Origin of the sequence: Streptomyces sp. Tu 3180 (assembly GCF_009852415.1) — a bacterium.
Taxonomy (GTDB): domain Bacteria; phylum Actinomycetota; class Actinomycetes; order Streptomycetales; family Streptomycetaceae; genus Streptomyces.
The window spans coordinates 6,188,901-6,246,571 of the sequence record NZ_WOXS01000002.1 but is presented as its reverse complement, the minus strand read 5'-3'; the positions used below and the strand labels follow the sequence as shown (position 1 = coordinate 6,246,571).

47 protein-coding genes and 3 pseudogenes (1 of these 50 only partly in view) are annotated in these 57,671 nt (G+C 73.4%); 30 read left to right on the top strand and 20 right to left on the bottom strand.

What is annotated here, in order from left to right; translation table 11 throughout:
• The first annotated feature begins 325 nt into the window (after positions 1-325).
• From GL259_RS28935 to GL259_RS28835, 21 genes and pseudogenes are all read left to right on the top strand, one after another.
• Complete coding sequence (locus tag GL259_RS28935) at positions 326-1,804, top strand: sugar transferase (protein ID WP_159536229.1); 1,479 nt, start codon at positions 326-328, stop codon at positions 1,802-1,804.
• Between the two features lie 82 nt (positions 1,805-1,886).
• Positions 1,887-3,203: a nucleotide sugar dehydrogenase gene (locus tag GL259_RS28930; protein ID WP_159536228.1), complete on the top strand. Its 1,317-nt coding sequence runs from the start codon at positions 1,887-1,889 to the stop codon at positions 3,201-3,203.
• Positions 3,193-4,473, top strand: a complete 1,281-nt coding sequence (locus tag GL259_RS28925; RefSeq protein ID WP_159536227.1) for a glycosyltransferase family 4 protein — start codon at positions 3,193-3,195, stop codon at positions 4,471-4,473. Before GL259_RS28930 ends, GL259_RS28925 begins: the two co-directional genes overlap by 11 nt.
• On the top strand, positions 4,470-5,840 hold the full coding sequence (locus GL259_RS28920; protein WP_159536226.1) for a Wzz/FepE/Etk N-terminal domain-containing protein: 1,371 nt from the start codon (positions 4,470-4,472) through the stop codon (positions 5,838-5,840). Before GL259_RS28925 ends, GL259_RS28920 begins: the two co-directional genes overlap by 4 nt.
• Positions 5,837-7,390: a Wzz/FepE/Etk N-terminal domain-containing protein gene (locus GL259_RS28915; RefSeq protein WP_159536225.1), complete on the top strand. Its 1,554-nt coding sequence runs from the start codon at positions 5,837-5,839 to the stop codon at positions 7,388-7,390. Before GL259_RS28920 ends, GL259_RS28915 begins: the two co-directional genes overlap by 4 nt.
• Before the next feature lie 3 nt (positions 7,391-7,393).
• Positions 7,394-9,325 carry an asparagine synthase (glutamine-hydrolyzing) gene (asnB, locus tag GL259_RS28910; RefSeq protein WP_159536224.1) on the top strand — a complete coding sequence of 644 codons (1,932 nt, stop codon included), beginning with the start codon at positions 7,394-7,396 and terminating at the stop codon, positions 9,323-9,325.
• A gap of 16 nt (positions 9,326-9,341) precedes the next feature.
• Positions 9,342-11,525, top strand: a complete 2,184-nt coding sequence (locus GL259_RS28905) for a bi-domain-containing oxidoreductase (RefSeq protein ID WP_159536223.1) — start codon at positions 9,342-9,344, stop codon at positions 11,523-11,525.
• A pseudogene (locus GL259_RS28900) lies at positions 11,522-13,500 on the top strand (alginate lyase family protein). The gene GL259_RS28905 and the pseudogene GL259_RS28900 overlap by 4 nt, the downstream one beginning before the upstream one ends.
• 18 nt (positions 13,501-13,518) lie before the next feature.
• Positions 13,519-15,033: a right-handed parallel beta-helix repeat-containing protein gene (locus tag GL259_RS28895; protein WP_208026636.1), complete on the top strand. Its 1,515-nt coding sequence runs from the start codon at positions 13,519-13,521 to the stop codon at positions 15,031-15,033.
• A gap of 1 nt (position 15,034) precedes the next feature.
• A complete protein-coding gene (locus GL259_RS28890) occupies positions 15,035-16,267 on the top strand; it encodes an O-antigen ligase domain-containing protein (RefSeq protein ID WP_159536221.1) in 1,233 nt (410 codons plus the stop codon).
• Positions 16,268-16,269: 2 nt separating this feature from the next.
• Positions 16,270-17,544: a glycosyltransferase gene (locus GL259_RS28885; RefSeq protein WP_159536220.1), complete on the top strand. Its 1,275-nt coding sequence runs from the start codon at positions 16,270-16,272 to the stop codon at positions 17,542-17,544.
• Positions 17,541-18,791, top strand: coding sequence for a class I SAM-dependent methyltransferase (locus GL259_RS28880; RefSeq protein ID WP_159536219.1), 1,251 nt, complete (start codon positions 17,541-17,543; stop codon positions 18,789-18,791). The genes GL259_RS28885 and GL259_RS28880 overlap by 4 nt, the downstream gene beginning before the upstream one ends.
• A complete protein-coding gene (locus tag GL259_RS28875; RefSeq protein ID WP_159536218.1) occupies positions 18,788-19,597 on the top strand; it encodes a glucose-1-phosphate cytidylyltransferase in 810 nt (269 codons plus the stop codon). Before GL259_RS28880 ends, GL259_RS28875 begins: the two co-directional genes overlap by 4 nt.
• Positions 19,594-20,241, top strand: coding sequence for a PIG-L family deacetylase (locus GL259_RS28870; RefSeq protein ID WP_159536217.1), 648 nt, complete (start codon positions 19,594-19,596; stop codon positions 20,239-20,241). Before GL259_RS28875 ends, GL259_RS28870 begins: the two co-directional genes overlap by 4 nt.
• A 3-nt stretch (positions 20,242-20,244) precedes the next feature.
• The gene (locus GL259_RS28865) at positions 20,245-21,270 is read left to right on the top strand and encodes an NAD-dependent epimerase/dehydratase (protein ID WP_159536216.1); all 1,026 of its coding nucleotides are present in this window, start codon (positions 20,245-20,247) and stop codon (positions 21,268-21,270) included.
• Positions 21,258-22,541 (top strand): DUF4910 domain-containing protein, encoded by a 1,284-nt coding sequence (locus GL259_RS28860; RefSeq protein WP_159536215.1) that lies wholly within the window; start codon positions 21,258-21,260, stop codon positions 22,539-22,541. The genes GL259_RS28865 and GL259_RS28860 overlap by 13 nt, the downstream gene beginning before the upstream one ends.
• The gene (locus GL259_RS28855) at positions 22,538-23,833 is read left to right on the top strand and encodes a hypothetical protein (protein ID WP_159536214.1); all 1,296 of its coding nucleotides are present in this window, start codon (positions 22,538-22,540) and stop codon (positions 23,831-23,833) included. Before GL259_RS28860 ends, GL259_RS28855 begins: the two co-directional genes overlap by 4 nt.
• Positions 23,830-24,786, top strand: a complete 957-nt coding sequence (locus tag GL259_RS28850) for a glycosyltransferase family 2 protein (RefSeq protein ID WP_159536213.1) — start codon at positions 23,830-23,832, stop codon at positions 24,784-24,786. Before GL259_RS28855 ends, GL259_RS28850 begins: the two co-directional genes overlap by 4 nt.
• Positions 24,783-26,021 carry a polysaccharide pyruvyl transferase family protein gene (locus GL259_RS28845; RefSeq protein WP_159536212.1) on the top strand — a complete coding sequence of 413 codons (1,239 nt, stop codon included), beginning with the start codon at positions 24,783-24,785 and terminating at the stop codon, positions 26,019-26,021. The genes GL259_RS28850 and GL259_RS28845 overlap by 4 nt, the downstream gene beginning before the upstream one ends.
• Positions 26,018-26,569: a dTDP-4-dehydrorhamnose 3,5-epimerase family protein gene (locus GL259_RS28840; protein WP_159536211.1), complete on the top strand. Its 552-nt coding sequence runs from the start codon at positions 26,018-26,020 to the stop codon at positions 26,567-26,569. Before GL259_RS28845 ends, GL259_RS28840 begins: the two co-directional genes overlap by 4 nt.
• A gap of 7 nt (positions 26,570-26,576) precedes the next feature.
• Positions 26,577-27,902 (top strand): glutamate-1-semialdehyde 2,1-aminomutase, encoded by a 1,326-nt coding sequence (locus GL259_RS28835; protein WP_159536210.1) that lies wholly within the window; start codon positions 26,577-26,579, stop codon positions 27,900-27,902.
• Positions 27,903-27,904: 2 nt separating this feature from the next.
• On the opposite strand, the gene GL259_RS28830 is transcribed toward GL259_RS28835, so the two are convergent.
• Complete coding sequence (locus GL259_RS28830; RefSeq protein ID WP_159536209.1) at positions 27,905-28,624, bottom strand: phosphatase PAP2 family protein; 720 nt, start codon at positions 28,622-28,624, stop codon at positions 27,905-27,907.
• 166 nt (positions 28,625-28,790) lie between these two features.
• Here GL259_RS28830 and GL259_RS28825 point away from each other — a divergent pair, with 166 nt between their 5' ends.
• Both GL259_RS28825 and GL259_RS28820 read left to right on the top strand, forming a co-directional pair.
• Positions 28,791-29,471, top strand: coding sequence for a DUF5753 domain-containing protein (locus GL259_RS28825; RefSeq protein WP_208026652.1), 681 nt, complete (start codon positions 28,791-28,793; stop codon positions 29,469-29,471).
• Positions 29,468-29,833 carry a DUF397 domain-containing protein gene (locus tag GL259_RS28820; RefSeq protein WP_159539057.1) on the top strand — a complete coding sequence of 122 codons (366 nt, stop codon included), beginning with the start codon at positions 29,468-29,470 and terminating at the stop codon, positions 29,831-29,833. The genes GL259_RS28825 and GL259_RS28820 overlap by 4 nt, the downstream gene beginning before the upstream one ends.
• Here GL259_RS28820 and GL259_RS28815 read toward each other — a convergent pair.
• On the bottom strand, positions 29,752-31,176 hold the full coding sequence (locus GL259_RS28815) for a non-reducing end alpha-L-arabinofuranosidase family hydrolase (RefSeq protein WP_159536208.1): 1,425 nt from the start codon (positions 31,174-31,176) through the stop codon (positions 29,752-29,754). The genes GL259_RS28820 and GL259_RS28815 overlap by 82 nt on opposite strands.
• Positions 31,177-32,105: 929 nt before the next feature.
• Here GL259_RS28815 and GL259_RS28810 point away from each other — a divergent pair.
• Positions 32,106-33,536, top strand: a complete 1,431-nt coding sequence (locus GL259_RS28810) for an endo-1,4-beta-xylanase (protein WP_159539055.1) — start codon at positions 32,106-32,108, stop codon at positions 33,534-33,536.
• 379 nt (positions 33,537-33,915) lie between these two features.
• On the opposite strand, the gene GL259_RS28805 is transcribed toward GL259_RS28810, so the two are convergent.
• Positions 33,916-34,584, bottom strand: coding sequence for an aminotransferase class III-fold pyridoxal phosphate-dependent enzyme (locus tag GL259_RS28805; RefSeq protein ID WP_159536207.1), 669 nt, complete (start codon positions 34,582-34,584; stop codon positions 33,916-33,918).
• Positions 34,559-34,762, bottom strand: coding sequence for a hypothetical protein (locus tag GL259_RS28800; RefSeq protein ID WP_159536206.1), 204 nt, complete (start codon positions 34,760-34,762; stop codon positions 34,559-34,561). Before GL259_RS28800 ends, GL259_RS28805 begins: the two co-directional genes overlap by 26 nt.
• A 556-nt stretch (positions 34,763-35,318) precedes the next feature.
• On the opposite strand from GL259_RS28800, the gene GL259_RS28795 reads away from it, so the two are divergent.
• The 3 genes from GL259_RS28795 to GL259_RS28785 are packed head-to-tail and all read left to right on the top strand — an operon-like array spanning position 35,319 to position 39,003.
• A complete protein-coding gene (locus GL259_RS28795; protein WP_159536205.1) occupies positions 35,319-37,091 on the top strand; it encodes an IucA/IucC family protein in 1,773 nt (590 codons plus the stop codon).
• Positions 36,983-37,651, top strand: coding sequence for a GNAT family N-acetyltransferase (locus GL259_RS28790; protein ID WP_159539053.1), 669 nt, complete (start codon positions 36,983-36,985; stop codon positions 37,649-37,651). Before GL259_RS28795 ends, GL259_RS28790 begins: the two co-directional genes overlap by 109 nt.
• Positions 37,648-39,003 carry a SidA/IucD/PvdA family monooxygenase gene (locus GL259_RS28785; RefSeq protein WP_159536204.1) on the top strand — a complete coding sequence of 452 codons (1,356 nt, stop codon included), beginning with the start codon at positions 37,648-37,650 and terminating at the stop codon, positions 39,001-39,003. Before GL259_RS28790 ends, GL259_RS28785 begins: the two co-directional genes overlap by 4 nt.
• An 85-nt stretch (positions 39,004-39,088) precedes the next feature.
• Here the strand turns inward: GL259_RS28785 and GL259_RS28780 are convergent.
• The 3 genes and pseudogenes from GL259_RS28780 to GL259_RS28770 form a co-directional block, all read right to left on the bottom strand.
• Positions 39,089-39,535, bottom strand: a pseudogene (locus GL259_RS28780) (VCBS repeat-containing protein); the annotation flags it as partial.
• A gap of 33 nt (positions 39,536-39,568) precedes the next feature.
• On the bottom strand, positions 39,569-40,897 hold the full coding sequence (locus GL259_RS28775; RefSeq protein WP_159536203.1) for a TRAM domain-containing protein: 1,329 nt from the start codon (positions 40,895-40,897) through the stop codon (positions 39,569-39,571).
• 68 nt (positions 40,898-40,965) lie between these two features.
• The gene (locus tag GL259_RS28770; protein WP_159536202.1) at positions 40,966-43,011 is read right to left on the bottom strand and encodes an APC family permease; all 2,046 of its coding nucleotides are present in this window, start codon (positions 43,009-43,011) and stop codon (positions 40,966-40,968) included.
• A 607-nt stretch (positions 43,012-43,618) separates the two neighbouring features.
• Here GL259_RS28770 and GL259_RS28765 point away from each other — a divergent pair.
• Both GL259_RS28765 and GL259_RS28760 read left to right on the top strand, forming a co-directional pair.
• Positions 43,619-44,290 (top strand): TrkA family potassium uptake protein, encoded by a 672-nt coding sequence (locus GL259_RS28765; RefSeq protein ID WP_159536201.1) that lies wholly within the window; start codon positions 43,619-43,621, stop codon positions 44,288-44,290.
• On the top strand, positions 44,290-44,967 hold the full coding sequence (locus GL259_RS28760) for a TrkA family potassium uptake protein (RefSeq protein WP_159536200.1): 678 nt from the start codon (positions 44,290-44,292) through the stop codon (positions 44,965-44,967). The genes GL259_RS28765 and GL259_RS28760 overlap by 1 nt, the downstream gene beginning before the upstream one ends.
• A gap of 97 nt (positions 44,968-45,064) precedes the next feature.
• Here the strand turns inward: GL259_RS28760 and GL259_RS28755 are convergent, their stop codons facing one another.
• The 9 genes and pseudogenes from GL259_RS28755 to GL259_RS28715 all read right to left on the bottom strand — a co-directional run bounded on the left by GL259_RS28755 (position 45,065) and on the right by GL259_RS28715 (position 53,765).
• Positions 45,065-45,847, bottom strand: coding sequence for a DUF3159 domain-containing protein (locus GL259_RS28755; RefSeq protein ID WP_159536199.1), 783 nt, complete (start codon positions 45,845-45,847; stop codon positions 45,065-45,067).
• A gap of 3 nt (positions 45,848-45,850) precedes the next feature.
• Positions 45,851-46,249 carry an OB-fold nucleic acid binding domain-containing protein gene (locus GL259_RS28750; protein ID WP_159536198.1) on the bottom strand — a complete coding sequence of 133 codons (399 nt, stop codon included), beginning with the start codon at positions 46,247-46,249 and terminating at the stop codon, positions 45,851-45,853.
• Positions 46,250-46,359: 110 nt separating this feature from the next.
• A pseudogene (locus GL259_RS28745) lies at positions 46,360-47,039 on the bottom strand (response regulator).
• The gene (locus tag GL259_RS28740) at positions 47,036-49,582 is read right to left on the bottom strand and encodes a sensor histidine kinase KdpD (protein ID WP_159536197.1); all 2,547 of its coding nucleotides are present in this window, start codon (positions 49,580-49,582) and stop codon (positions 47,036-47,038) included. Before GL259_RS28740 ends, GL259_RS28745 begins: the two are co-directional and overlap by 4 nt.
• Before the next feature lie 133 nt (positions 49,583-49,715).
• Positions 49,716-50,408, bottom strand: a complete 693-nt coding sequence (locus GL259_RS28735) for an ABC transporter ATP-binding protein (protein WP_159536196.1) — start codon at positions 50,406-50,408, stop codon at positions 49,716-49,718.
• Positions 50,409-50,471: 63 nt separating this feature from the next.
• Positions 50,472-51,683, bottom strand: a complete 1,212-nt coding sequence (locus GL259_RS28730; protein ID WP_159536195.1) for an alginate lyase family protein — start codon at positions 51,681-51,683, stop codon at positions 50,472-50,474.
• 186 nt (positions 51,684-51,869) lie between these two features.
• Complete coding sequence (locus GL259_RS28725; protein ID WP_159536194.1) at positions 51,870-52,622, bottom strand: DUF3710 domain-containing protein; 753 nt, start codon at positions 52,620-52,622, stop codon at positions 51,870-51,872.
• A 1-nt stretch (position 52,623) separates the two neighbouring features.
• Positions 52,624-53,184 carry a dUTP diphosphatase gene (gene dut / locus GL259_RS28720; RefSeq protein ID WP_159536193.1) on the bottom strand — a complete coding sequence of 187 codons (561 nt, stop codon included), beginning with the start codon at positions 53,182-53,184 and terminating at the stop codon, positions 52,624-52,626.
• Entirely contained in the window at positions 53,181-53,765 is a 585-nt protein-coding gene (locus GL259_RS28715; RefSeq protein WP_159536192.1) for a PaaI family thioesterase, read from the bottom strand. Before GL259_RS28715 ends, dut begins: the two co-directional genes overlap by 4 nt.
• Before the next feature lie 58 nt (positions 53,766-53,823).
• Here GL259_RS28715 and GL259_RS28710 point away from each other — a divergent pair, with 58 nt between their 5' ends.
• Positions 53,824-54,285, top strand: coding sequence for a DUF3093 domain-containing protein (locus GL259_RS28710; RefSeq protein ID WP_159536191.1), 462 nt, complete (start codon positions 53,824-53,826; stop codon positions 54,283-54,285).
• A gap of 57 nt (positions 54,286-54,342) precedes the next feature.
• On the opposite strand, the gene GL259_RS28705 is transcribed toward GL259_RS28710, so the two are convergent.
• The 4 genes from GL259_RS28705 to GL259_RS28690 all read right to left on the bottom strand — a co-directional run.
• Positions 54,343-55,320 (bottom strand): hypothetical protein, encoded by a 978-nt coding sequence (locus GL259_RS28705; protein WP_159536190.1) that lies wholly within the window; start codon positions 55,318-55,320, stop codon positions 54,343-54,345.
• A gap of 13 nt (positions 55,321-55,333) precedes the next feature.
• Positions 55,334-55,630 carry a DUF4193 domain-containing protein gene (locus tag GL259_RS28700; RefSeq protein ID WP_003993510.1) on the bottom strand — a complete coding sequence of 99 codons (297 nt, stop codon included), beginning with the start codon at positions 55,628-55,630 and terminating at the stop codon, positions 55,334-55,336.
• A gap of 393 nt (positions 55,631-56,023) precedes the next feature.
• Complete coding sequence (locus GL259_RS28695) at positions 56,024-57,271, bottom strand: HAMP domain-containing sensor histidine kinase (RefSeq protein ID WP_159536189.1); 1,248 nt, start codon at positions 57,269-57,271, stop codon at positions 56,024-56,026.
• Between the two features lie 6 nt (positions 57,272-57,277).
• Positions 57,278-57,671, bottom strand: the 3' portion of a protein-coding gene (locus GL259_RS28690; protein ID WP_003993508.1) for a response regulator transcription factor. 260 nt of this gene lie beyond the right edge of the window; the window shows 394 of its 654 coding nt (coding positions 261-654); the start codon falls outside the window, past its right edge — the gene reads right to left on this strand; the stop codon is at positions 57,278-57,280.

The following is a 57,671-nucleotide window of genomic DNA, read 5'->3' as shown; positions in this document are numbered from 1 at the left end:
AGTCCGGCACCGGGAAAAACCAATGGCCACGTCCCCGGCGCCAGACGTGGGGGTGATCAATTCTTGGAGCCCGGGAGGGGCCTTGGGTGCGGGGAGCGCCCGGGGCTGCGACGGGTTCCCGCGCACCTCGAGAGTCCGGCAGGACGTGCGAGTCCGCTGCCGCCGGGATGCGTTGTTCGACCAGCTCTGAAACAGCCGGGATGTCATGCGCGGGGGGCGGGGGCCTCCCGTGGGGAGGAACAGCGCGGCACGGGGGGCGGGGCCTCCCGGGTGGAGAAACGGTGTCAGGGGAACACGTCGAACCACTGGGGACCTGGGGGGTTCTGTGCGTCAAGGGGGATTACTCAGCCCGTTCCCGTCGGCGCGCGGGCGTCTGGCGAACGGGACGATCAGCCGGCCCGCGATCGACTGGGAGCAGCGGTACCGCCGTACCGTGATCACCACCGACACCGTGACCACGGCCTTCGTGGTGGCGGCGATCGGCAACTTCTTCGGGGCCCGGGACGCGGCCAACTGGCACGAGAAATGGGGAATTCTCGCATTCGGCACCTGGCTGCTGGTGCTGGGGACGCTCGCGGTGAGCCGGTCGTGGACTCCGGCCGTACTCGGCCAGGGCGCCGAGGAATTCCGCCGGCTCGGACGCTCGTTGTTCGCGGCGACCGTCGTACTGGCGCTCGGCGGAATCGCCCTCACCTCGCGCAACATCAAACTCTGGATCTTCGTCGCGATCCCCGCGATCGCGCTCGTCACCATGACCGCGCGGTACGTGCTGCGCCTCGGACTGCACAAACAGCGCAAGGAAGGGCGGTGCCTGAGACCGGTGCTCGCCGCCGGGAGCCCGGCCACCGTGCGCGACCTGATCACCCGGACCCGCAAGTTCCCGCACCTCGGCTGGCGGGTGGACGCGGTGTGCACGACGGACGGTCCCACGCCCGGCGGTGACCGGCTGGACGGGGTGCCGGTCGTCGGCCGGCTGTCGGACGTCGCCGATCACGTCCGCCGCGACGGCTACCGCGTCGTCGCGGTCACACCGGACCCGCACTGGTCACCGGACCGGCTGCAGCGGCTGGCCTGGAACCTCGAGGGCAGCGACGCCGAGATGATCGTGGCCCCCGTGCTGATGGAGGTGGCCGGCCCGAGACTGCACATCGACGCGGTGCTCGGGATCCCGCTGCTGCGGGTCAGCATGCCGGCCTTCACCGGGGGCCGCCGGGTGGTCAAAGGGGTCGTCGACCGCCTGGGCGCGGTGATCCTGCTGATGCTGTTCGCACCGCTGATGGTGTTCGTCGGGCTGCTCGTGGCGGTGGACAGCCGGGGCGGGGCGTTCTACCGCCAGCGCAGGGTCGGCAAGGACGGCCGCGAGTTCACCATGCTCAAGTTCCGCACCATGGTCGCCGGGGCCGACCGGGCACGGGCCGAGCTGGCCGACCGCAACGAGGGCGCGGGCCTGCTGTTCAAGCTCCGCCGGGATCCGCGGGTCACCCGGGTGGGAGCGGTGCTGCGCCGGTACTCGATCGACGAGCTCCCGCAGCTGTTCAACGTGCTCACCGGGTCGATGTCGCTCGTCGGTCCGCGGCCCCCGCTGCCGGAGGAGACCGCCGCGTACGGCCCGGACATCCGGCGGCGGCTGCTGGTCAAGCCCGGGCTCACCGGCCTGTGGCAGATCAGCGGGCGCAGCGACCTGTCGTGGGAGGAGACGGTCCGGCTGGACCTGCGGTACGTCGAGGACTGGTCGCTCGCCCTGGACACGGTGATCTTGTGGAAGACGCTGCGCGCGGTGCTCCACGGGCAGGGGGCCTACTGATGTGCGGGGGGCCGCGATCCGGCGGTCCCGCCGGCGCACGGACCGCAGGCCGACGGGGCCTGCCTGGGGGGAGGAACGGGTCATGAGAGTCAGCGTTCTCGGGCTCGGCTACGTGGGCTGCGTGTCGGCCGCGTGCCTGGCCAGCATGGGCCACGAGGTCATCGGGGTGGACGTGAACCAGGTGAAGGTCGACCTGGTCAACGACGGCAGGGCCCCGGTGGTCGAGGAGCGGATCGGCGAGCTCGTCGCCGAGGTCGTGCGGACCGGGGCGTTACGCGCCACCGGCGACGTCCGCGAGGCGATCGCGGGCAGCGAGATGTCGCTGGTCTGCGTGGGCACGCCGTCGGAGCCCAACGGCAGCCTGTGCACCACGTACCTGGAGCGGGTCACCGAGCAGATCGGCGCCGCGCTGGCCGAACGGGGCGGGCGGCACACCGTCGTGTTCCGCAGCACCATGCTCCCGGGCACCTGCCTGAACCTGCTGGTGCCGATCCTGGAGAAGCACGTCGGCGGCACGGCCGGGGTGGACGTCGGGGTCGCGGTCAACCCGGAGTTCCTGCGCGAGGGCACGAGCGTGCGGGACTTCTTCGACCCGCCCAAGACCGTCATCGGCGAGCTCGACCCGGCGAGCGGCGACGCGGTGGCGGCGCTGTACGACGGCCTGCCCGGCGAGGTGTTCCGGGTGCCGGTCCCGACCGCCGAGGCGATCAAGTACGCGGACAACGCGTTCCACGGCCTGAAGATCGGCTTCGCGAACGAGCTGGGCGCGGTGTGCCGGGCGCTCGGGGTGGACTCGCACCAGGTGATGGACGTGTTCCTGGCCGACCGCAAGCTGAACATCAGCCCCGCCTACCTGCGGCCCGGCTTCGCCTTCGGCGGCTCCTGCCTGCCCAAGGACCTGCGCAGCCTGGTCCACGCGGCGCAGCGGGCCGACGTCTCGGTGCCCATCCTCGCCCACGTGCTGCCCTCCAACTCCGACCACCTGCAGCGCGCGGTGGAACTGGTCGAGCGCACCGGCAGGCGCCGGGTGGGCCTGTTCGGGCTGTCCTTCAAACCCGGCACCGACGACCTGCGCGAGAGCCCGCTCGTCGAGCTCGCGGAGAGGCTCTTCGGGAAGGGGTACGACCTGCGGATCCACGACGCCAACGTGAGCCTCTCCCGGCTGATCGGCGCGAACCGCGAGTACATCGAGACCCGGCTGCCGCACCTCGCGCAGCTGCTCGCGGACTCCGTCGACGAGGTGCTCGAGCACGCCGAGGTGTGCCTGGTGGGCACCAGGGACCCGGCCGTGCTGTCGGCGCTGCCCCACGGCGACGACCCGGTGATCATCGATCTCGTCCGCCTTCCCGACGCCGAGGCGCGCCGGGCCGAACCGGGGTACGTGGGCCTTGCTTGGTGACGCATCGTTCAAGGACACGGGCGGCGGCGACCGGCCGGCCCGGCGCGCGCTGGTCCTGGTGGAGAACCTGTCGGTGCCGTTCGACCGGCGGGTGTGGCAGGAGTGCACGACGCTGCGCGACGCGGGCTGGGAGGTGCACGTCATCTGTCCCCGCGGGAGCAAGCGGGACACGGAGCCGGAGGCGGAGATCGACGGGGTGCGGATCCGCCGCTACCCGTTGCGCGCGGCCACCGGAGGGCCGGCCGGCTACCTGCGGGAGTACGGATCGGCGCTGTGGCACACGGTCCGGCTGGCCCGGAAGGTCGGCCCGGTCGACGTGGTCCACGCCTGCAACCCGCCCGACCTGCTGTTCCTGCCGGCCCTGTGGCTGAAGCGGCGCGGCGCGCGGTTCGTCTTCGACCAGCACGACCTGGTGCCCGAGCTGTACCTCTCCCGGTTCGGCCGCGGCGAGGACCTGCTCTACCGCGCCGTGTGCGCGCTGGAACGGCTGACCTACCGGGCCGCGGACGTCGTGCTCGCCACGAACGAGAGCTACCGGGACGTCGCGGTGCGCCGTGGCGGCCGGCGGCCGGAGGACGTCTTCGTGGTGCGCAGCGCGCCCGACATCGACCGGTTCCACCCTGTGCCGCCCGAGCCGGAACTGAAGCGCGGCAAGCCCCATCTGCTGTGCTACCTCGGCGTGATGGGGCCGCAGGACGGCGTCGACTACGCCTTGCGGGCCCTCGCGAAGCTGCGCGACGAGCACGGGCGGACCGACTGGCACGCGGTGTTCGTCGGCGCCGGCGACACCTTCGACGCGATGGTGGAGCTGTCCCGGCGGCTCGGGCTCTCGGAGCAGGTGCAGTTCACCGGGCGCATCCCGGACGCGGACCTGGTGCGCTACCTGTCCACCGCGGACGTGTGCCTCTCCCCCGACCCGCGCAACCCGCTCAACGACGTGTCGACCATGAACAAGGTCCTGGAGTACATGGTGATGGGCCGGCCGGTCGTCTCGTTCGACCTGAAGGAGGCGCGGGTCTCCGCCGGCGACGCCGCCCTCTACGCCTCCGCCGACGACGAGGCCGAGTTCGCCGGGCTCATCGCGCGGCTGCTGGACGATCCGGAGAAGCGGGCCCTGATGGGCAAGATCGGCCAGGAGCGGATCGGCGGGCCGCTCTCCTGGCGGAACTCGCAGGCGTCGCTGCTCGCCGCCTACGCCGCCGCCTGCCGTGACCGCGCTCCGGTGTCGGCGGGCGCCCGGGGCCGGACAGGGAGAAGGCCGCGCCGTTGAGCGATGACACGATACGCCTGGTCACGATCGGGCGGATGATCCGTCGGCGCCGGCGGCTCCTCGCCGTCCTCACCGTGGTGGGCGCGCTCGTCGGCTACGGCGCCTCCGTGCTGTTCCCGCCGCGGTACACGACGTCGGCGTCGGTCCTGCTGCCGGGGGCGTGGGAGGAGCGCGAGCTGCTGACCCAGGCGCAGATCGCGACCAGTTCGGTGGTGGTCGACCGCGCGGCCGCCGAGCTCGGCTGGAGCGGGGTCGACGGCCGCGAGCTGCGGGACCGGGTGAGCGCCGAGGCCGCCGACGGGAACATCATCGAGGTCTCGGGCACGGCCGACACCCCGGAGCGCGCACAGCGGCTCTCCGACCAGGTGGTCCAGCAGTTCGTCACCTTCGCCGCGCGGATCGCGGGCCACGACACCGACTCCGAGGCGGCGGCGCGGCCCGAGGAACTGCGGCAGATGGTGGCGCGGACCAGCCGCCGCATCACCGAGCTGGCCGACGCGGCCGGTCCGGGGCGGACCGTGGAGAGCGTGCAGACCCGCACCGAGCTCGCGAAGCTGCGCACCGCGCTGCAGGAGGCCGTCGCCGAGCTGGACCGGGCCGATCCGGCCGCGGGCAGGGCCGACATGGTCGTCATGGGGCCGGCGGCCCGGCCGGACGGCGAGGCACCGCCGACGAGGACGCAGCTCGTCGGCGGCGGGGCGCTGCTGTTCTTCCTGCTCGCGGTCGTCGGTCATCTCGTCGCCGCGCGGACGAGCCGCCGGCCGCGCACCGAACCGGAGATCGCCGCGGCGCTGGGCTCGAAGCCGCTGGGCACCGTCGACGTGCTCGAGGAACGGCCCGCGCACCGGCCGGGGGACCGCGGCCCGTGGACCCGGGTCCGCCGGCTGCTGGACCTCGACGTCCGGTGGGACCTGCCCGCCCCGCAGGCGTCCGGTGACGAGGCCGGCAGGCGGATCCGCCACCGGCGGGTGTGCGCCCGCCTCCGGGACCGGCTGCCCGCTCCCCGGCGGCTGCTGGTCGTCGTCCCGGACGGCGACCAGACCGCCCGCCGGGCCGCCGGGCAGCTCCTCGCCGAGGCCGGGGGCGATCCGCTGCTGCGGGTGGTGGGGGTCCCGGTGCACCGGCCGGTGGTCCCGGACCGCGGCGACGAGTCCGGCGTCCTGGTCGTGCTCAGCGCGGGCCGCTGGACCGCGGAGGAGCTCTCCGGCCTCGCCGAGGCGTGCGCGGACGCCGGGCACGAGGTCGTCGGCACCGTCCTCGCCGGCCCGGTCCGGGCCCGTGCGACGCGCTCCGCCGGCCGTCCCCGGGACGCCGCCGCGCCGGCGCTCGCGGTGGCCGACGACACGACGGGAGGTGGTGCACGGTGACGACGCCTGTGACGGCGGAGCCGTCGGCCGCCGCTCCGCTGCTGGACCTGCAGGCGCTGGTGGTGGCGGTGCGCAGACGGCGCCGCCTCTGGTGCTCCGCGGCGCTGCTGGGGCTGCTCCTCGGCGCGGCCGTGGCGGTCCTGCTGCCGCCCCCGCCGACCGCGGTGACCAAGGTGCTGGTCGCGCACCAGCAGGACCAGCCGAACGACCCCGGAACGCTGATCCGCACCGACGCCGCGCTGCTGCACACCACCCGGATCGCCGGCGAGGCCCTGCGCTCCCTCGGGTCCCCGGAGAAACCGGAGGACTTCATGGAGGACTACGAGGGGACCGGCCTGACCAACAACCTGCTGCAGATCACGGTGACGGGCGGCAGCGAGGCGGAGGCGGTGGCCCGCGCCGGGGCACTGGCCGACGCGTTCGTCGCGGACCACGTGAGGCGCATACGGGAGGCCGCGGACGCCGAGGCCGAGTCCCTGCTCCGACAGCGTGACCGCATGCGGGACGAACTCGACCGGGTCGACGGGGCGATCGGGGACGGACCGCGGGAGAGCGGGCCGAAGGCGTCGGCGAACCTGGAGTCGCTCTTCGCCCGCCGGGCCGAACTCACCTCGCGGATCAGCGACTTCGGCCGGCGCGCCGAGGAGGCGCGCGTGGGCACGCCCCGGCTCGTCGCCGGCACGCAGATCGTGGACGCCCCGCGCGTGGTGCGGCACTCCCTGCTCAGGACCGCCGCCGCCGACGCCGCGATCGGGCTCGTCCTCGGGCTCGTCCTCGGGCTCGCGGTGGCCGCGGTCACCGCGGTGGTGGCGGACCGCCCCGTGCTGCGCCGGGACATCGCGGCGCACCTCGGCGCCTCGGTCCTCGCGGAGCTGCCGGGCCGGCCGGCCGGGCCGTGGCGGCGCCGCCGGATGCGGGCGGCGCGGGCAGGGCTCACCGCGTCCCTGGCCCGCGCGGTGCGCGGCTCCGCGGAACCGGTGTCGCTGCTGGAACTGGGCTGTGCGCGCGGCACGGGTGCGCTCGCCCTGGATCTCGCCCGCGCGCTGGCGGCCCAGGGGCCCGTGGTCGTCGTCGACGGCCTGCCCGGCCGGCAGCTCGCCGAGCGCCGCCCGAAGCCGGGGGACCCCACCGTGGTCAGCGGCGTGGACGCCGCGGACGTACCGCACCGCGAGCGCCGGCTCGGCGTCGGCTCGGTGGCGCCCGGCACGGCGTGGGGCGACCTCCCGCACCTCGGCGCCCGGACCGTGCTCGTCGTGCGCGCCGGGCACGGCAGCGCCGCATGGCTGCACACCGTGGCGCGGCAGCTCGCGGACCGGCGCGTCGCGGTGATCGGTGTGGTGCTGGTCGACCCCGATCCGCGTGACCGGACCGACGGCACGCTGTGGGACGGGCCGCACACCGCGCCGCGCGGCCGGAGCGGGGGGCCGGCCCGGTGGAACGGCGGGGGTGCCTCCCACGCCGTCCAGGCAGCGGGGGAGGGACGGCGGCGGACGGAACGGCTGCCGATGTCGGGGGCACGGGTCCCGGACAGCGACCAGGAGGCGCGGTAGGACATGTGTGGCATCGCAGGCACGTACCGGTGGCCGGACGGGAAGGCCGTGACCGACCGGCTCACCGAGGTCCTCGCCCACCGCGGTCCGGACGGGGCGGGCCGGTACAGCCACCCCGCCGGTGACGGCGAAGTGCACCTCGGGCACCGCCGGCTGGCCATCGTCGACCTGTCCGGGACCGGCGCCCAGCCGATGGTCTCGGACGGCCTCGTCCTGACGTACAACGGCGAGCTGTACAACGCGCCCGAGCTGCGCGCCGAGCTGGCGGCCGCCGGGGTGCGCTTCCGCGGCACCTCCGACACCGAGGTGCTGCTGGAGGCCTGGCGGCGCTGGGGCACGGACTGCCTGCCCCGGCTGCGCGGCATGTTCGCGTTCGGGGTCTTCGACGAGCGCACCGGTGAGCTGGTGCTCGTCCGCGACCAGCTCGGCATCAAGCCGCTGTTCCTGCTCCGGCGAGGCGAGGGCCTGGTGTTCGCCTCCGAGCTCAAGGCGCTCGCCGCCGTGACCGGCGGGTCGCTGGAGGTGGACCACGCGGCGCTGGTCGCCTCCCTGCTGTACTACTGGGTGCCGGACTCGCGGTGCGCGCTGCGCGGGGCGGAGAAGCTGCCGCCGGGGACCTGGCTGAGGTGCCGGCCCGACGGCCGGGTGGAGCGCGGCCGGTTCTGGAACCTGAGGGACGTCGCCGCCGAGGGGCGGGAGCGGGCCCGGGCCGGCGAGCAGCCGGACCTGCACGCGATCGTCGAGGAGTCGACCCGGCGCCACCTGCTCTCCGACGTGCCCGTGGCGACCTTCCTCTCCGGCGGGCTGGACTCCAGCTACCTGACCGCGCTGGCGGCCCGCGACCGGCCCGGGATCTCCGCGTACACGATCGGGTTCCGCGCCGAGGACGCCAGGTTCGAGGCGATGCCGGACGACCTGCGCCACGCCCGGCGGGTGGCCGAGCGGTTCGGCGTCGACCTGCACGAGATCGAGATCGCTCCCGACGTGCTCGACCTGCTACCGCGGATGACGCACCACCTGGACGAGCCGATCGGCGACCCCGCCGCGATCAACACGTTCCTGATCTGCTCGGCCGCCCGGGAGGCCGGGGTCAAGGTGATGCTCTCGGGGATGGGGGCCGACGAGCTGTTCGCCGGTTACCGCAAGCACCTGGCCAACCTGGTCGCGCTGCGCTACCAGCGCGTCCCGCGGCTCCTGCGGCGCGGGGTGTCCGGGGCCGTGGACCGGCTGCCGGTGGCCTCGGCCCGCCGGGGGTACCGGTCGGTGCGCTTCGCGAAGCGGTTCCTCTCCTTCGCCGATCTGCCGGAGGAGACCGCGTTCCGGCGCAGCTACACCCTGTACGACCGGGACGAGCTGCTCGCCCTGGTCGCCCCGGACCTGGCCCCGGCGGTCGAGGACGTGCTGACCGAGCACGCGGACGTCTACCGGGACAACGACCTCGACGACTTCGTCAACCGCATGTGCCTGGGCGACGCCCGGATGTTCCTGCCGGGCCTGAACCTCGCCTACACCGACCGCTCCAGCATGGCCGCGTCGACCGAGGTGCGGGTGCCGTACGTGGACGTCGAGGTGGTCAGGGCGGCGTTCGCCGTGCCCGGCGACCGCAAGATCGTCGGGCGGCAGGGCAAGGCCGTCCTCAAGGAGGCGGCCGCCTCGGTCCTGCCCCGGGAGATCGTGTACCGGCCCAAGGGCCTGTTCAGCGCCCCGCTGCGGGCCTGGATGAGCCGGGACCTGGCGCCGCTGGTGCGCGAGGTGGTCAACGACGGCGAGCTCGTCCGTTCCGGGATCCTGCGCCGCGACGCGCTCCAGCGGCTGGTCGCCGAGGACGCCGCCGGGCAGCGGGACTTCTCCAAGCATCTGTGGCACGTGCTGACCCTCGAGTACTGGTACCGCGGCGCGACCTCCGGGTCCGGCCGGAACTCCCCGACGGCGTAGAGACAAGAGGACTTCGGTGAAACAGGTCGTACAGAACTACAAGAGCGGCGAGCTGGCCCTGCTCGACGTGCCGGTGCCGGGGTGCAAGCCGGGCGGTGTGCTGGTCCGCAGCGCCTACTCGCTGATCTCCACCGGGACCGAGCTCATGAAGGTGTCCGAGGCCGGCATGTCGATGCTGGGCAAGGCCCGCTCCCGGCCGGACCAGGTGGCCAAGGTCGTGCAGAGCGTGGCCACCAACGGGGTGCCCGCCACCTACCGCAAGGTGATGGGCAAGCTGGACTCCTACACGCCGCTGGGCTACTCGCTGTGCGGGGTGGTCGAGGAGGTCGGCGCCGGGATCGACGACGTGAAGGTCGGCGACCTCGTGGCCTGCGCCGGCAACGAGCACGCGCTGCACGCCGAGCTGAACTGGGTGCCGAAGAACCTTTACGTCCCGGTGCCGGACGGCCTCGCGCCGCGGCACGCGGCCTTCGGCACCGTCGGGTCGATCGCGCTGCAGGGCGTCCGCCGGGGCGAGCCGCAGCTCGGCGAGGTGGCCCTGGTCATCGGCCTCGGGCTGATCGGGCAGCTGGTGGTGCAGCTGCTCGCCGCCTCGGGGGTCCGCGTCGTCGGGGCCGACCCCGACCCGGCGCGCTGCGAACTCGCCGGGCGGCTGGGCGCGGCGGCCTGCGGCGATCCCGGCTCCGCGGCCGTGGAGAGTGCCGTCGCCGAACTCACCGGCGGCCTGGGCGTGGACCAGGTGTACCTGGCCGCCGGCGGCGGCAGCAACCAGCCCGTCGAGCTGGCCGCCCGGCTGAGCCGGGACCGCGGCCGGGTCGTCGACATCGGCAAGTGCCGCCTGGACCTGCCGTGGAACGCGTACTACGAGAAGGAGCTCGACGTCCGGTTCTCCCGCTCGTACGGCCCCGGGCGCTACGACCCGGAGTACGAGCTCGAGGGGCGGGACTACCCGATCGGCTACGTGCGCTGGACCGAGCGCCGCAACCTGGCGTGCTTCCTCGATCTGGTGGCCCGCGGCCGCGTCGACGTGGAGCCCCTGGTCTCCCGCGTCGCCGACTTCGACGACGCCGTCGAGACGTACCGGAGCCTGGAGGACGGCGGCCTGAAGGCCGTGGCCGTGCTGTTCCGGTACGCCGCACGGACGGGGGAGACGAAGGCCCCGGCGGTGACCGTGCCCGCGGTGAAGCCGCGCGGCGGTGGGGCGTCCGCCCCGGCCCGGGGCGCCGGGAAACCGGTGCGCCTGGCGTTCGTCGGCGCGGGGAACTACGCGACGTCGATGCTGCTGCCGCACCTGGCGCAGCGCGACGGCGTCGAGCTGTCCACGGTCGTCACCACGACGGCGCTGTCCGCGGCCAACGCGCAGCACAAGTTCGGCTTCGCCCGGGCGACCACCGACCTCGACGCCGTGCTCGGCGACGAGTCCGTCGACGCGGTGTTCGTGGTCACCCGCCACAGCTCGCACGCCGAACTGACCCGCAGGGCCCTGCTCGCCGGCAAGACGGTGTTCGTGGAGAAGCCCCTGGCCCTCACCGAGGACGAACTGGCCGGTGTGCTCGCGGCGGTGGAGGAGTCCGGCAACGACCGGATCCAGGTGGGCTTCAACCGCCGGTTCGCGCCGCTGCTGCGGGAGGCCAAGGAGCGGTTCGGCGCCCGCACCGGGCCGGCGAGCGTGCGCTACCTGGTCAACGCGGGCCGGCTCGACCACGGCAGCTGGTACCTCCGGCAGGGCACCGAGGGCTCCCGGTTCACCGGCGAGGGCGGGCACTTCATCGACACGGTGAGCTGGCTGCTCGAGGCCGACCCGGTCTCGGTGTACGCGCTCGCCACGCCCGGCGACGAGGACCTCCAGGTCGTGCTGCGCTACCCGGACGGGTCCACCGCCACCATCAGCTACGTCACCACCGGCGCGGCCGGCTTCCCCAAGGAGACGCTGGACCTGGTCGCGGACGGCAAGGTGCTGCGGCTCGACGACTTCGTCCGTGCCTCGGTCCACAGCCGCAAGCGGTGGGTCAGCTCGCGGCTGCCCAGGGCCCGGGACAAGGGCCAGTCCGCCGAACTGGCCGCGTTCGTCAAGGCCGTGCGGACCGGCGGGCCGATGCCGGTGCCGCTCCGGTCGCTGGTCGCGACCACGGCGGCCACCCTCGCCGTGCGGACCGGCCTGGCCGGCGGCGCGCCGGTGACGTTGGCGGGCGCGCGATGACGGTGAGCGCGGGGAGCCCGGGCTGGTACCTGCGGCGGCTGTCCCGGATGGGGCCGCGGGAGGTCGGCGGCCGGGTGGGCGACGCGGTGCGCAGGCGGCGGTGGCGTTCGGTGCCGCCGCCGGACTGCCCGGACGTGACCGGCGCCCGGTTCACCGCGGCACTGCCCGCGGGGGCGCTCGACGCGGTGCCGCCGGACGCCGCGAAACGCCTCGTCGCCGAGGCGGACCGGCTGATGGCCGGGCACGCCGAGTACTTCGGGGTGGTCCGCGACGACCTGGCCGACCCGGACTGGTGGTACGACCCGAGGACCGGGCGCCGGGCTCCGGGGGGCTACGCCTTCGACGTGCCGTACCGGGACGAGGACGCGGTCGGGGACATCAAGCAGATCTGGGAGCCGTCCCGGCACCAGTACCTCACCGTGCTCGCCGCCGCCTACGCGCTCACCGGGAACGAGCGGTACGCCGAGCGGGTGGCCGGGCACCTGCGGTCGTGGTGGGCGGCCAACGCGCCGCTGCGCGGCGTGCACTGGACCAGCGGCATCGAGCTGGGGATCCGCCTGCTGTCCTGGGTGTGGATCCGCCGGCTGCTCGACGGCTGGCCGGGCGCGGCCGGGCTGTTCGAGGACGACCCGGTGGCGCGGCACCAGATCTGGCACCACCAGCGCTGGCTGGCCGCCTTCCCCAGCCGGGGCTCCTCGGCGAACAACCACGTCGTCGCCGAGGCCGCCGGGCAGTTCGCGGCGTCCTGCGCGTTCGGGTGGTTCCCCTCCTCGGCGCGCTGGCGGGCCGACGCGCTGCGGTCGCTGGAGCGGCATCTGCGGAGCAACACCTTCGGCTCCGGCCTCAACCGCGAACTGGCCACCGAGTACCACGGACTGGTGCTGGAGCTCGGCCTGGCCGCGGTGGCCGAGGCGGACGCCGCGGGCGTGCCGGTCCCCGCGCCGGTCCGGCTGGTGCTGTTGCGCATGACCGACGCGCTCGCGGCCGTCGTGGACAACCGGCTGCGGCCGCCGCGCCAGGGGGACGCGGACGACGGGCACGGCCTGGTCGTGGACGGCGCGGGCACCGACCGCTGGGCCTCGCTGCTGGCCACCGGGGACGCCGTGTTCGGCCGGCTCGCCTGGTGGCCGGCGGTGACCGGCACCGACGTGCGCACCCCGCTGCTGGCCGCGCTCATCCGGCCGTACCCGAAGAACGCGACCGCACCGGCCGTGTCCCGTCCGGCGAGCCGGCCGGCCCACTTCGCCGACGCGGGGCTCACCGTCCTGCGGGGTCCGGGGGAGATCTGGTGCCGCTGCGACGGCGGTCCGCACGGCTTCCTGTCCATCGCCGCGCACGCCCACGCGGACGCGCTGTCCGTGGAGGTCCGGCACGACGGGGTCGACGTGCTCGCCGACCCGGGGACGTTCTGCTACCACGGGCAGCCCGAGTGGCGGGGGTACTTCCGGTCGACCCTCGGCCACAACACCCTGCAACTGGACGGCGCCGACCAGTCCGTCTCCGGCGGCCCGTTCCTGTGGACCCGGCACGCCCGCAGCCGCGTCCTGGCCGTGGACGCGTCCGGCTCCTCCGGCGGGGGACGGCCCGCTGGTGCGCCGAGCACGACGGTTACCGGCCCTCCGTGCACCGCCGCCGGGTGGAGCTGACGGCCGCGAGCCGGGAGCTGAGGGTGGTCGACGAGGTGCGCGGCCCGCGCCGGCAGGTGCGGCTGGCGTTCCACCTCGGCCCGGCGATCACCGCGGACCTGGAGGGGAGCCGGGCGCGGCTCACCTGGACCCGGGACGGCGAGGAACGCTCCGCGGCGCTCGAACTGCCCGGGCAGCTGTCCTGGCGGGCGCACCGCGGCGAGACCGACCCGCCGCTGGGCTGGTACTCCGCCGGCTTCGGCCGCAAGGAACCCGCCACGACGCTGGTCGGCACCGGCTTCGCCGACGGCGCGCAGGGGTTCACCACCGTACTCAGGTTCCGCGGCTAGGGGGGACGCGTGGGGATCATGTGGCGGCGCGGGGCGTTGTCACCGGCGGTACCGCTGGCGCTGGCCCTGCTGGCGGCGACCGGCTGCGAGGGCACGCCGGACGCGCGGCCGGAGCCGACCGCCGCGCCGTCCGCGTCCGTGGCCCGGGTGTGCGCCGAGCCCGCGGCCGGGCCGGCGAAGGCGCCGGCGGGCGCGGTGACGGTCGATCCCGCGGTGACCGGTGACCTGGCCGCGAAGACCAGGAGCAACCCCCCGAACACCACGTTCTGGCTCCGGCCGGGCAGGCACAGGCTCGAGCCGGACCGCTACGCCCAGGTCGTCCCCAAGGAGGGGAACCGTTACCTCGGCGCGCCGGGCGCGGTGCTCGACGGCCGCAGGACCAACCAGTACGCGTTCGGCGGCACCGCCCGCGACGTCACCGTCCGCCACCTGACCGTGCAGGGCTTCGTCGCGCCGCACGACGAGGGCGTGGTCAACCACGACTCGGCCGACGGGTGGGTGATCGAGCACGCGACGATCCGGGACAACTCCGGCGCCGGGCTGATGGCCGGCGCCCGCCAGCAGGTCCGCGCCAGCTGCCTGCGCGACAACGGCCAGTACGGCATGAACGCCTACAAGGCGGGCGGCCGCATCAGCGGCCTGGTGCTCGAGGGCAACGAGATCACGGGCAACAACACCGACGACTGGGAGCGGCGGCGGCCGGGCTGCGGCTGCACCGGGGGCGTCAAGTTCTGGGCCGTCGACGGCGCCGACGTACGCGGCAACTGGGTGCACGACAACCGCGGGGCCGGGCTGTGGGCGGACACCAACAACAACGACTTCCGCATCGAGGACAACGTGCTGGAGGAGAACGACGGTGCCGCGCTGATCTACGAGACCAGCTACAACGCGGTCATCCGGAAGAACACGATCCGGCGGAACAACTGGGTCGAGGGCCGCAGGTACGCCGACCGCGGCGACAGCTTCCCGTACGCGACCGTCTACCTGTCCGAGTCCGGCGGCGAGCCCCGGATCCGGGCCCGCACGGACAGGATCGAGATCCACCGGAACGTGCTGGAGGACAACTGGTCCGGGATCACCCTGTGGGAGAACGCCGACCGGTTCTGCAACAGCCCGGCCAACACCTCGTCCGGTGACTGCACGTTGCTGGTGGAGGACGCCGACCGCTGCGCGCAGCCGGCGATCGCCACCGCACCCCTCTACGCCGACTGCCGGTGGAAGACCCAGCGGGTGGACATCCACGGCAACCGCTTCGTGCTGGACAAGTCCGTCGTCGACTGCACGGTGAAGTGCGACCGGATGGCGGTGCTGGCCAACTACGGCACCTATCCGGACTGGTCGCCGTACCAGGGCGAGCGGGTGGCCGAGGCGATCACCCTGAAGCAGCACAACCGCTGGCACGACAACGTCTACGTCGGACCGTGGACGTTCGTCGTCCACGACCCGAGCCGGACGCTCGACTCCGGGCAGTGGCAGGGCGCGCCGTACCGGCAGGACGCGGGCAGCACCTTCCGCGCGGGGGACGGTGGTTGAGGTGGGCGCGGACCACACGCCGAGGATCGTCGGGACGGCCTGGGGACTGCTGGTCCTCAACACCCTCGGCTCCGCCGGGGCGAGGACCGTCGTCCCGCTGCCCCGCTCCCTCATCCAGATGGTCACCATGGGCGCGCTGGTCGCCGCGTTCGCGCTGGCGCTCGCGGTCAATCTCCGGCCGCGCGTCCGGCCGAGCGCCTACCTGTTCCTGCTCACCCTGCTGCTGGTGCCGAGCGTGATCTCCAGCGCGGACCTGGACTCCGGGTTCGGCGCGCTGTTCCGCTGCGCCCGGCTGGCTCTCTTCGTCGGCACGCTGTGGCTGCTCAGCCGCTGGTGGGACGGCGGCACGACGTTCGTCCGGCACCACGTCCGGATGTACTTCGCGGTCCTCGGGTCGGTGGCCGCCGGCCTGGCCGTCTCACCGGGCGCCGCCATGCCCGAGCTCTACGGCGGGCGGCTGGTCGGCGCGCTGTGGCCGCTCACCCCGCCGCAGATCGGACAGTACGCCGCGGTGATCACCGGGCTCACCGTGCTGCTCCTCCTGGGGCGCCGGACCGACCGGGGCAGCGCGGCGCTGGTCGTCGTGCCGGCCCTCGTCCTGCTCGCGCTGACCCACACCCGGACGGCCACCCTCGGGCTGCTCGTCGGGCTGGTGCTGGCGATCGGCTCGCTCGTGCCGACCAGCGCCGCCGCCCGCCGGTTCTTCGCCTGGGCGGTGCTGTGCAGCGCCGTGGCCGCGGTGGGGTTCGGCTCCGCGCTGCGGGCGTGGTTCCTGCGCGGGCAGAGCCAGGAGCACTTCACCAGCCTCACCGGCCGGGCCAAGGTCTGGGACGCGCTGCTGGCGGCGCCCCGGACGACCTCGGAGCACCTGTTCGGCGCGGGTCTGGGCGACAAGTCGTTCGGCGGACTGCCGATCGACAACAGCTGGCTGGCCGTCTACCACGAGCAGGGGACGACCGGCGTCGTCCTGGTGGCGGCGGCCGTCGTCGTGCTGGGCGGCGTCGCGCTGCTGCGGCCGCCGTCGCTGTCGAGGGCCTGCGCGATCTTCCTGATCAGCTACTGCGCGATCGCGTCGTACACCGAGGCCGGGCTGGGCGACGCCTCGCCGTACCTGCTGCACCTGGCCGTGGCGGCCTCGCTGCTGGCGGCGCCCGCCGCGGCCGCTCCCCCGCCGGCGCCCGAAGTCCCGCGACGACGCGTCCCGCAGTGGGCCCGGAGAACGGAGGTGACCTGAGCATGCACGTCCTCGTGGTGCACAACCGCTACGCCTCGGCGCAGCCGAGCGGGGAGAACAGGGTCGTCGACCAGGAGGTGGCGCTGCTGCGCGGGGCCGGCCACCGGGTCGAGGTGTTCGAGCGGCGCAGCGACGACATCGCCGCCCGGTCCCTGCCGGCCAAGGCCGCGGTGCCGCTCCTCGTGCCGTGGAACCCGGCGGTCCGCTCGGAGCTCGCCGCCCGGCTCCGCGCCGAGCGGCCGGACGTGGTGCACGTCCACAACGTCTTCCCGCTCCTGTCGCCGGCGGTGCTGGCCGCCTGCGCCGACGCCGGCGTGCCCGCCGTCGCCACGCTGCACAACTACACCCAGGTCTGCCCGCCCGGCACGCTGCAGCGGGACGGCCGGCCGTGCGCCGAGTGCGTCGGGGCCGCGCCGCTGCCCGCCGTCCGGCACGGCTGCTACCGGGGCTCCCGGCTGGCGACGGTGCCGCTCGCGGTCAGCCTGTCGGTCAACCGGCGGCGGTGGTGGTCCGGCGTGGAGCGGTTCTTCTGCATCTCCGCGGCGCAGCGCGACGTCCTGGTGCGGGCCGGCATGCCGGCCGAGCGGCTGGCGGTGAAGCACAACTTCGTGCCCGACCCGGGCGCCTGCCGCACGGGGCCCGGCGAGCATCTGCTCTACCTCGGTCGGCTCGCGGAGGCCAAGGGCGTGCGGCTGCTCATGGCCGCGTGGGACGAGATCGCCGCGGACGGCGGGGTGGGCGTGCCGCTCGTGATCGCCGGCGCGGGACCGCTGGAGCGGGAGGTGACCGCCTGGGCGGCGGGCCGGGACGACGTGCGGTACGTCGGCCTGTACGACCCGGCCCAGTGCCGGCAGGCCCTCGCGCGGTCGGTCGCCGTGGTGGCCCCCTCGACGTGGCTGGAGGCGTTCGGCCTGGTGGTCGTGGAGGCGATGGCGGCGGGGGTCCCGGCCGTCGCCGCCGGTCACGGCGCCTTCGTCGAGCTCGTCGAGGACGGGGTGACCGGGCTGCTGCACCGGCCGGGCGAGCCCGCCTCGCTCGCGTCCTGCCTGCGCCGGATCACGGCCGGGCCGGACCGCAACCAGGAGATGGGCCGGGCGGCCCGGCGCCGTTACGAGCAGGGGTTCAGCCCGGCCGTCGGCCTGGAGCGCCTGGTGGAGGGGTACCGCACCGCGATCGCGGGTCGGTCCGGCGGCGGGGACGGCGCGCCGCCGGTAGGGAACAGGAACGCTGGCTCGCGGCGGGGCACCCGCGCGAGCAGGGATGGGGGCAGTAGATGACACGATGCCGACTCTGCGGCTCGGCGGCGCTGGCGAGCGTCGTCGACCTGGGGGCGACCCCGCCGTGCGAGAGCTTCCTCGCCGCGGACCAACTGGACCGGCCGGAGCCGGCCTACCCGCTGCACCTGCGGGTCTGCACCGACTGCTGGCTCGCGCAGATCCCTCCGCTGATCACCCCGGAGGAGACGTTCAAGGAGTACGCGTACTTCTCCTCGTACTCGACCTCCTGGGTGGAGCACGCGCGCACGTTCGTCGCCGACGCCGTGGCGCGGCTGGGTCTCGGCACCGACGCCTTCGTGGTCGAGGTGGCGAGCAACGACGGCTACCTGCTGCGGCACGTGGTGGACCGGGGGATCCGCTGCCTCGGCATCGAGCCGTCGGTGAACGTCGGCGCGGCGGCGCGGGACGCGGGCGTGCCCACGCTCACGGAGTTCCTGAGCCCGGACACCGGCTCGGCCGTCCGCGCCGAGCACGGCCCGGCGGACCTGGTCGTGGCCAACAACGTGTACGCGCACATCCCCGACGTGGTCGGGTTCACCCGGGGGCTGCGCGCCCTGGTCGCCGACGACGGCTGGGTCTCCGTCGAGGTGCAGCACCTGCTGACCCTGATCGAGGAGAACCAGTACGACACGATCTACCACGAGCACTTCCAGTACTACACGGTCGCGTCCGCGATCCGGGCCCTGGCGAGCGGCGGACTCGCGCTCGTGGACGTCGAACCGCTGCCCACGCACGGCGGTTCCGTCCGGCTGTGGGCCCGGCCGGCCGAGGCGGCCGGTGAGCCGGGCCCGCGCGTGGCCGACGTGCTGGCCAGGGAGAAGGCCGCCGGGCTGCAGGAGCTGTCCGGGTACACCGAGTTCTCCGCCCGGGTGGCCAAGGTGCGCCGGGACCTGCTGAGGTTCCTCATCGAGGCGGCCGAGCGCGGCGAGACGGTCGTCGGCTACGGCGCCCCGGGCAAGGGCAACACCCTGCTCAACCACTGCGGCATCCGGCCCGACCTGCTGCCGTACACGGTCGACCGCAACCCCTACAAGCACGGCAGGTTCACCCCGGGCACCCGCATCCCGGTCCTGCCGCCGGAGCGGATAGCCGCCGACAGACCGGACTACGTCCTCGTCCTCCCGTGGAACCTGCGGGACGAGCTGGTCGAGCAGTTGTCCTTCGTGCACGAGTGGGGCGGCCGTCTCGTCTTCCCCATCCCGGAACTGAGCGTTGTCGAGGTCGCGTCTCGAAAGGTCACAGCATGAAGGTCGTTCTGTTCTGCGGCGGTTACGGGATGCGGATGCGGAGCGGCGCCGCGGACGACGTGCCCAAGCCGATGGCGATGGTCGGCCCCCGCCCGCTGATCTGGCACGTGATGCGCTACTACGCGCACTTCGGGCACAAGGAGTTCATCCTGTGCCTCGGGTACGGGGCCCACCACATCAAGGACTTCTTCCTCAACTACGAGGAGACGACGTCCAACGACTTCGTGCTGCGGGGCGGGCGGACCGAGCTGCTGTCGACCGACATAGCGGACTGGACGATCACGTTCGCGCAGACCGGCATCGAGTCGCCGATCGGCGAGCGGCTGCGCCGGGTGCGGCACCACCTGGACGGCGACGAGATGTTCCTCGCCAACTACGCCGACGTGCTCACCGACGCCCCGCTGCCGGAGATGATCGACAACTTCGCCCGGCGCGACGCCGGCGCGTCGATGATGGTGGTGCCGCCGCAGTCCTCCTTCCACTGCGTGGAGTTGGGCGAGGACGGACTGGTGGGGGGCATCACCGCGGTGAGCGAGCTGCCGCTGTGGGAGAACGGCGGCTACTTCGTGCTCCGCCAGGAGGTCTTCGACCACATCCCGGAGAACGGGGACCTGGTCGCCGACGGGTGCGCCCGGCTGGCCAAGCAGGGCCGGCTGGTGGCGTACCGGCACCGCGGCTTCTGGAAGCCGACCGACACCGTGAAGGAGCGGGCCGCGCTCGACGCCGCCCACGCCCGGGGCGACCGCCCGTGGGCCGTGTGGGAACGAGGCGGCGCGGGGGCGGACGCCGGGGTGAGGACCGCGTGATCCGGCTCGGGACCGGGCGCCTGGACCGGATCGTCGCCCTGGGCGCGCACTGCGACGACATCGCCATCGGCGCCGGCGGCACGCTGCTCGCGATGTGCCTCGCGCGGCCGGGCATCCGCGTCGACGCGCTGGTGCTCTCCGGCGGCGGCGGCGAGCGGGAGCAGGAGGAGCAGGCCGCGCTCACCGCCTTCTGCCCGGGCGCCGACCTGCGGCTGGCCGTGCACAAGCTGCCGGACGGCCGGCTGCCCGCGCACTGGGAGGAGGCCAAGGCCGCGGTCGAGGAGCTGCGGATGCGGACCGAGCCGGACCTCGTGCTCGCCCCGCGCACCGATGACGCGCACCAGGACCACCGCGGCCTGGCGAAGCTGGTGACCACCGCGTTCCGCGACCACCTCGTGCTCGGCTACGAGATCGTCAAGTGGGACGGCGACCTCGGCCGTCCGGCGGCGTACCAGCCGCTGTCGCCCGAGGTCGCCGAACGGAAGGTGCGGCTGCTGCAGGAGCACTACCCCTCGCAGCGGCACCGGCCCTGGTACGACCGGGAGGCCTTCCTCGGGCTGGCCCGGATCCGCGGCATCGAATGCCACGCGCGCTACGCCGAGGCGTTCGCCGTCACCAAACTCACTCTCGACCTGGGGGAATGACCCGTGCGCGTACTGCTGACCGGACACCAGGGCTACCTGGGCACCGTGATGGCCCCGGTCCTCGCGGCCGCCGGGCACGAGGTCGTCGGCCTCGACGCCGGCCTGTTCGCCGACTGCGTGCTGGGCCCGGCGCCCGCGGACCCGCCGGGGTACCGGGTGGACCTGCGTGACGTCACGGCCGAGCACGTGGCCGGGGTGGACGCCGTGATCCACCTGGCCGCGCTGTCCAACGACCCGCTGGGATCGCTGGCGCCTGAGCTCACCTACGACATCAACCACCACGCGTCCGTGCGGCTGGCCCGGCTGGCCCGCGACGCCGGGGTCCGGCGCTTCCTGTACGCGTCCACCTGCTCGGTCTACGGCGCCGCCGGCGGCGACGAGCTGGTGACCGAGGACGCGCCGCTGCGCCCGGTGACGCCGTACGCGGAGTCCAAGGTGCGGGTGGAGGACGACCTGCACGCCCTGGCCGACGGCGACTTCAGCCCGGTGTACATGCGCAACGCCACCGCCTTCGGCCACTCCCCCCGGCTGCGCGCCGACATCGTGCTGAACAACCTGGTGGGCCACGCGCTGCTGTCCGGCGAGGTGCTGGTGCTCTCCGACGGCACCCCCTGGCGCCCGCTGGTGCACGCCGCCGACATCGCACGGGCCTTCACGGCCGCGCTGACCGCGCCGCGGGAAGCGGTGCACGACCGGGCGTTCAACATCGGCAGCGAGACCAACAACGTCACGGTCGCCGAGATCGCCGGGCAGGTCGCCGAGGCGGTGTCCGGCTCGAAGGTGGTGATCACCGGGGAGACCGGTGCCGATCCGCGGTCGTACCGGGTGGACTTCTCCCGGTTCCGCGCCGCGGTGCCCGGCTTCGACTGCGAGTGGACGGTGAAGCAGGGCGCGCTCGAACTCGCCGACGCCTACCGGGAACACGGGCTGGCCCGGGAGGACTTCGAGCAGCGCTTCACCCGCCTCGCCGTGCTGCGCGCGGCGTCCGACGCCGGCGCCGTCGACGGCACCCTGCGGTGGCGCCGGTGACCGGGCACGGCGAGGAGATGCACGCGCTGGTGGAGCGGCTGTACCCGCTGTGCCGGAGCATCACCGGCGACGGGGTGCGCGCCACCCTGGAGATCGTCGGCGAGTACGTCCCGCTGCGGGTGCACGAGGTGCCGACCGGGACGCAGGTGCTCGACTGGACGGTGCCGCAGGAGTGGAACATCCGGGACGCCTACATCGCCGACGCCGCCGGCAGGCGGGTCGTCGACTTCGCCGCGTCCAGCCTGCACGTGCTCGGCTACAGCGTGCCCGTGTCGGCGACCATGCCGCTGGCCGAGCTGCGCGGCCACCTGCACACTCTGCCGGAGCACCCGTCCTGGGTGCCGTACCGCACCAGCTACTACAAGCCGGAATGGGGGTTCTGCCTGGCCCAGGAGACCCTGGACGCGATGCCGGACGGCGAGTACGAGGTGCGCATCGACTCCACGCTCGCCGACGGCCACCTCACCTACGCCGAGCACGTGGTCCCCGGGCGGGTCCCCGACGAGGTGATCGTCTCCTGCCACGTCTGCCACCCGTCGCTGGCCAACGACAACCTGGCCGGCATCGCGGTGGCGACGTTCCTGGCCCGGGCGCTGGCGGAGCGGACGCCGTACTACACCTACCGGTTCGTCTTCGCGCCCGGCACCATCGGGGCGATCACCTGGCTGGCCCGCAACAGGGAGCGGGTGGAGCGGGTCAAGCACGGTCTGGTGCTGGCCTGCGCCGGCGACCCGGGGCAGCTGACGTACAAGCGGAGCAGGCGCGGCGACGCGGAGATCGACCGGGTGCTGCGGTACGTGCTGGCCGCCTCCGAACGGCCGCACCGCATCGTCGAGTTCACTCCGTACGGCTACGACGAGCGGCAGTTCTGCTCGCCCGGGTTCGATCTCGGCGTGGGCTCGCTCAGCCGGACCCCGTACGCCGACTACCCCGAGTACCACACCTCGGCGGACGACCTGGACTTCGTCTCCCCGGAGGCGATGGCGGACACGCTCGCCGTCTGCCGCGAGGCGTTCGCCGTCCTGGACCGCAACCGGCGGTACGTCAACCTCAGCCCCTACGGCGAGCCGCAGCTCGGCCGGCGCGGGCTGTACGACTCGCTCGGCGGCCGCAGCGACGCCAAGCAGGCCCAGATGGCCATGCTCTGGGTGCTCAGCCTCTCCGACGGCGAGCACGGTCTGCTGGACGTCGCCGAGCGCTCCGGGCTGCCGTTCGACACCGTCGCCGCCGCGGCCGACGCCCTGCACGGTGCCGGGCTGATCAAGGCATGACGCCGGTGACCACCGAGGAGGGGAAGACGAGGCCGAGGGCGGCGGCCGCCGGGCGGGCCGTCGCCGGGCGGCTGTCCTGGGGACTGGCCGACCAGGCGGTCTCCAGCATCGGCAACTTCGCGGTGGGCGTCTACGTGGCCCGCTCGCTGGGGGTCACCGCGTTCGGCGTGTTCAGCCTCGCCTGGGTGACCTACGGCGTGGTGCTCAACGTCTCCCGCGGACTGGCCACCGACCCGCTCGTGGTGCGCTTCAGCGGCGTGCCGGAGGCGTCCTGGCGCGGGGCGGTGGCCCGGTCCTCGGGCGCCGCGCTCGGCGCCGGTGCCGCCCTCGGCGCGGCGTCCGTGCTGGCCGGGCTCGCTCTCGGCGGCCGCGTGGGGCCCGCGTTCGTCTGCCTCGGTGTCGTCCTGCCGGGGCTGCTGCTCCAGGACGCGTGGCGGTTCGCGTTCTTCGCCGCCGGCGCCGGGCGGAAGGCGTTCGTCAACGACCTCGTGTGGGGCGTCGCGCTCGTCCCGGCCCTGGTGCTGGCGGCCCGCGTGGGCAGCGTGGCCGCCTTCGTGCTCGCCTGGGGCGGGTCCGCCGCGGTGGCCGCGGTGTACGGCTGCCTCCAGTCGGGCATCCGGCCCCGGCTCACCGGAGCGCGCGCGTGGGTGCGCGAGCACCGCGACCTGGGCTACCGGTACCTGGTCGAGAACGTCAGCAACAGCGGCGCGAGCCAGCTGCGGGCGTACGGGCTCGGCGTGATCGTCGGGGTCGGCGCGGTGGGTGTGGTCCGGGGCGCCGAGCTGCTGCTCGGTCCGTTCATGGCCGTGCTGATGGGGCTGTCCCTGGTCACCGTCGCGGAGACGGCCCGGGTGCTGCGGCGGGCCCCGCACCGCGTCGGCGCGTTCTGCCTCGTGCTGGGCGGCGGGCAGGCCGTCGCCGCGCTGCTCTGGGGCGGGGCGCTGCTGCTGGTGCCGGACCGGGCCGGCGAGCTCGTGCTCGGCGGCGTCTGGAGCGCCGCCTCGGAACTCGTCGTGCCGGTCACGCTCGGCGTCGCGGGCGCCGGCCTCGGCACCGGCGCGGCGGCCGGACTGCGCGCGCTCGGCGCGGCCCGGCGCAGCCTGCGCGCCCAGCTGTTCGCCTCCGCCTGCTACGTCGGCGGCGGGCTCGGCGGGGCGGTCGTGGCCGGCACGGCCGGCTCGGCCTGGGGCGTCGCCGCCGCGACCGTCTGCGGCTCGGCCGTGTGGTGGCTGCACCTGCGGTCCGCCCTGCGCGAGCACAACGATTCCATCCGCGAAGTGAGGACGTCATGACCCCCCAGCCCCGGCTGAGCATCGGCCTGCCCGTGTACAACGGCGAGGAGTACCTGGCCGAGTCGCTCGACGCCCTGCTCGGCCAGACCTACGAGGACTTCGAACTGGTCATCTCCGACAACGCCTCGACGGACGGGACCCAGGACATCTGCCGCACGTACGCGGCCCGGGACGCGCGCATCCGCTACATCCGGCTGCCCCGCAACATCGGCGCCGCGCCGAACCACAACTACGTGTTCACCGAGTGCCGCGGCGAGCTGTTCAAGTGGGCCTCGCACGACGACCTGTACGCCCGGGACCTGCTGCGGCGCTGCGTCCAGGCGCTGGACGAGCGGCCCGAGGTGGTCCTCGCGCACGCCGACCAGGCGGTCGTCGACGGCGACGGCCGGGTGAAGGTCCCCTACGAGTACACGCTCGCCACCGGCTCGCCGCACGCGCCGGAGCGCTTCCGCAGCATGCTGTTCGAGCCCGGCGGCGACGACTTCTACGGGGTGATGCGGGCCGACGTGCTGCGCCGGGTGAAGCCGCACGACAGCTACCACCACGCGGACCGCACGTTCGTCGCCGAGATCGCCCTGCACGGGCCCTTCCACCAGGTGCCGGAGCTGCTGTACTTCCGCCGCGACCACCCCACCCGCGCCGAGCGGGCGAACCCCTCCAAGCGCTCCCGGTGCGTCAACCTGGACCCGCGCCGGGCGGGCCCGCTGCACCCGACGCCCCGGCTGCTCGCCGAGTACGTCTGGGGCTTCGTCTCGGCGGTCCGGCGGGCGCCGCTGTCCCCGGCCGACCGGCGCGCCTGCTACCGCCACCTGGCCGCGTGGATGGCCAGCCGGGCCCGGCCGGGCGCCGGCGAGCGGGTCGAGGACCGCACCCCGGTCGATCCGGACGGGCTCGGTGTCTCCGTCGACGCCCTCGTCGCCGGCCGTGAGGGCCGTGAAGGGATGCGGGCATGACGTCCGCGCACGAAACCCCGGTGCGCGTCGGGGTGTTCGGCCTGCTCGGCTCCGGCAACCTCGGCAACGACGGGTCGCTCGAGGCCGTCCTCGGGTACCTCCGCGCCGAGCACCCGCAGGCGGCCGTGGACGCGCTGTGCGGCGGCCCCGAGGTCGTCACGGCCCGGTACGGGATCCCCGCGACGCGGCTGCACTGGTACCGCGGGGAGTACCGGACCGCGTCGCGTGCGGGCGCGGTCGCGGCGAAGGGCCTGGGCAAACTCGTCGACGCCGTCCGCACCGCCGCCTGGGTGCGCCGGCACGACGTGGTGATCGTGCCGGGCATGGGCGTCCTGGAGGCCACGCTGCCGCTGCGGCCGTGGGGCTTCCCGTACGCGCTGTTCCTGCTCTGCGCGAGCGGCCGGCTGCTCCGCACCCGGGTCGCGCTGGTCGGTGTCGGCGCCGCCCCGATCGGCAGCCGGCCGACCCGGGCCCTGGTGCGCTGGTCGGCGCGGCTGGCCGCCCACCGGTCGTACCGGGACACCCTGTCCCGCGACGCGATGCGGGCGATGGGCGTGGACACCGCGCGCGACGAGGTCCACCCGGACCTCGCGTTCGCCCTGCCGGCCCCGCCGGCGAGCGCCCCCTCGGGTCCGCCGGGCCGGGTCTGCGTCGGCGTCATGGACTTCCACGGCGGCGACGACGACCGCGCCCGGGCCGAGGAGATCCACCGGCGCTACCTCGACGGGACGATCCGCTTCGTGCGCGCCCTGGTCGAGGACGGCAGGCCGGTCCGGCTGCTCACCGGCGACGCGTGCGACGCGCCGGTGGTCGCCGCGGTCCTCGACGCGGTGGACTCGCCGCTGGTCACCGCCGCCGAGGCGGCCTCGCTGGCCGATCTGATGAAGGAGACGGCGGCCGCCGACACCGTGGTGGCGACCCGGTACCACAACCTGGTCTGCGCGCTGAGGACCGGGACGCCGACGCTCGCGCTCAGCTATGCGGCGAAGAGCGACGCGCTCATGGCCCGGATGGGACTGGGCGCGTACTGCCACCCGGCCCGCGAGGTCGACGCCGACCGGCTGCTCGCACAGTTCCGGGCGCTGGAGAGGCGATCGGCGGAGCTGCGCCACACCCTCGCCGAGCGGAACCGGGACGCCGCCCGGCGCCTCGAGGACCATTTCACCGCCTTGACCGCGGCCCTGTTCCCGGCGGCCGACCGCACCCGAGCCCACGCCCGGCAGGAGACCCCATGAAAGTGACCGAAGTCCCGGCGATCGCCGGCGCGTACCTGTTCGAGCCGACGCCGTACGCCGACGAGCGCGGCTTCTTCTGCCGCACCTTCGACGCCGACGTGGTCCGCTCGGTGGGCATCGATCCGAACGCCTTCGTCCAGGACAGCGTGTCCCGCTCGGTCCGGGGCGCGCTGCGCGGCCTGCACCTGCGCTCCGGCGCCGGCGAGGCCAAGCTCGTGCGGTGCTCGTACGGGAGGATCTTCGACGTCGTCGTGGACCTGCGGCCGGACTCGCCGACCTACCTGGGCCGGGCCTCCTTCGAGCTGTCCGGCGAGACGCAGACGACCCTGTACGTCCCGGCGGGGTGCGCGCACGGCTTCCAGGCCCTGACGGAGACCGCCGACACCTCGTACCGGATCGACCGCCCGCACGATCCGGCCGAGGACGTGACGATCGCCTTCGACGACCCGGAGCTCGCCATCCCTTGGCCACTGCCGGTCACGTCGGTGTCCCGGCGGGACCGGGAGGCGCCGAGCCTCGCCGAGGTTCTGAAGCACAGGGAGAGATGAGGTCGCCGTGGACACCGAAGAGTTCGAACTGCCCAGGTCGCGGACGGCGAACGAGCGGCTGCACGCCCTGATCCCCGGGGGCGCGCACACCTACGCCAAGGGCGACGACCAGTACCCCGAGGACCTGGCCCCGGTCATCAGCCACGGCCGCGGTGCCCACGTGTGGGACGTCGACGGCAACCGCTACGTCGAGTACGGCTCCGGCCTGCGGTCGGTCAGCCTCGGCCACGCCCATCCCCGCGTGACCGAGGCGGTGCGGCGGGAACTCGACCGCGGCAGCAACTTCGTCCGGCCGTCCGTCCTGGAGGTCGAGGCCGCGGAACGCTTCCTGGCCACGGTGCCGACCGCCGAGATGGTGAAGTTCGCGAAGAACGGCTCCGACGCCACCACCGCCGCGGTGCGCCTCGCCCGCGCCGCCACCGGACGCCCGCGCGTGGCCCTCTGCGCCGACCACCCGTTCTTCTCCGTCGACGACTGGTTCATCGGCACCACGCCGATGTCCGCGGGCGTTCCGGCGGCGACCACCGACCTCACCGTGGCGTTCCCCTACGGGGACCTGGCCGCCACGGAGGAGCTGCTGAACCGCTACCGGGACGAGGTCGCCTGCCTGATCCTCGAACCCGCCACCCACACCGAGCCTCCGCCCGGGTACCTGGCCGGCCTGCGCGAACTGGCCGACCGGCACGGCTGCGTGCTGGTCTTCGACGAGATGATCACCGGCTTCCGCTGGTCCGAGGCGGGCGCCCAGGGCCTGTACGGCGTCGTCCCCGACCTCTCCACGTTCGGCAAGGCGCTGGGCAACGGGTTCGCCGTCTCCGCGCTGGCCGGGCGCCGCGACCTGATGGAGCGGGGCGGGCTGCGCCACTCCGGCGACCGGGTGTTCCTGCTGTCCACCACGCACGGCGCGGAAACGCACGCGCTGGCCGCCGCGATGGCGGTGCAGACCACCTATGCCGAGGAGGGCGTCACCGCGCGACTGCACGCCCTCGGCGAGAAGCTGGCCGCCGGTGTCCGCGACGCCGCGGCGAGCATGGGCGTCGGCGACCACGTCGTCGTCCGGGGCCGGGCCAGCAACCTGGTCTTCGCCACCCTGGACGAGCGCGGGCAGCCGTCGCAGCGGTACCGCACCCTGTTCCTGCGCCGGCTCCTCGCGGGCGGGGTGCTGGCCCCGTCGTTCGTGGTGAGCAGCGCGCTCGACGACGCCGACATCGATCACACCGTCGACGTGGTGGCCCAGGCGTGCGCGGTGTACCGGAAGGCGCTGGACGCCGGTGACCCCACCCCCTGGCTGGGCGGACGCCCGGTGAAGCCGGTGTTCCGCCGCTCGGTGTGACGTCAGCGGGGCTCCGGCCGGCCGGCGTCGGCCGGCCGGTCGCCCCGCCGGCCGGCCGTCCGGTCGACCAGCCACGCGGTCGCCGGTGTCACCGCCAGCGCGGTGCACCAGCCGCCGAGGGTGTCGGTCGGGTAGTGCGCGCCCAGGGCGACCTGCGCCCAGCCCATGGCGGCGCCGGCGGCCAGCGCCGCGGCGAGCACGAGTGAGGTGCCGGCCGTCCTGCCGAGGCCGAGCCGGCCGGCCGCGAGCAGCGCCACCACGAGGGCGAACGCGGTGAGGAAGGCGGTGTGCCCGCTCGGGTAGGACAGGCTCCCGTCGTGGATGGTGCGTCCCACGAGGGGCTTGAGCAGCTTCGTCGTCGCCACGCTCGCGCCGGTGCCGGCGACGACGAGCACCGCCGCGCGAGGACGCCGGAACAGCAGGCAGCCCGTCACGGCGGCCGCGACCAGCGTCGCCGCGCCCACCGGCTCCCCCAGGAAGTCCGTGGCCAGAGCGACGTCCCGCCACCACGCCCCCGTGCCGTCCGCCGCCGCCCCGATCCGCGCGTCCACCGTGCCGGGCCCGCCGTCCCCGGCGAACAGGAGCCCGAGCACGACGGCCACCAGCGCGCCGAGCACCGCGACCGGCCCGAGCCGTGCGCGCAGCGGCGGAGGCAGCACCGCGCGCGCCGGCGGACCGTCCGTACGCCCGTCGCGGGCCGGCCGGGTCAGGTTTTCCCCCATGGGTCCATCATCGCCGCCGCGCCCGGCGGACGCCCCGCCCTGTGGACAACTCCCCCGCGCCGGCCGGGCGGGTCCGGTGCGGCGACGACCGTCCTGCCGACGGGGAGGCGGTCCGGGACCTCCCGGCCGAGACCTGGTCCGCTTCCCGAAGCACACGGTGGCCTCGGTGGAACAGGGCCGCCGGATGCCCGGCCGGGACTTCGTGGAGCGCGCGGAGGAGGCGACCGGCGGCACGGGCGCGCCGCGGAGGTCCGCGCCGCGCCCGTCCCGGCGGGCGGGGCCGGCGAGTCGGTTCCGGCCGTGGGCCCGCCCGGAGGCACAGGCGGTGACCCTGTGGACCTACCAGTGCCGGGTGGTTCCCGGCCTGCTCCGGACGGAACGCTGCGCGCGGGCGGCGACGGGGAGCGTCCCGCCCGGGAAGGACGAGGAGCAGGTGACCGAGCAGGTCACGGCCCGGCTGGAGCGTCATCGGCTGTTCGGCCGCAGGCCACCGGTCACCTTCGGCCTCATCGTCGAGCAGGCACTGCTCGAGCGCGGCACCGGAGGCCCGGACGTGACGCGGGAGTTGCTCGACAGCCTCCTGGAACGGTCGTCGCAGTTCAGCGTCGAGTTGCAGATCATGCCGCGCCACCGGCCGGACCGTGCCGGGTTCGACGGCCCGTCGGTGCTCCCGGAACCGCCGGACAACAAGTGGTCCGGCCACGCGGAGGGACAGCGCGGCGGGATGCCGATCCCGGCCCCGAAGGAGGTCGGCATCCTGCTCCAGCGGTATGCCGGGCTGCGTTCACAGGCTCTGGCCTCCGACGACTCCAGGGGCCCGCGGAAGCGACTGCGCGGAGCGCCCTGAGCAGCACCGACGAACGGGCTCGGTTCAAGAGCAGCTCCAGCGGTTCCGGCGGCGACGCCTGCGTCGAGGTGGCGCAGGGCACGCAGGCGATCCACGTCCGGGACTCCGAGGACCGGCGGAGTCCCGGCCCCGCCCTCTCCCCCACCGCGTGGAGCGGCTTCGTCGCCTACGCCGCCCGGGACCGGCCTCCACGCCCGCCCCGTGCCGGATCCGTCCGGCACGGGGCGGGCGTCGTCCGCCTTCCTCGAACGCGCGGAACGCTCACCGTGAACCGGGAGGGTCAGCGCCGCAGGGTGAGGACACCGGGCCGCCACGGCAGCCGGTTGTACTCGCCGCCCGCGTCGGGGGCCTTGCCCTGGTAGAGGAACTGCAGGTTGCAGGGGTCGATGGTCATGGTCTGGTCGGGGTTGTTGCGGACCAGGTCACCGTGGCTGATGTCGTTGGTCCAGGTGGCACCGCTGTTGGCCTTGCCCGCGAAGGGGTTGCTCTCGCTCGCGGCCTGCGGGGTCCACGAGCCGCCGAGGCTGGAGGCCGTGAAGGAGCGGAAGTAGCGCCCGTTCGCGCCCATCGCCTCGACGATCATGAGGTACTGGTTCTGGCCCTGGACCTTGTAGACCTGTACGCCCTCGAACAGGTTCGCCTTGGTGTCGCTCATGATCGTCGTGTACGACGACCCGAAGTTGCCCGGGAAGTTCCCGATCGGCATGCTCGCCCGGTAGATCTTGCCGTTGTCACCGGCGAAGAACAGGTACATGTTCTGGCCGTCGGCGATCAGGGTCTGGTCGATCGGGCCGGTGTCGGAGCCGGAGATGCTCCCGGTGAACAGCGGCTGCGGGGAGGACCAGCCGTTGGGGTTGGTGGGGTCGCTCGACGTGCGGTAGATGAAGGGCCACGCACCCCACTGGTACGCCAGCACCCAGATGTTCTTGGGCGCGAAGTAGAACAGCGTGGGCGCCACCGCGGCCTGGTTCATCCCGATCTGGCCGGCCGACGCCATGTCCGACCAGTTGGTGAAGGGGCTGAACATCATCGAGCCGTACGACGACCCCGACACGTTGGACGCGTAGACCAGGTGCTTGCCGTTGTGCGTCACGGTGGTGAAGTCCTTCACCGCGGCCCACCCGTTCGCCGGCTGCGCCAGCACACCCGTCGACGTCCACCGGTACGTCGACGGAAGGGAGCACGTGCCGTCCGTCGGCGGCGTCCCGGACAGGCCGGTCCACTTCTGGTGGCTGCCGCCGTTGCACGTCCCGATCTGCACCGCCGTGCCGTTGGCCGTGCCGGCGCCCGCGGCCTCCAGGCACAGCCCGGACTCCACGCCGACGACCGTGCCGTCGGAGTTCACCCGCCACTGCTGGTTCGCACCGCCGGAACAACTCCAGATCTGCACCCGGGTGCCGGCCGTGGTGGCGTGGCCCGGAACGTCCAGGCACTTGTTGCCGTACACGGTCAGCTGGTTGCCGTCCGTCCACGTCCACTGCTGGTTGGTCCCGCTCCAGCAGTCGTAGATCTGCAGGTACGTGCCGTCGGTCTGGCCGGCGCCCGTCACGTCGAGACACCGGTTCGAACCGACACCGCGCAAGGCGCCGCTGGCGGCCGCCTGGGCCGGGGTGGCGACGAGCATCGCCGCCAGCGCGGCCAGGGTCGCGACCGCGGCGGCGAGCACCGCGGACGGGTGCCTGCGGCGGAACATTCTTCTGCGCATGGGGACTTCCCAACCTCGAGTAGGGGGTTCCGGCCGGCCTCGTCGGAGGCCGTCCGGACTGTCGGTGCGGTGCGGTGGGCGGCCGGCGGCGCGCGACGGCGGGAGGGTGAATGATGAGTACATGACATGCGCATGCGACAGGCTCCTTGCGGCTCGGCGTCCGGGGGACCGGGAGATGCCCTGCTGTGCGATGGAGCGACTTCAGCGTGTTCGATATATCGAATACTGATCGAATTATCGAGCAGTCCGAATGATAAGGAACCGGCGAGCGAGGTCAATACCCCTCGCACGCGTCGCCGCCGAACTCGAAACATTCCGTAGGGCCTGCGCCCGGAATGACACACACCGCACCGTCAGATGACTGAATCACCCCTGCTCGACACCGGGGTCGAGCGAGCTCGCGGGCGCTGCCGGCGCCGCCGACGACGATGCCCGGGGGTTCACCGGCCGACCCATCGACATCTCGAAAGTTTCGAATCAGGAACAGAAACTTTTCCTGCGGAGAGTATTGACGATGCGTCATCAACGCCTCGATCATTCCTGTCTGGGAAACCGGCCGCAGATCGATATGCCGAACCACATCGGCCTTGAGTCATCCGTGCCGCACGGCAGGTCCCCGCACCACCGCACTGCAGATCCGCGCACCAGAGCACCCGCACCGCCCGTTTCGTTCCGGTGAGGTTCGCACCAGCGCATCCCGGCTCCTCACGCAGGTGGAGAGCCGTGCGACGCCGCATGGCGGTCCCCCGGTTGAGCCGCGATGGAGTACCCCCCGTGTCCGTGTCGAAGATCGTCATGCCCCCTGGCCACGGTGTCCGGTGATTCCGTGCCGCCCGGGCCCGTCCCGTCCGTCCGTCTGCCGCAGGGGAACGGACGACGCGATCCCGCACTCCAGTCCTTCCGTGATTCCTACCTTGGAGGCCACAGTCATGGGCTCGTACGCCCTCCCCAGACCCGTTGTCCGTCGGAAGATCCGCGGCCTGCTGTTGACGCTGGTCGTCGGCGTCCTCGGCGTGGTCACCGCACTGGTCGCGCCGCCGACCGCACACGCCGCCGAGAGCACGCTCGGCGCCGCGGCGGCGCAGAGCGGCCGCTACTTCGGCACCGCCATCGCCTCGGGCAAGCTGGGCGACTCGACCTACACCTCGATCGCGAACCGTGAGTTCAACTCGGTGACGGCCGAGAACGAGATGAAGATCGACGCCACCGAACCGCAGCGGGGCCAGTTCAACTTCACCGCCGCCGACCGCGTCTACAACTGGGCGGTGCAGAACGGCAAGCAGGTGCGCGGCCACACCCTGGCCTGGCACTCCCAGCAGCCCGCCTGGATGCAGAACCTCAGCGGCAGCGCACTGCGCCAGGCGATGATCGACCACATCAACGGCGTGATGGCCCACTACAAGGGCAAGATCGCCCAGTGGGACGTCGTGAACGAGGCCTTCGCCGACGGCAGTTCGGGAGCCCGGCGCGACTCCAACCTGCAGCGCACCGGCAACGACTGGATCGAGGTCGCCTTCCGCACCGCGCGCGCGGCCGACCCGGCGGCCAAGCTCTGCTACAACGACTACAACGTCGAGAACTGGACCTGGGCCAAGACCCAGGCCATGTACAACATGGTGCGCGACTTCAAGTCGCGCGGCGTGCCGATCGACTGCGTCGGCTTCCAGGCGCACTTCAACAGCGGAAGCCCCTACAACAGCAACTTCCGCACCACCCTGCAGAACTTCGCCGCCCTCGGCGTCGACGTGGCCGTCACCGAACTCGACATCCAGGGCGCCCCGGCCTCGACCTACGCCAACGTGGTCAACGACTGCCTGGCCGTCCCGCGCTGCCTCGGCATCACCGTCTGGGGTGTGCGCGACAGCGACTCCTGGCGGTCGGGGGACACGCCGCTGCTGTTCAACAACGACGGCAGCAAGAAGCCCGCGTACACCGCCGTCCTCAACGCACTCAACGGCGGCTCCACCACACCGCCCGCGGACGGCGGACAGATCAAGGGCGTCGGCTCGGGCCGCTGCCTGGACGTGCCCAGCAGCAGCACCACCGACGGCACCCAGCTCCAGCTGTGGGACTGCCACAGCGGCACCAACCAGCAGTGGACGCACACCGACGCCGGCGAGCTCAGGGTCTACGGCAACAAGTGCCTGGACGCCGCCGGCACCGGCAATGGCACCAAGGTCCAGATCTACAGCTGCTGGGGCGGCGACAACCAGAAGTGGCGCCTCAACTCCGACGGATCCATCGTCGGCGTCCAGTCCGGCCTCTGCCTCGACGCCGTCGGGGGCGGCACCGCCAACGGCACCCTGATCCAGCTCTACTCCTGCTCGAACAGCAGCAACCAACGCTGGACCCGCACCTGACGGGGCCCGCCCCGAGCGAGAGGGCGCACCGGTGACGGCTCACGGGGCGGCTTCCCCCGCCCCTCCAGGAAGACATCGCTGACGGTCCCGGGTCGCCGCCGTGGTGGCGGCGACCCTCGCGTCCGGCGTGCTCGCCGCGGCGGATCCGGCGCCGGCGAACCACTGTTCCGGGCGGACGCGGTGATCGTCACCGTCGCTCCCGGCGGCTTCGCAGCCGGCCGGGGAGGGGACTCGCCCGACGGGCCCTCCCCGGATCGCCGCTCCGGACGACGAGGGGCGACGCGGTGGACGTCGTCGGGTTCCGGCTCACGGGGCGTCGTCGTCCCCCGCGGACGCGCGGCTACGACGCGGGTGAGCCCTCCGGCGGACGAGGTCCCGCTCACGCCGCGGTGCCCCGGGCACCGGCCACGGCCGCGACGGCCTCGTCGAGCACCACGAGACCCCGTTCCATCCGCCCGTCCGTCACGGTGAGCGGCGGCAGCAGCCTGACCACCTCGTCCTGGAGGCCCGCGGTCTCCAGCAGCAGCCCCGCCCGGTGGGCGGCGTCGCAGACCTCGCGGGCCGCACCCGGGTGGTCGAGGGGCAGCCCCCAGGCCGGACCCCGGCCGCGCGGGGCGGGGAGTCCGTGGCGGCGGGCCGTCTCGCTGAGGGAGCGGCGCACCCGTTCGCCCAGCACGGCGGTCCTGGCCCGGAGCGCGCCGTCGGACCAGGAGACCTCCAGTGCCCGGGTGGCGGTGACGAACGCCGGGTTGCAGCCCCGGAAGGTGCCGTTGTGCTCGCCGGGACGCCACACGTCGTACTCGGGGCGCATCGGGGTGAGGGCCGCGGGCCTCCCGTGACCGCCGGTCGGCTTGGACAGGCGGACGAGGCCGGGCACGACGCCGGACGTCTCGAAGGAGAAGAACGGACCGGTGCGCCCGCAGCCCGTGTGAACGTCGTCGACCACCGGCAGGGTGCCGTGCGCCCGGACCCCGGAGGTGAGCGCCTCCAGCCAGGCCGGGCGGGCCGGGTGGACTCCGCCCTCACCCTGCACGGTCTCCGCCACCACGGCGGCGAGCGGCCCGTCGGCGGCCGCGGTCCCCCCACGCCTGGACCAGCCGGGTGACGGCCCGCTCGTCGTCGTCGGCAAGGTCGTCGAAGGGCATGGCGACGGTGTGCGGCAGCGGAACGCCGGCCCCGGCGCGCTTGTCCGGGTCGGCGGTGACGGCGAGCGCGCCGAGCGTCATCCCGTTTCGCGTCCCGCGGTTCGGCACCGCGGGCGGTGGTGAAGACGGTGGGCCAGGTCCGGCTGTAGCCGCGGACCTCGGGTTCCAGGGTGGCGAGGACGCTCGTGTTCGTCCCCGTCCGACGTGGGTGCCGGGGTGCCCGCGGGGCTCAGGAGGGGACGGGGGCCGGTGCACAACGGCTTCGGCACCGCTGGTGGAGGACGAGCGCGGACGCGACGGGCTCCTCATGGGTCCACGGGGCGCGGCCGGGTGCGGTGGGCGCCTGGTCGAGCGTGCACAGGACAGTGGCCGTCGTGCCCGCCGGCACCGGGCAGCCGGGTGAAGCGGTCCACCGGCTCCCACTGCCCGGGGCACTGATGACTCCGACGTTCACCGGCCGTCGACACCACGGCAGCGGTCTCCCGGCTCCGAACCGGCTCCGGCTCTGCCCGGCCACCCCTGCGAGTGAGGTGACCGGCCGTCAGGAGCAACGGATTGCGTGTCACGCGGCCGGACGCCGATAGCCATCATGTGCCCGTCAGGGCCGCCCCAACGCCCGAAGGAGCAGCCAGCAGCCATGAGCACCGCCCTCACCGGAGCCCCGTCCGGCGCGTCTCACCAGCCCGGCACCGATCCGTTGCTCCATCCGGACCCCGCCGTCGCCGCCGAGCACGCCGGCGCCGAGAACCTGCTGCGCTGCTGGGTGCGCGAGACCGGCGCCGCCCCCGGCCCCGACGGAGTCCTGCACGTGCCGGTGCTGGGCGGCGCCGCCCGGCTCGTGGCCCCCGTGCGGTACTGGTCACCGTGCGGCTGGCACCGCTTCGGGCCGGTCACCCTCGGCAGCCCGACCGAGGCCGGCGGGCCGCCCGCCCCCGTGGACGCGGTCACCGTCGCGGCCCTGATCGGCGCGACCACCGAACGCGGCGAGGGCGGCCACCTCGCCACCCTGGTGGCCCAGGTCGCCGACTCGGTCGCCCGCACCGCCGGGATCCTGGCGTACCGCCGTACCACGGCCGACCCGGAACACCTGCCGTTCCTGCGCGCCGAGCAGTCCCTGCTTCTCGGCCACCCGCAGCACCCCGCGCCCAAGGGCCGCGACGGTCTCGCGCCTGCCCAGAGCGCCGCCTACTCCCCGGAGACCCACGGCGCCTTCCGCCTGCACTGGTACGCCGTCGACCGGGAACTGCTCGCCGCCGACTCCGCCGAGCCGCTCACCGCCGAGCAGATCACCGCACGCCTGCTCGGCGACCCGGCCGCCCTGCCACCGGGCACCGCCGCACTGCCGGTGCACCCCTGGCAGGCCGGCGAACTCGCCCTGCGCCCGGCCGTCGCGGCACTGCTGGAGCAGGGCCGACTGCACGACCTCGGCCCGCGCGGCGAACCGTGGCACCCGACCTCCTCGGTCCGCACCGTGCTCCGCCCCGGCACCCCCTGGATGCTCAAGCTCTCACTCGGCCTGCGCATCACCAACTCCCGCCGGGAGAACCTCCGCAAGGAGCTGCACCGCGGCCTGGAGGTGCACCGGCTGCTGGAGGCGGGCCTCGCCGCCGAGTGGCGGGCCGCGCACCCCGGCTTCGACATCGTCCGCGACCCGGCGTGGATCGGCCTGGACGCACCCGGCCTGCCCGATCCCAACGGCCTGGACACGGTGGTGCGCCGCCAGCCGTTCGGCCCGGACACCCGGGTGCACTGCGTCGCCGGACTGGTCGCCGAGCAGCCGCTCGGCGACACCCTCGACTCCGCTCTGGCCGGGGTGCTGCGCGGCCTCGCCGCCCGCACCGCCCAGCCGCTGCCCGCCGTGGCCGCCGAGTGGTTCCGGCGCTACCTCGACGCGGTGGTGCTGCCCGTCCTCTGGCTGGACGGCCGGGGCGGCATCGCCCTGGAGGCGCACCAGCAGAACACCCTGGTCCTGCTGGACGCCGACGGGTGGCCCGCCGGCGGCCGCTACCGCGACAACCAGGGCTACTACTTCCGCCGGTCGAGGGCCGGCGAACTGTCCGCCCGCCTGCCCGGCATCGGTGCGGCCAGCGACACCTTCGTCCCCGACCAGGTCGCCGACGAGCGGTTCTGCTACTACCTCGGCATCAACCACGTGCTCGGCCTGACCGGCGCGTTCGGCGCCCAGCGCCTGGCGGACGAGCAGCAGCTGCTCACCCTGCTGCGCCGTTTCCTCGCCGGCCCCGCCGCCGCCGCGACCGGCTCGAGCCTGCCCGCCCACCTGCTCGACGCGCCGACCCTGCGCTGCAAGGCCAACCTGCTCACCCGCCTGAGGGGCCTCGACGAGCTGGTCGGCCCGGTGGCCACCCAGTCGGTGTACGTCACCGTGCCCAACCCGGTGGCCGTCCCGTGACCACCCCCGCCCTCCCCTGCACACTGACCACCGCCGCCGGCGGGTTCCGGCTGCGCCCCGTCCGGCCCGCCGACCTGCCGCTGCTCACCGAGTGGATGAACGACCCGGCCGTCGCGGCGTACTGGTCGCTCGACGGGCCGGCCGAGCGCACCGAGCGACACGTGGGCGCCCAGCTGGCCGGTGACGGCCGCAGCACCCCGTGCCTGGGCCTGCTCGACGGCACGCCCATGAGCTACTGGGAGGTGTACCGCGCCGACCTCGACCCGCTCGCCCGCCACTACCGGTCCCAACCCCACGACACCGGGATCCACCTGCTGCTGGGGCCGCCCGACGCACGCGGCAGGGGGCTCGGCAGCATCCTGCTCACCGCCCTCGCCGACCATCTGCTGCGGCACGCCCCCCGGCTGGTCGGCGAGCCGGACGTGCGCAACGTCCCGTCCGTCCGGGCGTTCCGCAACGCGGGCTTCCACCGCGTGGCCGAGCTCGACCTGCCCGGCAAACGGGCCGTCCTGATGACCCGCCGACCGGCCTCGCCCGCCAGGAGGACCGCCCCAGCATGAAGCAGCCACCGACCGCACCGTACGACCTGCTCGGCGTCGGCATCGGCCCGTTCAACCTCTCGCTCGCCGCGCTGTGCGACCAGGTGCCGGAGCTGAGCACGCTGTTCTGCGAGGCCCGCACGGAGTTCCGCTGGCACCCCGGCCTGCTGGTCGACGGGGCCAGGATGCAGGTCCCGTTCCTGGCCGACCTCGTCTCCCTGGTCGACCCGACCAACCCCTGGTCGTTCCTCAACTACCTGCGGCACCAGCAGCGGCTCTTCCCGTTCTACTTCTCCGAGCGGTTCCACCTGCCGCGCCGCGAGTACGAGCACTACTGCCGCTGGGCGGCCGAACGCCTGCCCAACTGCCGCTTCGGCGTCCCGGTCGGCTCGGTGCACTGGGACGCCGCCGGGCGGCTGTTCCGGGTCACCGCGGGCGGCCGGGAGTTCGCCGCCCGCAACGTCGTGCTCGGGATCGGCACCGAGCCGTACCGGCCCACCGCGTTCGCCGCCCTGGCCGACCACCCCCGGGTCTGGCACTGCGCCCAGTACCTGGACCGCCGCTCCGCCCTGGACGGCGCCCGGGACATCACCGTCCTCGGCTCCGGCCAGTCCGGCGCCGAGGTCTTCCTCGACCTGCTGCGCACCCGCGCCGGTGACGGCACCCGGCTGCGCTGGCTCACCCGGACCCGCGCGTTCGCCCCGATGGAGTACTCCAAGCTCGGCCTGGAACACTTCACCCCCGACTACACCCGCTACTTCCACGGCCTCCCCGCCGCCGTGCGCGACCGCCTGGTGGGCGAGCAGTGGCAGCTGTACAAGGCGGCCAGCTCCGAGACCCTCGCCGAGATCCACGACCACCTCTACCGGAGCACCGTCGGACGGCCGATCGACGCCGAGCCGGTCGAGATCGTCCCCGGCACGGCGGTGACGGCGGCCACCGCCGGCCCGGCCGGCAGCCTCGAACTGCGCTGCCGGCACACCGACTCCGGGACCGAGACGGTGATCCGCACGGACGCGGTGGTGCTCGCCACCGGCTACCGCGCGGTCCGCCCCGCGGTCCTCGATCCGATCGCCCACCTGGTCGACCGGGACGAGCAGGGCCGCTACCGGGTCGGCCTGGACCACCGGGTCGTCACCCGGCCCGCCCTCACCGGCGGCCTGTACGTACAGAACGCCGAGCTGCACACCCACGGGGTCGGCACGCCCGACCTCGGCCTCGGCGCCCACCGGGCCGCCGTGATCCTCAACGCGGTCGCCGGCCGCACCGTCCATCCGCTGCCCACCCGCACCGCCTGGACCAGCTTCGCACCACCCGTACCCGCGGACGCACCGGCGCCGGCGGCCGGGGGTGCGCCGGCACGGGCGCGCTGACCGCGCCGGCACCGTGCCGATGCACCGCCGCCGCGCGCGGCGGCCGACCCGCGCGCGGCACCGTCGGGCCGCGGGCCCCTGTCGGTCACCGGGTTCTGAAGCGGCGGAAGAGGTTGCGGGCCACGTACACGCCCGGGCCGCCGAAGCCGACGATGTCGACGCGTCCGTCACCGGTGACGTCGGCGAGGAAGCGGGGGTGCCGGCCGACCCGCCAGGCGCCCGCGTCGTCGCTGTACCCGAAGCCGCGGCACACCAGCTGGGCCTGGTCGAACCGGCCGTCGCCGCGGTTGTGCGCCACCCAGACCCCTTCGTCGCCGAAGCCGACGATGTCGGGGGTGCCGTCGCCGGTGACGTCGGCGAGGAACCGGAGGTGCTTGCTGCCCGTCCATCCCTGGGCGTGCCCGAAGTCGTTCAGGACGAGCCGCGAGGGCTCGAACGTGCCGTCGCCGCGTCCGCGTGCGACGACCACGCCCTGCGGGCCGAACCCGACGATGTCCGGGGCGCCGTCACCGGTGGTCCGCATCAGGAACCGGCCGACGACCGACCGGCCCGCAGAACCAGCAGGTCAGCTGCCCTTCTTGGCAGGCTCCAGAATCGCCACGCACTCCACGTGGTGCGTCATCGGGAACAGGTCGAACACCCGCAGCGTCCGCACCCGGTACCCCCCGTCCCGGAAGTACGCCAGGTCCCGTGCCAGCGCCGCCGGGTCGCAGGCCACGTACGCGATCCGGCGCGCGCCCAGGGACGACAGGTGCTCCACCGTCCCGCGGCCGGCGCCCGCGCGCGGCGGGTCGAGGACGACGAGGTCGACCTCCGTGATGCCCGTGCGGGGCAGGACCGACTCGACCTTGCCCTGTTCGATGCGCACCCGGGGGAAGTCCGCGAGGTTGTGCCGGGCGTCCTCGACGGCCCGCTTGCCGGACTCGATGCCGAGGACCGCGCCCGACTCGCCGACCCGGTCGGCCAGGGCGCCCGCGAACAGGCCGACGCCGCAGTACAGGTCGAGGGCCATGTCGCCCTTGCGGGGCAGCAGGCCCTGCATCACCGCGGTGACCAGGGTGTCGGCGGCCTTCGGGTGGACCTGCCAGAAGCCGCCGTTGCCGACGCGGTGGGTGCGGCCGTCCGCGCGTTCGCGGACGAAGGGGCGGCCGTGGACGCGGTGGACCTGGCCGGAGCGCTCGTCGACGCGCAGGACCGAGACCGGGCGGTCCAGTTCGACCAGCGGAAGACGCGCGCCCGGCTTCGGGGTCAGGACGACCTGGCGGTCCTGCGAGCCCGTCGCCGCGATCGCCTCGACGGAGTCCATGCCCGTCCAGTCCCGCTTCTCGATGCCGAGTTCGCTGACGCCCTCCGCGGCGATCATGCAGTGGTCGATCGGCTCGACCTCGTGCGAGCGGTGCCGGCGCAGTCCCGCGCGGCCGTCGGCGGTGACGGCGTACTGCACGCGCGTGCGCCAGGCCGGGACCTGGCCCGCGGGGACCTTGTCGCCCTCGGCGGGCATCACGGTGCCGTCCCAGCCGACGTCCTCGGGCGAGAGTCCGGCCAGGCGCCGGAGCTGCTCGGCGACGACCTCGCCCTTCAGGCGGCGCTGCGCTCCCGGCTTGGCGTGCTGCCAGTCGCAGCCGCCGCAGCGGCCGGGTCCGGCGAAGGGGCAGGGCGCGTCGATCCGGTCCTTGGAGGCGTCCAGCACCGTCACCGCGTCCGCGCGCAGGAAGCGGGCGCCCTCCTCGCCCTCCGTCACCCGCGCGACGACCCGTTCACCGGGCAGCGCGTGCCGGACGAAGAGGACCTGTCCGGCGGACGTACGGGCGATGCAGTGACCGCCGTGGGCGACGGGGCCGATCTCGACCTCGTACTCCTCCCCCACCAGTGATTTCCTAGGTTCTGCCTGCATGGCGGGGTGACTCCACAAGATCGAGGGCGGGCGGGCGGCCGGTGGGCACGCGACAACAGCCCACCAGTCTACTTCTGCGGAGAGGACTCCTTCGCCCGCTCCGCCGGACCGCGCCGCACCGAACCGGGCGCGACCCACTCCTGCCGCTTGCGGGCCCGCTTCCTGGCCACCTCGGACGACTGGAGCTGGTACGGCACCGAGGTCACCATCACGCCCGGCGTGAACAGCAGCCGGCCCTTGAGCCGCAGCGCGCTCTGGTTGTGCAGCAGGTGCTCGTACCAGTGGCCGACCACGTACTCGGGGATGATGACGGAGACGACGTCGCGCGGCGCCTCCTTGCGCAGGCTCTTGACGTACTCGATGACCGGCCGCGTGACCTCCCGGTACGGGGAGTCGAGCACCTTCAGGGGGACGTCGATGCCGCGCCGCTCCCACTCCGCGTGCAGCGCCTTGGTCTCCGTCGGGTCGACGTTGACGCTGAGCGCCTCCAGGGTGTCCGAGCGCATCAGCTTGGCGTAGGCGAGCGCCCGCAGCGTGGGGCGGTGGATCTTGGAGACCAGGACGACCGAGTGGACGCGGGAGGGCCGCGCCATGTCGTCGCCCGGGGTCTCCGGGGCCGCGATCTCCTCGGCGACGCGGTCGTAGTGCTTACGGATCGCCGTCATCGTCGCGTAGAAGATGCACATGCCGAGCAGCGCCACCCAGGCGCCGTGGGTGAACTTGGTGACGAGCACGACGACCAGCACCAGGCCGGTGAAGAAGGCGCCGAAGGTGTTGATGGCCCGGGAACGGATCATGTGGCGGCGTTTGGCCGGCTCGGTCTCGGTGGCCAGCAGGCGGTTCCAGTGCCGGACCATGCCGGTCTGGCTGAGCGTGAAGGACACGAACACGCCGACGATGTAGAGCTGGATCAGCCGGGTGGAGTCGGCGCCGTAGACCCACACCAGCAGGGCGGCGGCGCCCGCGAGCAGCACGATGCCGTTGGAGAAGGCGAGGCGGTCGCCGCGGGTGTGCAGCTGACGGGGGAGGTAGCGGTCCTGGGCGAGGATCGAGCCGAGCAGCGGGAAGCCGTTGTAGGCGGTGTTCGCGGCGAGGAACAGCACCAGCGCGGTGGCGGCGGCGAGCACGATGAACAGGAGGCTGCCCTGGCCGAAGACGGCCTCGGCGACCTGCGAGATCACCGGGTGCTGCACGTAGTCCGCGCCGAGCGGGACGCCGTCGTGGATCAGGTCCTTGGCCGGGTTCTCGGCCATGCGGACGTCGGTCGCCATGGCCAGCGCGATGATGCCGCAGAACATGGTGACGGCGAGCAGGCCCATCAGGGAGAGCGTGGTCGCCGCGTTCCGCGACTTGGGCTTGCGGAACGCGGGGACGCCGTTGGAGATCGCCTCGACGCCGGTGAGCGCGGCACAGCCGGAGGAGAAGGCGCGCAGGAGCAGGAAGAGCAGGGCGAAGCCGGCCAGGCCCGGGTGTTCGGGCTTGATCTCGTAGTCCGCCGTCGGCGCCCGCATCTCGTCGCCGAGCACCACCGAACGGAAGGTGCCCCAGGCGATCATGGTGAAGACGCCCGCCACGAAGACGTACGTCGGAATGGCGAAGAGCGTGCCGGACTCCTTGACGCCGCGCAGGTTCATCAGCGTCAGCAGCACGATCACGCCGATCGCGCAGGCCACCTTGTGCTCGACGACGAACGGGATCGCCGAGCCCAGGTTCTCGATGCCGGAGGAGATCGACACGGCGACCGTCAGGACGTAGTCGACGAGCAGGGCGCTCGCGACGGTCAGGCCGGCCTTGGGACCCAGGTTGGTGTTGGCCACCTCGTAGTCGCCGCCGCCGCTGGGGTAGGCGTGCACGTTCTGCCGGTAGGAGGCGACCACGGTGAACATCAGCACGACGACCGCGACGGCGATCCAGGGGCTGAAGTGGTACGCCGACAGGCCCGCGATGGACAGGACCAGCAGCACCTCGCCGGGCGCGTACGCCACGGAGGACAGCGGGTCTGAGGCGAAGACGGGGAGGGCGACGCGCTTCGGCAGGAGCGTTTCGCCCAGCCGGTCACTGCGCAGTGCGCGCCCGATCAGGATCCGTTTGGGCACGTCGGTCAGTTTGGACACAACAGAGCATCGTAGGCGCTCGCGCGAGGGACCGCTCAGCCGCCACCCACATCCATACGGCATCCATACGGTCTCTGCCCTCCGGGTGAAATCACCGGGTGATCGAGGTGCGGATTCCGCAGGTCGAGGGGTTTCCATGCCTATATGACCGAACCCCGTTCGTTGCCGCTCCGTGGAGGTTCCATGCACACGACCGCAGAACTGATCGGCGCCGCGGTCGCCCTCGTCGGCCTCGGAATCCTCACACTGGCGAGTGTGCGGAGCATCACGCGCCGCTGACCGCGCGCCCCGCGGCGCCTCCTCGCTCCTCCTCGCTCCTCCCGGCCTCTTCTCGCTTCCTCCCGCTCCCCGCCGTCTCCGCCGGCCCGTCCGGTTCCCGCGGCCCGTCCGGGCGCCGGGCGTTCCCGCGGGGTGCCGATACGTTGGACTCGGGCGGGCGAACGCGTCGGCCGGGCCCCCGGAGGGCATCGCAACCGCGTTCCACCGGCATGATGTTGCCCGGCGGCCCGCACTCAGGCCGCGACGTGTTGCCTGGCGAGCCGAAAGAGAGACATGAGCACGAGAGTCGTGAAGGTCGAAGGGCCTGCAGGAAGCGCGGTGTGACGCGATGCATATTGTCATCATGGGTTGCGGAAGGGTGGGTTCCGCCCTGGCCCAGACCCTGGAGGAGCAGGGGCACACGGTCGCCGTGATCGACCAGGACCCCACCGCCTTCCGCCGGCTGGGCTCCTCGTTCGGCGGGCGCCGGGTCACCGGGGTCGGTTTCGACCAGGACACCCTGCGCGAGGCCGGCATCGAGGAGGCGGGCGCCTTCGCCGCCGTCTCCAGCGGCGACAACTCCAACATCATCGCCGCACGGGTGGCCCGGGAGATGTTCGGCATCGAGAACGTCGCCGCCCGCATCTACGACCCCCGCCGCGCCGAGGTCTACCAGCGCCTCGGCATCCCGACCGTGGCGACGGTCCGCTGGACGGCGGACCAGATGCTGCGCCGGCTGCTCCCCTCGGGCGCCGAGCCGCTGTGGCGCGACCCCACCGGCGGGGTGCAGCTCGCCGAGGTGCACACCTCCACGGCCTGGGTGGGCCACCGGATCAGCAGGCTCCAGGACGAGACCGGCGTCCGCGTCGCCTTCCTGACCCGGCTCGGCGAGGCGATCCTGCCCAGCTCGCAGACGGTGCTGCAGGAGGGCGACCTGGTGCACGTGATGATGCGCACCGATGAGATCAACCGGGTCGAGGCGGCGTTCGCCAAGGGCCCCGAACAGGAGGGCGGTCACTGATGAGGGTCGCCATTGCCGGGGCCGGCGCGGTCGGCCGCTCGATCGCGGGCGAGCTGCTGGAGAACGGCCACGAGATCCTGCTCATCGACAAGGCGCCGACCGCCATCTCGGTCGAGCGCGTCCCGCAGGCCGAGTGGCTCCTCGCCGACGCCTGCGAGATCACCTCCCTGGACGAGGCGGCGCTCCAGCGCTGCAACGTCGTCATCGCGGCGACCGGCGACGACAAGGTCAATCTCGTCGTCTCGCTGCTCGCCAAGACCGAGTACGGGGTTCCGCGGGTCGTCGCCCGGGTGAACAACCCGAAGAACGAGTGGCTGTTCAACGAGGCCTGGGGTGTGGACGTCGCCGTCTCCACACCGCGCCTGATGTCGGCCCTGGTGGAGGAGGCGGTCAGCGTCGGCGACCTGGTGCGGCTGCTGCGCTTCAGCCACGGCGACGCCAACCTCGTCGAACTGACCCTGCCCGAGGAGTCGGCGCTGGCCGGCACCCGGGTCGGGGACGTCCAGTGGCCGCAGGACACCTCGCTGGTCACCATCATCCGCGGCACGCGCGTGCTGGCCCCGACCAGGGAGGACTCCCTGGAGGCGGGCGACGAGCTGCTCTTCGTGGCCGCCCAGGCCCGCGAGGAACAGCTGGAGGACCTGCTGTCGGTGCGCCGGGACGAGACGGCGCGCTGAGCGCCTGCCCCCACGACGGCGAGGGCGCCCGGAGATCTCGGGATCTCCGGGCGCCCTCGCTCGCGTACGGGCCGGGGCGGGACCGGCCGCCGGGTGGCTACGCCCGCCGGCGGTGCCGCCCGGCCGGCGCCGTCCCGCCGTCCTCCTGCGCGGACGCGGCCTCGCGCTCCTCCTCCGCGCGCTCCCGCGCCTCCATCTCCGCGAACACGTCGATCGGCGGGGGCGCCTTCGCCAGGAACACCCACGTCAGATACACGGCGAGCAGGAACGGCGGGATCTTCAGCGTGACCAGCACCCAGCCCAGCTGGGTCGTGTCCGCCCACCAGTACAGCGGGAACAGGATCGCGCTCTTGCCGAGCAGGATCAGCCCCCAGGCCCAGCTGGCCTTGGTGTAGGCCTTCTTGCGACCGGGATTGCGGGTGCGCCAGGAGAGGTTCTCCCGGAAGACGGGGCCCAGCATCAGACCGATCAGCGGGACACCGGCCATCGCGGTGACGATGTACGCCAGGGCCAGGCCCAGCGTGTAGAGCATGCCCGGCAGGTAGAAGTCCTTGGCGTTGCCGGTCATCATCGCGAAGACCACGCCGAAGGCGACGCCGAAGACCCCGCTGAAGGCGTGCTTGACGGTGTCCTTCATCACCAGCCGGACCACGACCATCACCAGCGACACGGCGAGCGCCGCGATCGCCGACATGTGCAGGTCCTTGTTGACCGTGTAGATGCTGACGAAGAGGAGCCCGGGCAGCACCGTCTCGACCATGCCCCGCACCCCGCCGAACGCCTCGAACAGCGCGGCTTCGGTCACCGCCCGGGCGTCGTCCGAGGAGGTGTCTCCGGTGGTCGGCTTGTCGTCGGTTGTCGGCTTGTCGAGCGACGTCACCGGCTACTCCCGTCCGAGGGGTCTCAGTTCGTATTTCGGATTGAACAGCACCCGGCGGCCCCGGCTCATCGAGATCCGGCCCGATGCGATCAGCCTGCGCCCCGGCTCGATCCCCACGATGGAGCGCCTGCCGAGCCACACCACGTCCAGCGCGGCGGAGCCGTCGAACAGCTCGGCCTCCAGGGCCGGCACTCCCGCGCGCGGCCGCAACGTGACCGTGCGCAAGGTACCAGTAACCGTCACGATCTGCCGGTCCTGACAGTCACCTATCCGCGTACAGCCGGCGGTCTCGGCGTCCTCACGCAGCTCCTCGGACTCCAGGTCCTCCTGAGACGAGGAGAGCCGGTCGAGCATGCGCCGGAACCGGCCTGCCGGCTTCTCGGAACGAGGAACAGCACTCATGTCTGAAGCGTACCGGGGTGCACTGACGGTTACGTACCCCCCGGTTCCCCGGTCCGAACCGGCCCCTGTCCGGCCTCCCCCGGGCATCGCGGCCGGCACCGTCCTGACCTTCACTTCTCGAAGCGGTAGCCCATCCCCGGCTCGGTGATGAGGTGCCTCGGACGTGACGGATCCGCCTCCAGCTTCCGGCGCAGCTGTGCCATGTACACGCGCAGGTAGTTCGTCTCCGTCCCGTACGACGGCCCCCACACCTCCCGCAGCAGCTGCTTCTGCGCCACCAGACGGCCGCCGCCGCGCACCAGCGCCTCCAGCAGGTGCCACTCGGTGGGGGTCAGCCGTACGTCCCTGCCGTCGCGGCTGACCTTCTTCGCGGCCAGGTCGACGGTGAACGTGTCGGTCTCCACCACCACGTCCCCCCGTCGCCGACGGGCTCGGCGCGGCGCACGGCGGCCCGCAGCCGGGCCAGCAGCTCGTCCATGCCGAAGGGCTTGGTGACGTAGTCGTCGGCCCCCGCGTCCAGCGCCTGCACCTTCTCCTCGGAGGCGTGCCGCGCGGACAGCACCAGGATCGGGACCCGGGTCCAGCCGCGCAGCCCCCGGATCACCTCGACGCCGTCCATGTCGGGCAGGCCCAGGTCGAGGACGACCACGTCGGGGTGGCGGGCGGCGGCCAGCTCCAGGGCGCCGGCTCCGTCGTGGGCCGCGTCGACGTCGTAGGAGCGCGCCTTGAGGTTGATCACGAGGGCGCGCACGATCGCCGGCTCGTCGTCGACCACCAGCACACGGGTCATGAGGGCTGCCTTTCCGGTTCTGCGGCGGGTACGGGCTCCGGGCACTCCGCTGCCGCCGCGCGGAGGGTGAGCGTCATGGTGAGGCCACCGCCGGGGGTGTCCTCGGCGGCGAGCGTGCCGCCCATGGCCTCGGCGAACCCCCGCGCGACGGCCAGTCCGAGACCGACCCCGGCTCCGCGCGGGGCGTCGCCGTGCCGCTGGAAGGGTTCGAAGATGCGGTCCTTCGCCTCGTCGGGGACGCCGGGCCCGCGGTCGACCACCCGCACCTCGACCCGGTCGGCGAGGGCGCTGGCGGCGACCAGGACGGGGACGCCGGGCGGGCTGTACTTGACGGCGTTCTCCACCACGTTGGCCATCGCCCGCTCCAGCAGCCCCGGATCCGCGGCGACCATGGGCAGGGCCTCGGGGACGTCCAGGGCGACGCTGCCCTCGGGCACCCCGCCGAGCGCCATCGGCACCACCTCGTCCACGTCGGTCTCGCGGATCAGCGGGGTGACCGTCCCGGTCTGCAGCCGTGACATGTCGAGCAGGTTGCCCACCAGGTGGTCCAGCCGGTCGGCGCCCTCCTCGATGCTCGCGAGCAGTTCGGCGGTGTCCTGCGGCGACCAGTCGACGTCCTCGGAGCGCAGGGAGGAGACCGCCGCCTTGATCCCGGCCAGCGGGGTGCGCAGATCGTGGCTGACGGCGGCCAGCAGCGCGGTGCGGATGCGGTTGCCCTCGGCGAGGGCGCGGGCCCGGTCGGCCTCCTCGCGCAGCCGGCGGCGGTCCAGCACGACGGCGGCCTGCGCGGCGAAGGCGGCGAGCACCCTGCGGTCCTCGGCGGGCAGCACCCGGCCGGTCAGCGCGAGCGCCATGTGGTCGCCGACCGGCACGTCCACGTCCGCGTCCTCGGGCCGCTCGACGGTCCGCCCCCGGCCCGCGCGTCCGGCGCAGGTCCACGGCTGGACGTCGTCGGCGCGCTCCAGCAGGGCCGCCGATTCCGTGCCGAAGGTCTCGCGCACCCGTTCCAGCAGGTCCTCCAGTCCGGTCTCGCCGCGCAGCACGTTGCCGGCGAGGTGGGACAGGATCTCCGACTCGGCGCGCAGCCGGGCCGCCTGCTGGGTGCGGCGGGCGGCGAGGTCGACGACGGAGGCCACCGCCGCGCCGACGGCGACGAAGACCACGATGGCGACGATGTTCCTGGGGTCGGAGACGGTCCAGGTGTGCAGGGGCGGGGTGTGGAAGTAGTTGAGCAGCAGGGAGCCGGCCACCGCCGAGGCCAGCGCCGGCCACAGTCCGCCGGCCAGGGCCGCCGCGACCGTCAGCGCCAGGAACAGCAGCATGTTGTTGGCGAACCCCGGGTCGACGGCGCTGAGCAGCACGGCGAGCAGCGCCGGACCGGCCAGGCCGACCGCCCAGCCCGCCGCCGTGCGCGACCGCCCGAGCCGGGCGCCCCGGGCCACCGGGAGCCCGCGCCCCTTGGCGATCTCCTCGTGGGTGACGATGTGCACGTCCAGGTCCGGCCCGGAGTCCCGCGCGACGGTCGCGCCGACGCCGGGGCCGAAGACGTACTGCCACGCCTTGCGGCGCGAGGAGCCCAGCACGATCTGCGTGGCGTTCGCCCCGCGCGCGAAGGCGAGCAGGGCGGCCGGGACGTCGTCGCCGACGACGTGGTGGAAGGTGCCGCCCAGGTCCTCCACCAGGATGCGCTGCTCGGCGAGCTCCTCCGGCGAGGCGGCGGTGAGTCCGTCGCCGCGGGCGACGTGGGCGGCCAGGACCTCGCCGCCGGCGCCCTTCTCCGCCAGCCGCGCGGCCCGCCGGATCAGGGTCCGCCCCTCGGGCCCGCCGGTCAGGCCGACGACGATCCGCTCGCGCGAGCCCCATATCGCGGAGACCTGGTGCTCGCTGCGGTAGCGCTGGAGGTGGGCGTCGACCCGGTCGGCCACCCACAGCAGCGCCAGTTCCCTGAGCGCGGTGAGGTTGCCGAGGCGGAAGTAGTTCGACAGGGCCGCGTCGACCTTGTCCGGCTGGTAGACGTTGCCGTGCGCGATGCGGCGGCGCAGCGCCTCGGGCGCCATGTCGACCAGCTCGATCTGGTCCGCCCGCCGCACCACCTCGTCCGGCACGGTCTCCCGCTGCCGCACGCCGGTGATCGACTCCACGACGTCGCCCAGCGACTCCAGGTGCTGGATGTTGACCGTCGAGAGCACGTCGACGCCGGCCGCCAGCAGTTCCTCCACGTCCTGCCAGCGCTTGGCGTTGCGCGAGCCGGGGACGTTGGTGTGGGCGAGGTCGTCGACCAGGGCCACCCGGGGGCGGCGGGCGAGGACGGCGTCGAGGTCCATCTCGGACAGGACGGCCCCGCGGTGTTCCAGTTCCCTGCGCGGGATCTGCTCCAGGCCGTGCAGCAGCGCCTCGGTGCGCGGCCGGCCGTGGTGCTCGACGAAGGCCACCACGCAGTCGGTGCCGCGTTCGACGCGCCGGTGCGCCTCGGACAGCATCGCGTACGTCTTGCCGACGCCCGGTGCCGCACCGAGGTGGATCCGAAGCATGCCGCGTCCCATGGCCCTCCTTGTCCTCCGGTCGACTGGCCGGACGCAGTCGACCCTAAGGCCGGGCGGCGCGCGCGGGGACACCGGCCGGGGCGCGGGACCCGCCCCCGACGCGGCTTCGGCACCGGCGCGGGGCGCGAGGGGGTCAGGGCTCGACGATCCGGCCGTCGCCCAGCTCCAGGACCCGGTCGGCGAGGCCGAGCAGGGTCGTGTCGTGGGTGGCGACGAGCGCGGTGACCCGCTCGCTGCGGACGACCGCGCGCAGCAGCTCCATCACGGCGTGCCCGGTCTCCGCGTCCAGCTGGCCGGTCGGCTCGTCGGCGACGAGGAGGGAGGGGCTGTTGGCGAGGGCGCGGGCGATGGCGACCCGCTGCTGCTGGCCGCCGGACAGTTCGCCGGGCCGCTGTGCCGCGTGGTCGGCGAGGCCGACCAGGGACAGCAGCAGCTCGACGCGCTCCTCGCGCTCGCGCGGGTCGGCCCGGCGCAGCCGCAGCGGTACGCCGACGTTCTCGGCGGCGGTGAGGATCGGGATGAGGCCGAAGGACTGGAAGACGAAGCCGACGCGGTCCCGGCGCAGGGCGAGCAGCCCGTCCTCGCCGAGGCCGGCGAGGTCGAGTCCGTCGATCTCGACCCGCCCCCGGTCGGGCGCGTCCAGGCCGCCGACGATGTTCAGGAGCGTGGTCTTGCCGGAACCCGAGCGTCCCTTGAGGGCGACCAGCTCGCCGCGCGGGACGTCGAAGGAGACGCCGCGCAGCGCGTGCACCGCGGCGGCACCGGTGCCGTACGACTTGTGCACGCCCTCGACGCGCACCATGGTCTCGGCGGCCACCTGGCTCATCTTCCCGCCCTCCCCCGTGGACCGGGCGCCAGTATCCCCGCCGGGCGCCCGGTCCTTCAACGGTCAGGCCGGGTTGTCTCCGTGGGTGAGGGTCTCCCAGGCGACGAAGAGGTTGTCGGTGCCGGAGGGGCGGGTGCGTTCGGTCAGCGCCTGGGTGTGGGTCATGGCGAAGCCGAGCCGGTTGTGCAGGGCGTTGTGACCGACCTCGGTGACGGGGCCGAGGCCGAGGTGCAGGGAGCCGCCGCACAGCCAGTCCGGGACGGCCGCGCCCTGCTCGTACTTCGCCTGGAACCCGAGGGCGTGCCGCAGCCGTTCGCCGACGTCGGTGCCGTACAGGTCCTGGCCCTGGATGCGGCTGGTCTCGGCGACGTGCGAGATCGAGGAGATGCCGTACCCGGTGTGGGTGAAGTCGCGGCAGGTCTCCTGGGTGAGGCCGGTGACGAAGGTGGACTGGTTCTGCCAGTACTTGACGATCTTCTCGCGGGTGTCGAGGTTCTGGCTCGGCACGGTCTTCGGCAGGTCGCCGTCGGAGGCCAGGTAGACGTACGCGGCGGTGCGGGTGCGGAACCTCGCCATGGCCCTGTCGTAGGAGGCGCGGTCCTCCAGGAAGACGGAGATGCCGACGGCGGCCTCCATCATCGTCAGCTCCCAGTTGCCGTTGGAGTTCGAGCCGTTGATGATCTCGGGCAGGTACACGTCGCGGAGCACGGTGGCGAAGCGGCCGGAGCCGGCCCAGCCCCCGCCGTAGGTGTGCTTGACGATCTCGGCGGCTTTGGCCCACGAGGAGGCGGCCCAGCCGGTCTGCAGGGGCGCGTTGCTGTTGGTGTGGTCCCGGATCACGGCGGACCAGGCGTCCATCAGCTCGATGGACTTGCGCGCGTGGCGCTCGTCGCGGGTGACGTACCAGGCGAGCGCGTGGGTGTAGGCGGCGATCGCGTCCTCGCGCTCGTCGGTGCAGCCGTGGTCGGGGTTGGAGTACGAGCCGCACTCGACCACCGCGCGGGGCTTCGGGACGCGGTTCAGGTCGGCGTACCTGCTCGCCGTCATCCGGTCGAAGGCGCTCTTCCAGGGCTGGGCGCCGGCCTCGACCTTGCTCCGGGCGAAGTCCAGCTGGCCGCGCGAGACGGTGACTCCGGGGTGGACGAAGGCGGCGGGGGCGGCGTCGGCCCGCTCGGCGTCCGGCCGGAGCACCAGGGTGCCGACGAGGGCCGTAGTCAGGAGGGCGAACAGGACGGTGCGGGCTCTGCGGCGGTGATGTGGGGGTGCCGGGGACATGTGGGGGCCCATCCGTTCTCAAGTGTGAACAATGAGCGTCTTTCTGAACGCTCGACTGGCCCGGGACAGTAGGTACAGACCAATCCGCCGTCAAGGGTCCGCGCACGGTCTCCCGCACCGGCCGGCTCCGTGCGCCCATGACGAAGGGCCGCACCCGGCGGGTGCGGCCCTGTCGAAAGCGTGCCGTCAGCGGACCTCGGTGATCTCCGGGCCGCGCTGCAGCTGGCCCATGCCGCCCGCGAACCGGGAGCCCTCCTCCTGCTGCACGTTCTCCGGGACCATCTGGGCGTCGTTGGGCAGCTTCAGGACGATCGGGTCGCGCGGCGCCATCGGGCCCTCGCCGCGCACCACGACCGTGTCCCGGAAGATCTGCTCCAGCAGTCCGGCGGCCTGCGGCTGCACCGCGCCCTGGCCGGAGATCACCCCGCGCAGGAACCAGCGGGGGCCGTCCACGCCGACGAACCGCACGACCTGGAAGCCGCCGGTGCCGTCCGGCAGCTGCACCGGGACCTGGGCCCGCAGCTCCCAGCCCAGCGGGCCCTCGACCTCGTCGATGATGCCGCCCTGCTGGGTGATGCCGGCCGCGATCTCCTCGCGCACCTCGCCCCAGATGCCCTCGCGCTTGGGGGCGGCGAAGGCCTGCAACTGGATGGCGCTGTCGCGCAGCACGACGGTGGCCGCGACGATCGCGTCACCCGCGACCTCGACCCGCAGCTCCATGCCGTCGACACCGGGCACGAACAGACCGCCCAGGTCGACCCGGCCCTCGCCGGGTTCACGGACCTCGGAGCTGTCCCAGGGCCCGTCGGGCCGCGGGGCCGGCTCGAGCCTCAGCCGCTCGCCCTCGCCGTCCGCCTCAGCGTCGACACCGTCGACGACCTGCTCGGCCTCGCCGGCCGCACCCTCGGCGGCATCCCTCTTCTTGCGACGTCCGAACACGTCACTGTCCTTCCCGGTCGGATACGACCGAAGCGTATCGATTCCCACCCGCTGTGCCGCCCAGGGCGGCCTGACCGCTTGTGCCGTTCTCGCCCTCCACCGAGGCGTGCCCGCCGGTGGACCCGAAGCCCCCCTCGGCCCGCGCCGAGCCGGGAAGTTCCGCCACCGGTACGAAGCGGACCCTCTCGACCTGCTGGACGACCAGTTGGGCAATCCGGTCGAAGCGCTCGAACCGCACGGTCTCGCGCGGGTCGAGATTCACCACGATCACCTTGATCTCCCCACGGTACCCGGCATCAACCGTCCCCGGGGCATTCACCAGGGCGACGCCGCAGCGGGCGGCGAGACCGGATCGCGGGTGCACGAAGGCCGCGTACCCCTCGGGCAGGGCCACAGACACCCCGGTGGGCAGGACGGCCCGCTCGCCGGGGGCCAGTTCGCACGCCTCGGTGGTCCGCAGATCGGCTCCCGCGTCACCCGGGTGTTCATACGCCGGAAGCGGTACGTCCGGGTCGACGCGCCGGAGCAGCACGTCGAGTGCGCCCCGGCCGGGCTCGCTCACGGGTTCACCTCGAAGGCGCGGGCGCGCCGGACCTGGTCGGGGTCGCTCATGGCGGCCCGGATCTCCTCCTCGCGGCCGTGGTCGACGAAGTGGTCGACCTTGACCTGGACGAACAGCGCGTCGGCGCGGACCGCGACGGGCCCGTCCGGGCCGCCGACGCGTCCGGTGGCGCTGCAGTAGATCTTCCGGCCGGCCACCGCCGTGACCTCCGCCTCCAGGTACAGCGTCGTGCCGACCGGCACGGGGCGGACGAAGTCGGTCTCCAGCCTGCCGGTCACCGCGATGACGCGCAGCAGCCAGTTCAGCGAGCCGAGCGTCTCGTCCAGGGCGGTGGCGAGCACACCGCCGTGCGCGAGGCCGGGGGCGCCCTGGTGGGCGGCCTGCACGGTGAACTCGGCGGTGATCGACACCCCTTCGCCGGCGCGGGCCTGGAGGTGCAGTCCGTGGGCCTGCTCGTCACCACAGCCGAAACACTGGCCGTAGTGGGCGCCGAGGAGCTCACCGGGTGCGGGGGCGTCCGGATGGCGCACCGGTTTCACGGCGTCGGCCGGGGGCTGAAGAGCTGCGGAAGTACCACTCACAGCCGCAGACCTTACCCGCGCATCGGTCACGGCCCGACACCATGCCAAGCTTGGATCCATGCAGCTCTCCGCCGCCCCGTACGAAGAACGCCTGACCGCCCCCCGCTCCTGGTGGCTGATCTCCTTCCTGGCGGGGGTCTCCATGGCGCTGATCCTGCTGCCGTTCGGCACGCTGCCGATGCTCGGCGGTCTGGCCGGCGGCACCGCCGTCGCGGCGGTGGTGGCCAGCTCCTACGGTTCGGTGCGCATCCGGGTCGTGGGCGGCAGCCTGATCGCGGGCGAGGCGAGGATCCCGGTGACGGCGCTGGGCGAGGCGGAGGTCCTGGACGCCGAGGAGGCCCGCGCCTGGCGCACCTACAAGGCCGACCCGCGCTCCTTCATGCTGCTGCGCGCCTACATCCCGGGGGCGCTGCGCGTGGAGATCACGGACCCGGAGGACCCGACCCCCTACGTCTTCCTGTCGACCCGTGAGCCGGAGCGTCTGGCCGAGGCGCTGCGGGCGGCGAAGGCCGCCGCGTAGCCGCTCCGGGGGAACACGCGCGGGGAACACGCGGGCGAGGTCTCGTCCGGGGGCGCATCACGGCGCCCCGCGGCCGTCGTCCTCCCCCGCCTTCCCGGTTCTCCCGATGTGGCCGCCGAGTTCCTTGAGGGCGTCCTCGGGCAGGTGGTCCATGTCCAGGGCGTCCGCGGGACGCTCCAGGACGGGGAGCGCGGGCAGCGCGTCCCAGGGCACCTGGATCCTGCGCAGGTCCGCCCGGATGCGGTCGGCGAGCTTTCTGGTGTCCCTGCGGTTCATGGCCGCGCCGACGACGGCTCCCACCAGGAACGGCATCAGGTTCGGCAGGTTGCGGACCGTGCGCTTCATGATCCGCTGGCGCAGTTCGCGCTTCATGCGGCTGTTCAGCGCCGCGCTCACGGTCGAGGGCTTCGTCGCCTCGATCCCGCGCTCCTCCGACCAGGAGTTCAGGTACACGGTGCTGCGCTGGGCGAGGCCGCCGGCCGGGCGTACGCCGTAGACCTCGTGGAGTTCGGCGATCAGTTTCAGTTCGATCGCCGCGACGCCGGTGACCTCGGCGGCCAGCTCCGTCGGCATCGCGGGCGGCACGGGAAGCATCGCCGCCGCGCCGACACCGGCCCCGACGGTCGCCGTGGCCTTCGCGGCTCCCGCCACGAGCTTGTCGGCGAGCTCTTCCGGACCGAGCCCGGGGAACTGCCTGCGCAGCGTCTGGAGGTCCCGTACGGGCACACGCGGGGAGATCTCGATGATCCGGTCCGCGAGGTACGCCAGCCCCGCACGCGCGCGGAGACCGCCCTTGTGGGCGCCTTCCCTGGCCTTCTCCCGGAACACCGCGCTCCGCCGGCGGGCCACGGGGGCGGGGACCTCCACGGACGCCGGGAGGTCGCCCCGGTCGGCTGCCGGTTCGAGCGAGGCCGCCCCGGTACCGGTTGAGCCCCGCTCGTCGTCACGCGCGTCGTGCTGCGGGCCGTCCTGCGGCCCTGGGTCCGCTCCCCTCGTGAGGAAGCGGCGCTTCCGGGGAGGGGTCGAGCCAGTCACGGCCGACCCGTCCTCAGTCGCAGTCGCGGCAGATCGGCTGGCCGTTCTTCTCGCGGGCCAGCTGGCTGCGGTGATGCACCAGGAAGCAGCTCATGCAAGTGAACTCGTCCTGCTGCTTGGGCAGTACCCGGACGGCCAGCTCCTCGTTCGAGAGGTCCGCTCCGGGCAGCTCGAGGCCCTCGGCGGCCTCGAACTCGTCGACGTCCACGGCAGAAGCCGACTTGTCGTTCCGTCGAGCCTTCAGCTCTTCGAGGCTGTCCGAATCGACGTCGTCGTCGGTCTTGCGTGGAGTGTCGTAGTCGGTTGCCATGTCGCTCTCCCCCTCTGGGTGTCTGCGGTGTCTCCAGCGCACGTAACGCGTGAGAGGCCGGACTTGTGCCCGACCCGAGGCGGAGATTTTGCCTCACATCAAGGTCTGTTACTCAATCGACACCCAACCGGACTCCTCATGAGTGATCGGCTTGGATGGCGAAGGGGACCGTACACGGTCCGAGCACCGCACTTCAAAGGCGTCTCACCGTGTACTTCCCGTGATCAGGGCCCCTGAAAACCGGGATTTTCCCGACCTTCCGGCAGGCCGCATGATCACGGAGAGTGGACGGCCGGAAAATCGCCCTTGTGATCGATCACACACGGGAACACCCGGAGAGCGCTTCTGGAATTCCGCGCAAAGCGAACATCCCCGTGTGCCGGCGGCATGATCTCAGAGGGGCAGGGTGAACCGCATCACGAGCCCGCCCCCCTCGCGCGGCTGGGCCGAGATGTGCCCGCCGTGCGCCCGGGCCACCGACCGGACGATGGACAGCCCCAGTCCCACGCCCTTGTCGCTGCCCGTGCGCTCGGTGCGCAGCCGCCGGAACGGCTCGAAGAGGTTGTCGATCTCGTACGCCGGCACGACCGGTCCCGTGTTGGCCACCACCAGGACCGCCTGGCCGTGCTGGACCTGGGTGGTGACCTCGACCCAGCCGTCCTCGGGCACGTTGTAGCGCACGGCGTTCTGCACCAGGTTCAGGGCGATCCGCTCCAGCAGCACGCCGTTGCCCTGGACGACCGCGGGCTCGCGGGTGCCGCGGATCTCCACGCCCTTGGCCTCCGCCTCGGCGTGCGCCTGGTCGATGGCCTGGGAGGCCACCTCGGCGAGGTCCACGGCCTTGCGCTCGACGATCTGGTTGTCGCTGCGGGCGAGCAGCAGCAGGCCCTCGACGAGCTGTTCGCTGCGCTCGTTGGTGGCCAGCAGGGTCTTGCCGAGCTGCTGGAGCTCCACCGGCGCGTCCGGGTCGGACAGGTGCACCTCCAGGAGCGTGCGGTTGATCGCCAGCGGGGTGCGCAGCTCGTGCGAGGCGTTGCCGACGAAGCGCTGCTGGGCGGTGAACGCCCGCTGGAGCCGCTCCAGCATGTCGTCGAAGGTGTCGGCCAGCTCCTTCAGCTCGTCGTCCGGGCCGTCCAGCTCGATCCGGCGGGACAGGTCGGAGCCCGCCACCGCACGGGCGGTGCGGGTGATCCGGCCCAGCGGCGACAGGACCCGGCCGGCCATGGCGTAGCCGAAGGCGAAGGCGATGACGGCGAGGCCGAGCAGGGCCAGCAGCGAGCGGCTGAGCAGGTTGTCCAGGGCGGCCTGGCGCTGGCGGTCGATGCAGTCGCTGATCGCGGCGTTGAACTCGGGCAGCGACAGGTCACCGTTGTCCACCACCGGGCAGTCGCTGCTGGCGACCTTGAGGTCGGCGAAGTCGACGATCTTGTACAGCGGCTGGCTGCCGGTGCGCAGGGCCTGGGCGGCCAGCAGGTAGATGATCGACAGCAGCAGTATCCCGGCGATCAGGAACATGCCGCCGTACAGGAGTGTGAGGCGTATCCGGATGGTCGGGCGCAGCCACGGGAAGGGCGGCTCCGGCTTCCTCGGGTCCCAGGTGGGCTTGGGGGGCGCGGTGGGGGGCGCGGGGGTGGCGGCCATCGTCCGTCAGATCCGGTAGCCGGAGCCGGGCACGGTCACGATGACCGGCGGCTCGCCCAGCTTGCGGCGCAGGGTCATCACGGTCACCCGCACCACGTTGGTGAACGGGTCCGTGTTCTCGTCCCAGGCCTTCTCCAGCAGCTGCTCCGCGGAGACCACCGCGCCCTCGCTGCGCATGAGCACCTCCAGGACGGCGAACTCCTTGGGCGCGAGCTGGACCTCCTTGCCGTCGCGGAAGACCTCGCGGCGGTTGGGGTCGAGCTTGATCCCGGCGCGCTCCAGGACGGGCGGCAGGGGCACGCTCGTGCGCCGCCCGAGGGCGCGCACGCGCGCGATGAGCTCGCTGAACGCGAAGGGCTTGGGCAGGTAGTCGTCGGCGCCGATCTCCAGGCCCTCGACG

What these genes read in the sequence shown, in the direction of transcription:
- GL259_RS28930 (WP_159536228.1), top strand. Translation starts at nt 1,887, where the DNA reads ATGAGAGTCAGCGTTCTCGGGCTCGGCTACGTGGGCTGCGTGTCGGCC.
- asnB (WP_159536224.1), top strand. Translation starts at nt 7,394, where the DNA reads ATGTGTGGCATCGCAGGCACGTACCGGTGGCCGGACGGGAAGGCCGTG.
- GL259_RS28895 (WP_208026636.1), top strand. Translation starts at nt 13,519, where the DNA reads ATGTGGCGGCGCGGGGCGTTGTCACCGGCGGTACCGCTGGCGCTGGCC.
- GL259_RS28885 (WP_159536220.1), top strand. Translation starts at nt 16,270, where the DNA reads ATGCACGTCCTCGTGGTGCACAACCGCTACGCCTCGGCGCAGCCGAGC.
- GL259_RS28880 (WP_159536219.1), top strand. Translation starts at nt 17,541, where the DNA reads ATGACACGATGCCGACTCTGCGGCTCGGCGGCGCTGGCGAGCGTCGTC.
- GL259_RS28875 (WP_159536218.1), top strand. Translation starts at nt 18,788, where the DNA reads ATGAAGGTCGTTCTGTTCTGCGGCGGTTACGGGATGCGGATGCGGAGC.
- GL259_RS28855 (WP_159536214.1), top strand. Translation starts at nt 22,538, where the DNA reads ATGACGCCGGTGACCACCGAGGAGGGGAAGACGAGGCCGAGGGCGGCG.
- GL259_RS28850 (WP_159536213.1), top strand. Translation starts at nt 23,830, where the DNA reads ATGACCCCCCAGCCCCGGCTGAGCATCGGCCTGCCCGTGTACAACGGC.
- GL259_RS28845 (WP_159536212.1), top strand. Translation starts at nt 24,783, where the DNA reads ATGACGTCCGCGCACGAAACCCCGGTGCGCGTCGGGGTGTTCGGCCTG.
- GL259_RS28840 (WP_159536211.1), top strand. Translation starts at nt 26,018, where the DNA reads ATGAAAGTGACCGAAGTCCCGGCGATCGCCGGCGCGTACCTGTTCGAG.
- GL259_RS28830 (WP_159536209.1), bottom strand. Translation starts at nt 28,624, where the DNA reads ATGGGGGAAAACCTGACCCGGCCGGCCCGCGACGGGCGTACGGACGGT.
- GL259_RS28815 (WP_159536208.1), bottom strand. Translation starts at nt 31,176, where the DNA reads ATGCGCAGAAGAATGTTCCGCCGCAGGCACCCGTCCGCGGTGCTCGCC.
- GL259_RS28810 (WP_159539055.1), top strand. Translation starts at nt 32,106, where the DNA reads ATGGGCTCGTACGCCCTCCCCAGACCCGTTGTCCGTCGGAAGATCCGC.
- GL259_RS28800 (WP_159536206.1), bottom strand. Translation starts at nt 34,762, where the DNA reads ATGACGCTCGGCGCGCTCGCCGTCACCGCCGACCCGGACAAGCGCGCC.
- GL259_RS28795 (WP_159536205.1), top strand. Translation starts at nt 35,319, where the DNA reads ATGAGCACCGCCCTCACCGGAGCCCCGTCCGGCGCGTCTCACCAGCCC.
- GL259_RS28785 (WP_159536204.1), top strand. Translation starts at nt 37,648, where the DNA reads ATGAAGCAGCCACCGACCGCACCGTACGACCTGCTCGGCGTCGGCATC.
- GL259_RS28775 (WP_159536203.1), bottom strand. Translation starts at nt 40,897, where the DNA reads ATGCAGGCAGAACCTAGGAAATCACTGGTGGGGGAGGAGTACGAGGTC.
- GL259_RS28765 (WP_159536201.1), top strand. Translation starts at nt 43,619, where the DNA reads ATGCATATTGTCATCATGGGTTGCGGAAGGGTGGGTTCCGCCCTGGCC.
- GL259_RS28760 (WP_159536200.1), top strand. Translation starts at nt 44,290, where the DNA reads ATGAGGGTCGCCATTGCCGGGGCCGGCGCGGTCGGCCGCTCGATCGCG.
- GL259_RS28750 (WP_159536198.1), bottom strand. Translation starts at nt 46,249, where the DNA reads ATGAGTGCTGTTCCTCGTTCCGAGAAGCCGGCAGGCCGGTTCCGGCGC.
- GL259_RS28740 (WP_159536197.1), bottom strand. Translation starts at nt 49,582, where the DNA reads ATGGGACGCGGCATGCTTCGGATCCACCTCGGTGCGGCACCGGGCGTC.
- GL259_RS28735 (WP_159536196.1), bottom strand. Translation starts at nt 50,408, where the DNA reads ATGAGCCAGGTGGCCGCCGAGACCATGGTGCGCGTCGAGGGCGTGCAC.
- GL259_RS28730 (WP_159536195.1), bottom strand. Translation starts at nt 51,683, where the DNA reads ATGTCCCCGGCACCCCCACATCACCGCCGCAGAGCCCGCACCGTCCTG.
- GL259_RS28710 (WP_159536191.1), top strand. Translation starts at nt 53,824, where the DNA reads ATGCAGCTCTCCGCCGCCCCGTACGAAGAACGCCTGACCGCCCCCCGC.
- GL259_RS28700 (WP_003993510.1), bottom strand. Translation starts at nt 55,630, where the DNA reads ATGGCAACCGACTACGACACTCCACGCAAGACCGACGACGACGTCGAT.
- GL259_RS28695 (WP_159536189.1), bottom strand. Translation starts at nt 57,271, where the DNA reads ATGGCCGCCACCCCCGCGCCCCCCACCGCGCCCCCCAAGCCCACCTGG.